Below are 57,671 nucleotides of genomic sequence, written 5' to 3'. Positions count from 1 at the left end.
CAGCAGCTTCTCCCGCTTCGGCCAACGCCCGGGGACGAATCCGTCCCCCAAAATGTTGTCGAAGTAGAGGACTTCCGGAAGCGGCGGCAGCCAAGGGCCCTTCAACGGCGAAATCCCTGACGCCTCCGCCGCCTCCGTAATACGCTCGACCATCGCTTCCAACTGAGTCGGCAGCTCGTGCTTGACGATCTTCTCTTCCGACAGCGGATAGATTTGCTCCATCCGTCCGTTCAGCGAGACCTCGTAAATTCGCTTTGCCTTGTTCTCGCTCTTCTGCATCGCTCCTTCGGGATCGTAATCCGCTCCCGAGTAAGTCGATTGGAACAGCTCGAAAATCTCGTCGTTCCCGACCTGAATGTAGGCGCGCCCCGGTTCCTTGATCATCGCCGCGTCCGGGCGTTTGATGACGTCCTTGCTATCCCGTTCGTCCTGAACCTTGAGACAGATCTTGAACTTGGAGTTACTCCAGATCTGGTCGTCGACCACCCCGGCCGGCTTTTGCGTCGCCAGAATGAGATGCACGCCCAAGCTTCGGCCTACGCGGGCCGCACTGACGAGCTCTTTCATAAATTCCGGCTGATCCTGCTTCAGCTCCGCGAACTCGTCCGCGATCATGATCAGGTGCGGAATGGCCGGCATCCGGCCGTCCTTGTTGTTGCTGTAGTAAAGCTTCTGATATTTATCGATGTTGTTGACCCCAAATTCCGAGAAAATCCGCTGCCGGCTCATCAGCTCGCTTTTGATGGACAACAGCGCCCGCGTCGTCTGGTTGCCGCCCAGGTTCGTAATCGTCCCCACCAGATGCGGCATCCCTTGGAACACATCGGCCATGCCGCCGCCTTTATAGTCGATCAGAACAAACACCAGGTCATGCGGATGATAGTTCATCGCCAGCGAAATGATGATGCTCTGCAGCAGCTCACTTTTCCCCGAACCCGTCGTCCCGGCGACCAAACCGTGCGGACCGTGCCCCGTCTCGTGCATATCGAGGTTAAAAAGATTGCCCCCCGCCTTGATGCCGATCGGCACGCTCATCCCTTTAAACGGTTTATTGAAAGTCCATCGGGATAACAGATCCACTTCTTTCGTCGTCTTGGCCTGCAGCATGTCGAGCAGGGTCAACGAGTTCGGCAGCGTGAAGTTGCCGCCCGAGTTTTTGATGCGCAGCGGGGCCATTTTCCGGGCCGCCTGCTCCAGCTGCTTGAGGCTTACGGTGTCGGGGTTGAACGTGTTCTTCTCCCCGGTTTCCCGGTCCGCCAGCTCCCCGGTCTTGCCCTGGGCCAGAATCACCTGCTTGCAGTTCATCGGCAGGTAAGCCTGGTGCTTGGCCAAGTACACCGTCGACAGCCCCAGCGCGGCGCTCTTGTTGTACAGGTATTTCGTGATCGGTTCCTCATCAAGCAGCGAAGCGTCCTCGACGATAAACACGTAGTGCGGCAGCGGAATACCGCCGATCTTTCGCCGCTCGCGTTCCTTGAACACATTGTTCAGCTCGCCGAGCACGGCGTGGGCAATCGCTTTGCCGCAGAGCAGGAAGCGGAAATCGAAGCCGTCGCTCCACAGATGCGGGAGATGGCGCAGCCAGTTCCACTTCTCCAGCCCGTCTTCCGCAGCCAGCACGACTAAACGCACGTCATCGTAACCGTGGTGGGTCACGAGCTGCAGCAGCATTTGCGTCACCATGTCAAACGTCTTCTCATCCTCGCCGGCGATCCCGACAATTTCCGCCTGAATCAGGTTGACCGAGACCGGCACGCCCTGCACGCGCTCGAATTCCAAAGCCAGCCGCTGCGGTTCCATCAACAGCGGGTCGCTCTCCAGAATGATCGCCTGCTTGGTGTACTTGATTTTCAGCTCGGCCGGAACACTCCCTACGCCCAGGCGAAGCGACAGAAAATCGGGCGAGGATGGCGTTCTTTCCCACAGCCGGTTGTCGATCTCTTGAATCCGCTGCAGACAGGCCGCCGGATCGGGACTCATCTCGTTCATCGCCTTGACTTGCTGTTCCCGCGCCAGTTGAAGCTCGCTCCGGCTGTCCGTGATGAACTGCAAATACTTCTGCTCGCGTTCCTTTTTCTTCTTCTTATACTTCCGAATTTGCGACGCTGCGCCGGTCAAGGACACGATCAGGGTCATCACCGTCATGGCGATGGAGAGCATCATGTACATGGACTGGGACGTCAGCGCCAGCAGCAGCGTAATGACCAGCATCACCGCCGGCGGCGCCAGCAGGGCGAACCAGGAGATTTCCGGCTTCTCATAGGCGTGAGGAGGATTCGGGATCTCCAGCTCGCCCCCCGGCATTTCCGGAAGAAACCGGGGCTGTCGGCTAAATTCATATTTTTCGTTGATCATACGTACCTCACGATAAAGTTATGACTTTGACCGCCTGCCCGCCGGACAGCGACATCCGGTACCACTCCTGCCGGCTGCAAAAATACAGCGTATCCCGCAGAATATGCAGGTGATCGGCCCGCTCGCCGCAAATCCGGATCCGGCTTCCCGTGTCGGGATCGATCCGGTAGATGGAGCTTTCATTGAGCCGGTTGGCGCAGTACAGATAGCGCCCGTCGCTGTTCAGACTGTTTGGCGCGATGTCGTCATATACGGTCGTTTCTCCGGTCGGCGGATGCAAGACGGTAAGCAGGTGTTGATTTTTCTTATCGGCAAAAACCAGGCGCTCGCCCACTTTAATCAACTGTACCGCAGCGTGTTCCGAGACCAGTTCCCGGTCGCCGCCGTCAAGACCGCAGGTGCGGAGCCCTTGCTCTGTCGCATAGTAAAGACGGTTCGCTTCCACCACGAAAGCTTCCACCTCATCGTCCGCCACCCGAGCTTCGCTCCTGCCGTTAAGCAGGCAGCGGTACAGCTTCCGGTCGTTTTCCCCGATATAGTAGAGCCACTCGCCCTGCCGGGTCAGCCCGTAAACCGGGCGGTCCAGCAACTGCTCGGGAGCCTGTGAACCGCGGTCCAAGCGGCACAGCCGGTTTCCCCGCGTCTGGTCGCTGCAATAGATCGCGTCCTCCGCCTCGTTCATAAACCAGAGCACCCCGTCCAGAAGCTCCGTCACACCGGCCGCTTCGTCGCGCCGAAAGGTACCGGAATAGCTCCGGAGATCGGCGAGAAACAGGCCGTTCCCGCTCTCAAAGACGACTCCGCCATTATGGATATTGCTGTTCACGGTCTTCATCCCTTCTATACGAGAGTAAGCAGCGCACCGTCCACAACGCCTTCTTCCTCCAGCGTCAGGGAGGGGTCCAAAATCCGGCCGAGCGGTTCCGCCTGCAAGCGATGATCCGGTCCGACCGGGAGGTTCAGCGCTTCGGACAGCATCGCCAGCAGCTCTTGCGAGGTGACGAACCCCGGAACTTTCAATTCCTTCGTCAAATGCGGGCCGGCCTGGAACGTTACCAGGATATAGTCCATGCTGTCACTTCCTTTTGATATTCCACTTTTTACTGCGCTTATTAACGGGAAAAACTCCCGTTAATTTACCGCTACGAGCCCTTGGATCGGAATTAGCTGGAAAAACTCTATCTATTCCATGACTCCAGCGGCCGATCCCCCCTATTTGAGGTTATTTAACGGGAGGTTTTCCAGCTAATTCATCTCTACTGCTGGATAGCCACCCAATTAACGGGAGGAATTCCCGCTAATTAGGCTAATCGTGCTAACTAAGCTATTTCGGCCAATCCGGCTCCTTCTCGCCGGCCAGGTCAGTTTTTCACATCCAGAATCAGGCTTCGCTTCGATTTCAATTCGGTGGCCGGGTCTTCCCCGGCCTCCTCCACCAGCTTCAAGTACTTCGTTTTGAACTTGTATTCAGTCGTCGCCGTCATTTCCACCTTGGAAACCAGCTGTTCCGTCTCTAAATCGTCCTCTTCCGTAAAATCAAGTTCCACAATAAATTCATTGTATCTTGCGTCATTGGAGACGAACCTTAGCTTATCTTCGCTCTGTCCCTTGTTCGTACAGGTAAAATTCATCGCATCCTCGAACGATTCGGTGAAATACCCCACAAATTTCTCCCGGTCGACCTTCGCGTCCAGATTCCGCATTAACTCGTATTCCAGACTCCGGTCCCTGGCCGAACGGGCCGCATTCGTCAGCGCCGTGCCGAGCATGACTTTCTCCTTGGTCAAGTTCGCGATCTCCGCGATCGGCTGCAAAAGAACGACGGCCAGAAACACCACCAGAATGCCTATCGCCACGTTTTTCATCATTCATCACCGGTCGTGTATTCATCCTTGTACTCGTCATACGGCAGATCCTTATAATGCTTCAACCCGATCGTCTTCATCGTGAACGAAACCGGAAACTCCTGCTCGATTTCCTTCCCCCAGAGCTTCATCTTGAACGGGTAAACGGCGCTCAGCGTGATCGTAACCGGTTTTCCCCGCTGACGGTAGGGCTTTGAATCGTCATCCAGTTTCTCGTAAACCTCGGCATTGGTATCCCCTTCTGCCGAGTGTTCATCGTCGTCACCCTTTTCTTTCCGCACGGAAATTTTAATATCGTCCGGCCGCTGGTTGAAGATCGGCCGCTTCTGCAGCTCCTCCAGCACCTCGTCCCGATAATCTTCCTTCAGATAGTTGTCGCTGGCCACCTTTTGCGAGACATGGAAGGTTTCCACGATCAGCGTCGTATACCAGGGAAAGAAATATATAAAGTTCGTAAACACGATGATCGCCACCGTGACCAGGATAGAGATCAGGATGGATTTTGCAAATGCACGCATATCAATTCACCTGTGTGTTAAGACGTAGGAGGTTAGCTGGCGCCGCCGCCAATGTTGTCCTTAATCAAGTCATTGAAAAGATAATTCCAAACCTCGTTGATCCATTGGGTCAATAAGCCGCCCTTCAAGGTTAAAACTATAAATGCAATAATCACGATCACCGCGACCGTCATCGCAATCTGCTTCACCCCGATATCCCCGGTCTCATCCTTCCAGAAATTGCGCTTCTCGATCTTTTCAAGCTCCTTGTTTTTCATAAACTCCATCCTCCTCGTCCTCGGACAATTTATTGGAACATTTTTATCGAATCCAAAATGGTGAATAAATAGTAGATGGCGATATAAATCCCCAGCACGACGATCAGTATGAGTTGAATCCGCGAGTTCGTCCGCTGCCTGCGCTCCAGGTCTTCCTCCAGGGCGAGGATGCGGTAGCTGTCCACCTCATTCTTCAGGTAAACCATCTGCGAGATATTGTCGTACCCTTTGAGCCGGGTTTCCATCAGATCGCAAAACTTGATGATGTAGTGAATCGGTACGCGCTTCTTCAACTGCTTCAGCGCATATTCCTCGCCGTACTCGATATTGTCGAGCATCACCCCGAGCTCCTCGGCCATATCCTTGTTGGCGTTCGGCAGATAGTCGCGGATGACGTCGGCCAGGTAGATGTTGACCGATTTGGAGTACTGGTAGTACACCATACTGTAGAATCCCGGAAAGTCATACGCGATATTTTTGTTCTTCTTCTCGATCTTCTTCTCCATCTCCGAGACCGGGTACATCCAGCCGAGGAAAATAAAGATCGCCGAGACGTAACCGAGCAGCTGGTTGGCGCTCATCATCACGATCGTCACCAGCCCGCCGCCCACGGCATAGAACAACTGCTCCGCCCGCAGCTCCTCGGGCTTCATGTTCAAATCCAGACGGTCGATCATCTTCTGGAAGCGGGTGCGCTCCGCGGTGCTGAGCAGCCGGCCGATGTATTTCTCGGAGAACCGGCGCTTGAACACCTTAAATCTATCATTCAGCTGCGCATTCTTCCGTTCCTTCAAATATTTACGGTTGCGCTTCTTCTGCCGGGCGTTTACGGGCCGGAAGAACGGGTAAATGAACGCCTTCACCAGATAAATCACCGCCACGAGTGCGCAAAGCTTAGCCAATAAACTCATTTGCCATCACTTCCCGGACCCAGGTTGCCCTGCAGCGCCTGCGTACGGGCGAAGCTGAGACAGATGGTGCTGACCATCGCGGTGTTGATGAGCTTGCCCCAAGTGCTGTAGAGCATAAAATCGCGAAAATCCTCCACCGTTAAAGCGTACAAAAAGAACAAGACAATAATGATCGTTTTGATCAGGAAATCCCGGTTCATCTTGCGGAAAATCCGGTCTTTGCGGGCGTTGATTTCCCGAAGCACCGCATTCTCATCGACAATATCGAGAAAAATGTCCGCCATCCCTTTGCGCTCGTTGTACTCGAACACGATGGCTTTTTTGGTGAAATTATCGAATTTCGGGCCGAGCTGCCGATTTAGCAGCGTGATCGCCTGTTTGAACGAGTAGCCGTTATTTTCGCAGTTATCGATGAATTGCTGAAAATAGGGCCGGATACCGGGCTTGATGTACTCCTCGCTCTCCATCACTTTTTTGATCGCGACCAGTACGCCCTCCCGGGCCAAGGGACAAATGATGTCCTCGGCATCCATGATACTCTCCAGCTTCTCCGCCTTGATCGCCTTCGACTGCATGACGAAGAAGGTAAGCAGTCCGATGAAAATGGCGACCGTAACGACAACCGCCAAGGTGACATTTTGCATAAAAATAACCACGACGAGCACGACGATGGCAAAACAGATACAGAGCAGGGAAGTGAAACTTTCCAGCGTCAGCGGCAGATTGAAATCGAGAATCAAGCCTTCGACGAGCCGGTTGTACTTGGCGTACACGTTTTCTTTCCGCTTCACGATCCGTTCTTTTTTGATCCGCTCCACATAGCGCTTCGTATTGTATCGGCCCAAGTGCTCCGCCAGCGTATCCAGCAATCCTAAAAAGAAACGGCCGGTCCCTTCAAAGAACCGCACTTCGAACACCGCGTTGAACACGATAAAGGCGGTGATGCCGAAGAACAGACTAATGATTGAAGTTGTATCCATGGAATCCGTACTCCTCTGTCTCATCTTCCCCGGGCGGCGAAGTCAGGAACTCGAAGCGGCTGCGCTTGATCCCCGCTTTGATCATCGTTTGCTGGATCTTCTCGGACAGCATGCCGACACGCTTGTGCTTGCCGATGATCTTCAGCACCCGGTGGGTGCCTTCTTCCTCCAGCACGTCCTCCGAGATGAACTTGTAGATCGGATTGACGATCGGCTCAAGCCCTTCGGAGCCGAGCACTTCCGAGATCGACGTGACTTTGCGGGTTCCGTCGGCCAACTTTTCCTGGAAAACGATAAATTTAACGGCGCTGCAAATGTTTCGCAAAGCCAGCTCGGCCGGCTCGTTGGAGGCCATCAGGTACGCGGTCAGGAAGCGGTAGATCGCTTCGCGGTCGCCCTCGGCGTGCAGCGTCGTAAAGAAGAAGTGGCCGGTTTGCGCGGCCCGGAGCGCCGTGGCGAATTCCCCCGGCGTCCGCAGCTCCCCCGGGCCGATCCAGTGCGGCGATTGCCGCATCGCGTTGATCAGCAGATTCTCCATCGTCGCCGGACTGGCGTCGTCATCGTCGGGAACCGATTCATACTGCAGCACGTCGTTGATGATTCGGCCGTGCTCACTGTTCCCCTCCCGCCGCTGCAGCCGCATTTCCGACGGATTCTCGATCGTAATGATCCGCGACAGCGGATTGATCTCCCGGACCATGATTTCGTTCAGCGTCGTCTTCCCGCTCCCGGTAGGCCCGACCGTAATCCAGGACAGATCCGCCTTCGGCAGCAGGGACAACAGCTTGAACATGTTTACGGAGAACGATTCGTTCTTGATCATCATTTCCGGGGTAATACTCTTCTTGCTGAACTTCCGGATCACGACGGCCGGCATATCGTACGGCGAGATGTCCGCGTGCGTGGCGTTGACCCGGTATCCTTCGATCGTCCGGGCGTTGACCATCGGAATCTTCGGCGTCAGCCGCACTTTGGAGACGCCGAGTAGCTTGGAGATGATCCGCTCCAGATGCTCCCGGTCGATAAAATGCTGCTCCCAAGGAACCGTCTTCCCGCCGCTCTCCACAAAGATCTGATCCGTCCCGTTGATCCGAATCTCATCGATCGACGGGTCTTCCATTGCCTTCGTAATCGGGCCGTAGTGCGTGATCTCGTCGATCAGCGCTCTTTTCAGCTCCACCAGCTCGTAGTAGCCTTCGACAACCGGTTTTTGCGAATCGACGAATTCATTGATATAGGCCTTCGTCATTTCCCGCTTTCGCCCGGGATCGTGTTCCCGGCGGAAAGCGTGCGTCGCTACTTTGGTGATATATTTCTGACACAGTTCCAGCGCTTCTTCAAACTGGATGGTCGTATATTTGTTTTTCAGATCTTCCATTTCTTCTTTTTTGACGATCTGATGGCTTACCTTCTGCTGCATGTCGCTGATTTTCGCACGGGTGAGCATAAATTCGTTGTCCCTCCCTTACTGGTTGCCAAGGATATCCGCAAGACGCCGCATATCCTTGAGAAAATACCGGTTGACCAGCGGGTTATCCCTGATGTACAGTTTGCCTTCCAGCGCGCTGGCATAGGCCGCTTTGACCAGCGGCAGCGCCGCCACAATATTGAAGCCGAATTCCTTCAGCCCTTTGTAATCGTAATGGATATCCTGCATGTTCATCAGAATCACGCTGGTGAATTTCGCGGTGCTGATGCCGACCGATGCGGCAAAATCCAGCATCCGCACCATATTGCTCGAAGCCTCGATCCGCTCGGTCGCCGTAAAGAAGCCGATATGCGAATACTTCATCGCCCCGAGGCAAAACTCCAGCGGAGGATTGTTCGGAATGTCCAGCAAAATGATATCGAACATGCTCTTCAGCGTATCGATGACCCGTTCCAGATGCTCGAACTCAAAGTCGAGATACTCCTCGATCAAATCATGCGGACTCGGCGACAGCAGATACAGCCGTTCGTACTTGGTCGCCTGAATCTCCTCACGGAAGTCGACCTTGTCGCTCTTCAGCACCCGGATCAGGCCGCTGCCTTTCTTGCTCGGCTGCGCGTCCAGAAAATGATGCAGATTCGGGTTAAACACTTTTAAATCGACGATACAGGTATTCAGCCCTTTTTGTCCCAACAGATAGCCGAGGTTGCTGATGAGAAGCGCGTTGTCGACCATATCGCAGGCCGGAAGAAAGCCGACCACGCTGTAGATGAGCCTGCTCTCCTGCATTTCCGAGCCGACCCGGTCCTTGGCCGATATTTTATTCAGCACCTCATCCAGGTTCAATCCTTGGTTTCGAGCCATGATTCCACCTCGTTTTGCAAAGTAGGCAACTGGTCCAGAATGACCTGGCTGTTCTTCCGGCTCAGGATCGTGATCAGATACTGCTTCCCTTCAAAGCCGTTATACTTGGCGAATTTGTCGATTTGCTCCCGCGAGCCCTCCAGCAGCAAGGACTTGGGCTGAATGCTCTTCAGGAAATCTTCGCTCTTCATCACTTCCTGCCGCTTGTCTTCGCTAAGCTTGAGCACTTCCTTATAAACCTCATAGATCGAGTGGCTTCGGGAATTGAGCATATCGCGGATTTCAATGCTGTCGAACAAGACCTCCGTGCGGACATCCGTCCCGGACGCCAGAAACCCGGCATTCGGATTGCCCGTGCCCGCGCCGCTCGTTTCGGTTTCATAAGATACGCGGATTCTGACCCGGTCCCCCGGCATCAGGATGTCGCCGCCGGCTTCCAGGAAGTTGTAAGGCAGAGTCAACACCTCGTGCTTATCGTCCAACTGGTACAGCCATTCGTTCTGCTGCGGCTTCTCCGCCATCAGCTGGTCCTTGTACAGAATGCTTTTGTCCCGCATGTAATACTTCGTAAACTTATCCTTCACTTCCTCAAGGTCCTCCGCCAGGATCATATCCTCGGTGTATTCCTTGCGGATAAGCGAATATTTCTCGATCATCTTCTCCGACAGCGGCACGTAAGCCGCGACTCCGCCATCCTGCTTGATTCGCAGCACCTCGACGGTATCCTTGGCCGCTTCGTTCGCTTTGTTCAACACGATAAAGGAAATGACGATGACCGCGATACTGAACAGCAAAGCGAGTATTTTCTTGAACAGCTTTTTGTTCGGGGAGACGCTTTTTACTGTACTTAAATCCATATGAGTTACGCACCCTCCATTAATCTTAGAAGCATTTGGCCAAAAGCCTTCTCATACTCGGCGCCCGCCTGGATCGCGGGGATATCCGTTTCGATCTGGCTGTCGAACCCGTCGCTGTAGGGGACGGAGCCCGCCGTTTTCATTTCGTAACGGAAGTAGTCGCTTAGCCCGGAGGTCAGCAGCTCGCTTACCTTATCCGGAGCGAACAAACTGTCCTGGAACCGGGAACGGTCATTGTATTTGGTCACGATGACCTTGGATTTGGCGTTCAGGTAAGACGCGCGTTCCTGGTCCATGACGACCTCCACGTTCCGGATGGTGCTCAGCACGGCGTGGAGATTGTTCGGTACGCAGAGACCGAACAGATCCATGTGAATCATCGATTCGCGGAACATCCGGAACAGATCGAGCGGCATATCGAGCAAAACGAGATTAAATTTGGTTCGCAGGACGGAGATCAGACCGATCAGCTTCTCCGTTGTATAAAACTGTTCCATTAACTTGCGGTCATGAAAAGAATAGCCCAGTCCGGTCAACCAAAAGTTGTCTTTGATATTAAAAGCGGTGGTCATATAGTCCTGCGGTCTGGCCAGCGTGCGGATTAGCGAAGCGCTCATCTGCTCGTCTTTGTTCGTCCGCTCATGAAAGCGGCTGAAATACATGTTCGTGCTGCGGTACTCCGCATCCATATCGATGATGATCGTACTAAGCCCCCGCTTGCTGGCTTCATGGGCCAAATTGACGACCGTGCTGGTCAATCCGCTTCCCCGATGGCCCGTAATGGCGGCAACGCGGCTGATTCCCCGGCTGACGTTGAGCAAATCCCGGGTCAGGCGGTCCGTCGCCTCCGGTTCGGCTTTCGGCTCCGGTTTGGAGCGGAAACGGTCGAAGAACGATCTTTTTTTCTCAGGGGGCTTATTCTCTCCGGAATCCTCGGTAACACTCTGGGGTTCTGATTTAACAGATCTATGTATATCGGTTGGTTTCTTATTGCCTTGCTGATCCATCGCCTCCGTGAAAACCTCGGGCGGAATCCGCACCTGGTCGGAAACGGTCAGCGTTATGTTCGTATATTCTTTAGTCAGCGGCGCCAGTTCCTGAGGTTTCAAATAATCCCGCGTCACGATCAGGACCGGAATCCCGGGTTTTCTTCCGTTATCGATCCACCGGAGCAAAGTCGTCAGATCTTCCCGATCCTGCCCGGGCCTCCGGGAGAAGGCTTCATCCGTGATCAACACGCCGTCCACCACCGGATTTTCCCGGGACAAAAACTCCCGAAGCTCCTGCAATTCCAATCCGTTCGGATGAACCGACTCCATTTTACGGCTTAAGCAACTTGTCACTATTCTATGAAATCCACCGGATACGATAAGCCATTTCATAAGTTCACCTGCTAGTAGATGGTTTTTCACAGGAATTAGTAATTTTTACCTCCCTGGCTTTTGCTATTATACAAGTAACCTATATCACAGACAATCCAAAAACCAAGAAATAATACCTTAGAAGGACGATTTCCAAGTATAGGAAGGCCCTTTGACATATCTTTACTGGAACTAGGGAAAAAGTAGGATTTACCAAACAGTCGCCAAGAATTAGTGAGAAATGCAGAGGATGTCAAAAATGCCCTAGACCGCCTAAGAGGAAACTCACATTGATGTTCAACGCCGAGTCCAGGGCCGCCATCGCCAAACTCGTCTCCATTTTAATAGGAAGAAACTCGGAATGAAAAAGAGCCTGCAGCGCGATTTCTTGGTTTGTCGGGCTTCACGAATCCGAAAAAAAACGTCTAACTTTAGTCGCAAACACGAGTGAAACAATCTGAATCTTAAGTCATATTGTTTTTTTAGTTCCTCCTTCCCGCCCTCCCTTGATTCCCCCGACTTCTTTCGTACGAGGGCTGTATTTCTGCAAGGTTTAGAAATTCACAAAAATAAAACGGCGATCGCTTCAAAACATCGCGATCGCCGTAAAATCTTACCGTAATTTATTATACTCTTTTGTCCAGAACTCCATTGTTATCGTCGTCGTATACATACCCATCGATATCATAATTTCTGTACTCATCATCCAATTCATCAATCATCCTTCTCAGCAAAGCGCTTTGGTCGGTGCTTGATAGTCTATCCCAATCATCTTTCTCGACATAGACTTTTACAACAGCTTCTTCATCATCCTCATCCACAGTTAGTCTTATGGACAGCGGTATTCCGCGATAAGTGCCATAATTTTTCTTCAACTTGTCAAGCATGTCATCCTCATCAGCCACACCGCTGCTAGACAGGGTGACATTACCTGAACTGCTGACGGAAATCGACGTTAATTTCTTGGAATTGTCGTTTCGCACAGTCCCACTGATATCAGCACGATTAAACTCGTGAAGGATGTCATCTACAATAGCTTGGACAAAGTTTTTCTTCCTGCTGCTGTTCAAGTCATTCCAGATATCTTCGTCAACTTCCACTTTTACAGTGATATCATTTTTGTCGCCGGACAACGATATTTCGGCATCTAGCCTGCTATAGTAATCCTCATAATCTTTGTTTAGCTTATCTTCTAATTTATCCAAATTCCCATTGCTGGTTGAATTTTTCTGCGCATTAAGTTGCGTTTCCAATGTAGCGATGGTCTGATTCTTTGTGGCAAGGGTGGAATTCGCGTCGCTAAGCTCTTTTTTCAAATTGGTTACTTGACTTTCCAAGTCTTTGATCTGTTTGTTTAAACTATCAATCGTAGCCTGGTCTATCGGAGGCGTTAGATCTGAAATCTTGATCTGCTTTGAGGGAGCATCCCAATAAAGGGACTTTCCAAGTGCTTCTCCTGCCATTCTGATTGGTACATAAGTCGATCCATCGACAACAAATGGCTCCTGACCGGATGTAGAACTGATAGTTTGGCCATTGTAAACAAGTTTAATATTGCTATATACCGCTTTCAACGTTTTGGTAGCCTCTGCAGCAAAAGTACTGTTTGCCAGCACGGTACCCGTTACAAGTGTCGCAGCCAGGGCAATTGCCGCCGCCGTTTGTTTCTTCATTTTCATTTGGTACATATTCCCCTTTTACATAATTCCCCAACCAATCTCCCCCATAGTGCCAGTAAAATCAGTTGCAGGTATATAAAAGATTACCATAAATTTCTTGGGAGTGCGAATCCGCTTTACCATTATTTAAAGATATTTTCTTAAATCCGCAATTTCCAGCCAATTGGACCCACACCCCCTCCCTTTTTGACCATTTTTCAACTTTCTGGAAATAAGCGTTTTGCGGGATTCCCTATCCATTCAGCTTCCTTGATAATGGAATGGGGTAATGTTCCTTGATAACCATTTTGAGAGGAGAACTGCTGATGTCGCAATTTTTGAAAAGACTAACCGCAATATCCCTTAGCTGCCTGCTGGCCTGGACCGCTTGGTCGGGAGCCGGTGCGGCCGCCGCGTCTCCGGAGCAGCCGGACACGCCGAAAATCGAGTGGAGCTTCGAGTTAGGACAAGCATTTAGATCTTCAAAAGGAAACTCGGTTATCTCCGCTACCGATGGAGGATACCTTGCCGTCGGTGACGTAAGCAACAACTCAACTTCTTTTGGATACGTCGTAAAAGTGGATGAAAGTGGTCGCCCCCTATGGGAGAAAACCTTGGATGTTAAAGGGGATCCCAACATGGGCGGCGTCTCGGCCCAAGGGATCATCCCCGTACGGGAAGGCGGTTATTTGGTGAGCGGAGCAGCGACGGACCGGACGGCCAGACCTTTAAACATTCCTTATTTGGCCAAGTTGGACAGCCAGGGAAGTGTCGAGTGGTCCCGCTATTACCACCTTTCGGACTATACTCATTTTTATGCGGAATCCGCTACGGAGACTGTGGATGGCGGATTTGTTTTTACGGGCTATGGCGCCAATTCCTGGAGTGAGGCTCCAGCTTACCTGATGAAAGTAGATCGGAATGGGGACGAAGTATGGCATAAAACCTTCAAGCTTGGCGATAACCAGTCCTTTAGTGAAGTATTAAGCACTTCGGACGGAGGCGTGCTGGCGGTGGGTGAAATCGACAGTGTGATGCATTCGGATTCCGACGCCTCCTTGGTCGTTAAAGTCGACGCGAATGGCGAAGTGCAATGGGAGAAACAGCAAGTTTTTCCCGGCAGCGGCCGCTCCGCTTGGTCCATACAGATGACGTCGGACGGAAGCTATATGGTCTCCGGAATGACGCGTCAAGACGGAAAGCAGGTGCCGTTCGTATTCAAAATGGACCCGGACGGTGAGGTCCAATGGGAGAAAACCTACCCGCTTGATGAGGGAGAGCATTTCTTCCAGCAGCTGGTTTCGACCCCGGATGGCTATGCTCTGCTTGGGCGCCACACCATCCGCGAGGATGTGTATACTTCGTCGTCGCAGTATCAAATTTTGCGGATAGACCACGACGGGAATATGACCGGACATCTCCGGTTTGGAGGCCCGGGATTGGGATATATCGAGAAAGGTACGTACAGCCCGGATGGCGCTTTTCTCATGACGAGTCAAGTTAAAGTAAACGAAAGTTACTGGATGCAACTGATCAAGGTAACTGGCAAAGGCGAGGGGCCGACGGCGAATTTGCAGGAACTCCGGTTCACGGATCCGGCGCTGGAGCTTGGCGTCGGCGAACGCAAGCCTAGCGTCGTAGAGGCGGTTTATGCGGATGGAACCGCGTCGGTCATCACGAACCAGGTCGGATTCACCTCGCTGAATCCGGAAATCGCCGCCGTGGATCGCGACGGCTTCGTTACGGGCCTGTCCCACGGGACGACGGAAATCGTCGCCGAATATTCCGGATTCTCTGCAAGACTGCCGGTAACGGTGACGGACATCCCTGGCGAAACGCAGGGGCGGTTCTACCTGGACTCGGAGGATTATTCGCTGATGATCGGCAGTGAACTGGATACCGAAGCCCTCTTTACCGACGAGTCGGGGCATACCTCGATCGTGAACGGGGAAACCCGGTTTACGATCGCCGATCCCGAAATCGCTCAAGTGGATGAGCGCGGCTTTCTCCTTGGCCTCAAGCCGGGGCTCACTTCCGTGACGGCTGAATACCGGGGGCACACCTTCACGGCGAGCGCGCTGGTCGTGAAGCCGTATGTGCCGGTGCCGCCGGTTCCGGCAGATGAGCAGCCAGTGGCCCCGGAAGCGCCGGAAGTGAGCGCTGAGCCGGAAGAGCCGCCGGTTCCGGCGGTGGAAACACCTGCGGGGCCGGCTGCCGCCCCTGAAGCGGACGCGGAGCCGGAGGGGCCGCTAGCCGGCGAGGCGCCCGCTAAGACCGGCGGGCAGCCTGAAGCGCCGGCCGAGCCTGCTGTAGAGGCGGCCCCGGCAGCTCCGGCGGCCCCCGAAACCGGGGACGGCTTGAAGTAAGCCGCCCAGTCTGGATAACAAGCCCGGATTAGATCCGGGCTTGTTCCTTTTGCCCAGCCTTACAAAAGCCTGCAAGAATGCAGGCTTTGATGGACCGGGTCAGGACTTTCCGGCAAATTTCTGCGAATCTGCATCCTTTTTCGAGGGAAACGGCCCGGCAGGCTGATTCCTACGAAAATACCTGCATTTTTGCAGGAATTCTTTATCTATTTGAAATCCCCGATCCAAAGCCTGCATTTTTGCAGGAATTTCGCCCACGGGAGCAGCATCGGCACCCTTTTAAACCCCGGACATCGCCGGCGGCGCAAAAAAAGCCGCCGAACTCGTCGCGGCGGCAGCATAAACCTTCTTCTTCACTTGTCCTGCTCTTCCTTCTCCTTGATCAATTCCAGAAATTCCAGAATGATATCGGATACCGCATCTTCGGCCGGCGAATGAATGTACTTGCTGACTCGCAGGATATCCCCTCTATACAGCTCAAGCAGTTGCAGTACGGCCTCCGGGTCGTTTTGCTTCGCCCGATGAAGCAAGGTCAGGAACTCATCATCCGGGACAACTCTTGGATCATTTTGCGCTTCCATTTGTTCACCCCTTGCTGAGTCATATTCAATTCAAGGGCTACCTCACGCTCGGTCTTGTCTTGCAAATAAAGCTTATAAATGATCAAACGCCCCGTACTCGAAGGCAAGGCATCGATCAGCTGACGGATCAACATTTTGTCATCAGAAGATGAGGTAAAACTGGATACGGCCGGTTCGAATCCGTTGAATGAACATTCCCGTCTTTTCACAACTTTGGCTTTGTACTGTACCCTCCAGGCGATCCGATAAACTTCTTTCCGATATTGCTCATACACGGTTGGTTGTTCCTTCAAATTAACCTCCCCCTTCCATCTTCATCTTCTATGTATAGGGAAATGTGAAGGTTGAACTTACAACCATTAATATGCGAGATAATTTCAATTATAACATTTTTTCTAATTATTGGTTGTCAAAGTGGACAATTTTTTTCTCTATATAAGTGAAAGGGAATTTTCAGAGAAAGGAGGCCCTGAACATGCAGGTCACGGACATTGTCTCGATGGTGGCGAATGTTGGATTTCCCGTCACGCTGTGCTTTATCCTCATCAAGTATGTACTTGAAACCGTCGGTAAAAAGCTGGATACCATGAACTCTACGATTCAAGAATTATCCGAGCAAGTCAGAAATCTCGAAGAAAGCATCGACGGCGCCAGCCCGGCGGGTCAGACCGGTGCAAAAGCCAAATGAGTTTGAGTTTATCCCGTTTCGAACCCGTTGTATTGTGTCGTCACAGTGAACAAGGAAGCAGCCTGGCCCCATTCGAGCACAAGTTCCTAGCCTTTGGCTGCTTCCTGTTTTTCATGGCCCTTAGCAAACCGTCTTTCGCATCATTTTATTCCCTTCAAGCCCGTCCTATGCCTAAGCCGGGGATAGTCAAAAAATATCGAATATTGTCACCGTTTCGGAATGTACTATATAATCTATTTAAAAATTAATGAATAGGCGGTTGATCAGCGGATGAGTATTTTGCATAGCCTAGTCGCTTCGGTCCCTTACATGAAAAAAATGATTAAGGGCGACATTATGATCGGAATCACCGATCTCGAAAAATTTCTGCTCTATGAACCCTCTCAGGCTATCGATTTTCAGATCAAGCCCGGTGATCCTATTCCGGCGGACGACCGAAACCTGAGAACCGCCCTGGCCGGTCAAATCTCTTCCACCCAACTTCCTGCGGATATTTACGGAATTCCAATCTTGGCTTCCGCCATCCCGGTCCGGGATGAGCACGGAACCATCATCGGAGCTTTGGCTACCGCCCAGTCCATGGAGAACCAATTGAAGCTGGAAGAGAACATGCTGATGATGGAGTCCATTGCGGGCCGCCTTATCGATATGGTGCAGACCGTGGCCGCCCATTCCGAAGAACTGACGGCCACCAGCGAGAACATGCTGGCCAATACAAAGCAAACCGTGGAAAACTCCTCGGAGATTAATCATACCATCGGATTTATTAAAGAGATCTCCGAGCAGACCAATCTGCTTGGGCTAAACGCCGCGATCGAAGCGGCCAGAGTCGGTGAACTCGGGGCCGGCTTCGGGGTAGTGGCCAAGGAAGTCCGCAAATTGTCGGTCAGCACGAAAGAGGCCACCGCCAATATTTCCTCGACGCTAACCAATGTTCAAGACTCCATCCGCCGGCTGGAAACCGATTTTTCGCAAATCGTTCACTCTTCGCAAGAGCAGGCCGTTCTGGTCACGGAGTTCATGACGGTCATCGAACAACTGAACGAGGCCAGCCAGCAGATGAAAAGCTTTGTCGAATCGCTGATGCAGCACACCAGAGAATAAAACGAAAACGGCAGCCGCGGCTGCCGTTTATTTTTTCACTCGAACGGATATTTCAAATTCCATTGCCCACGGATTTCGTCAAGAAGCTTCATAATTCCGAGCGATTCCTCCAGCGTGATGGACGGGCTCTCCTTCAGGTCTGCCTGAAGGCAGCGGCCCACCTCCTCCGCTTCAAAAGCATATCCGGTGGACAACCGGTCGTCCGTGAATTTTATTTCCTCTTGGTCGGCAACCCGCAGATAGGCTTCCTTCGCGTTCAGGAAAGACGGAATATAAATGGAGCCTTCCGTTCCGTGAATATAGGCGTCATTCGTCAACGCAAGCCGGACGGCTCCGTGCAGGGAGGCGGTTTTCCCCTGGCCGTAGTCCAGCAGAATGGAGAAGTGCTCGTCGACGCCCGTCTGCCCAAGATGGACATTGCTCCAAATGTGTTCCGGCTTCGTTCCGAAAATCATCGACGCGAAAGAGACCGGGTAAATGCCCGCATCCAGCAACGCTCCGCCTCCGAGCTGCGGATTCAACAGGCGGCCTTCGGGATTCCAGTCGCTGCGGAAACCGAATTCGGCTTTAAGCAGCTTCACTTCGCCGATCCGCCCTTCCTCAAGCCACGTTCTGACCTGGACGATCGGCGGCAAAAACCGGGTCCACATCGCCTCCATCAAAAAGAGCTTTTTCCGCCTCGCCGCGTCCACAAGCGGCTCCAACTCGGCGCTGTTTACGGTGAACGGCTTTTCGCATAAGACGGCTTTACCCGCATTCAGAGCGGCAAGCACGTTCTCCCGGTGATAAGGATGCGGCGTTGCCACATAGATCGCATCGATATCCGGATCCTCCACCAATTCCGCATAGCTGCCGTAAGCGCGGGGCAAGCCGAATCGATCCGCAAACTTCTTAGCGCTTTCAATCGTCCGCGACCCTGCAGCCAAACCCTCTCCATTTCCGACGTAAGCCAAATCTTCGGCGAACCTCTCGGCAATCCATCCTGTGCCCATGATTCCCCATTTGATTGTTCCGCCCGCTTTTTCCACGATAGAGTTTCCCTCCTGACAATAATTTCATTGTGACTATATTAATTCTATCAGCAGGATAAACGGAACACCAACTTTTCTTCTATCGCTATTCAAAAGGGTACCGCAGTCCCCACTGGGTGCGAATCGTGCTCAGTTGTTCCATCACCTGCATCGAAGCGGCAAGCGGCATCAGCGCGCTTTCGGTCCGGCCTTCCACAAGACAGCGGCCCACCTCTTCCGCCTCGTACTCGTACCCTTTGCCTTTCCGCTCGTCCGCAAATGTCTCCACGGCTTCCCCGCCGATGTACAGCGTGACCGAAGGCGCCTTATTGATCGAGGGAAGCGCAATGCATCCCTTCGTCCCGTGAATGACCGCTTCGTTTCGGAGACCCAGCCGGATCGCCCCGTGCAGGGACGCTATACCTCCCGTGGGGTAGGTGAGCAGAGCCGAGAATTGCTCATCCACTCCGGTTTCGCCGATCCGGGCCGTGCTCCAGATTTCCCGGGGCAGAGTACCGAATACCATGGAGGCAAAAGCGACCGGATAAATGCCCACGTCCAGCAGGGCCCCGCCCGCCAGCTCCGGGTTCAGCAGCCGGCCTTCCGGCTCCCAATCGGCCATGATGCCGAATTCCGCCTGGACCAGGCGGACCTCCCCGATGCGGCCGGATTGTATCCACTCCATGGCTTTGCGCATGGGCGGCAGGAACCGCGTCCACATCGCTTCCATAACAAACAGTCCACGTTCCTGGGCGGCCGAAACCAGCACGTCCAGTTCCCGGCTGTTCACGGTAATCGGCTTTTCGCACAGGACGGCTTTGCCCGCCCGCAGGCTGTTCAGTGTATTTTCCAAATGATAGCGATGGGGTGTCGCGACGTAGATGACATCAACCTCAGGGTCATTGACCAGTTCCATGTAGCTTCCGTAGGCCCGCGGAATTCCGAATTGCGCGGCAAAAACCGCGGCATGTCCGGGCTGCCGCGATCCGACGGCATAAGCGACCCCATTTGAAGTATGGACCAAGTCCGCCACAAACTGCTCGGCGATCGTGCCCGTCCCCATGATTCCCCACTTCACTTTTTTGGCCTCAGACCCTCTCATGTTTCCTCCTCCTTCACAACTATACTAAATAACATGTACCCTTTTCCCGGGTTTGTGAAATACGGCTGCCCGTCAAGAACAAATTCCTTTGATTCTCCCCGGGTCCATCCGTTATACTGAAGCTGTTTGCGAAAAAGACGATATGACGGCGGAGGCGAATCATGCTTACATTTGAACAGAAGCTGCAAATTCTGGACTCCTACCCGGAGCTGGAGCGAAAAAATGTGTCGCTGGGACGCGTGAATTACCAGTATGAGCAAAGTGTCTACGATAAAAAAACGGTAGCTTACCATCTTCATCCCAATGGAAACGGATACGTGTATGCCGGCTTGCTGGAGGGATATGAAACGGACGATAAAGGCTATGTAAATATTCGCGAGTTTACCGAACAAGAACTGCGTGATCTGTTGGAGCGGTCGATCCGCTCCCTATCCGTGCGCGATGACCGGGAAACCGACGAACTTGAGGATCCCCTCCCTTCCGATTCATTCAAAGATACGCCGGGAGGCCTTTGGCGGAACGCCGACGGAGCGGTGCTGACCCTGAAATACGAAGACGATCTTTGGTACATTTTTGCCGGACAGAGCTTGGAAATGGTGTTTGAGACGCGGGAGGAGGCCGGGGAATATCTGGCCGAAGAAGGATTTGTTCCGCAAAAAAAATAGAGATAAGCGGGATCGCAGCCTACGGAGAAATCCTTGGGCTGTTTTTTTATCAAAAATTTTAAATAAAGTTCAAAAAAATGTTTGATTTTAGACACAAAATGTTCAATAATATAAATAAGACACAAAATGTTCACAAATTATATCTGCACTGCGAAAAAGGAGCTGACTCTCTATGTGGGAACCTGGAAGCAGTAAAACCAAAAGCGGCATATTCGGTTGGATTATCGGTTTGGGTATTTTCTACGCCGTCTTCTATATCGCGTTCACGCTAATGTCCATACACGGATAGTTGAAACCGTTGTCATTCGTTGGATAAGCCCCGCGGCTCTGCCGCAGGGCTTTTTTGCTTGTACACCGGAAAAAGCCGGACCCTGTTGGGTTCCGGCTTTGCACCATTGGATTTTTATTTTGCGCTATCCAATACTTCTTTAGGAACTTCGATCTTCGTGATCTCATCGTACTTGGAAATCGTGCTGTCCATCACCATGTCAAGCGTCACGTTTTGTCCTTCCACGCTCATGTCCATGGCCATTGTAACATTGGACTTCGTTGGCAGGAATGTGTCTTTGTTTACGGCATAAGAAATTTTGATGTTCTTGATGTTCATTTGCTCCAGCATAGCCGCTGTTTGTGCATTTTGACCGCCCGATTGATTCATCAGGTTTTTCGCCAAATCTTTCACGCCGTCGCCGGACAGATCCGCGGTCAATACATATTCGCCGCCTTCTTCAACCACTTTCGCTTCCTTGGCGATCGACTTAAATTGTTGCAGTTGAGCTTCCGGGCTTGCCGATTGCTTCAGGCTGTCTATCAATTGTTGGGTTTGTTCAGCCGGAGCTTTCATCCAGCCTGTGCCTTGATTCATGTAAACGGAATCCTTCGTGATGTATTGCTCCACGTTTTGGCTTCCTTGATCTCCCATGGACACGTTGATCACTTGATGCATTTCCATCGGTTCTTTCACAATATCCGATTTCATCGTCATGTCGATCTTTTGTTCCTGCGATTGATCACCTTGTTTCATTACGATCGTTTGATTGATTTTGGCCTCCATGGACATGCTTTTCAGCTTTTCGCTGGCTTCCGTGGATTTCGCCATCAACTCATCTACAGTAGGAACCTTTGTTTCCGCCGGCGTATTCGTAGTTGTTTCTGCGGCTTTATTTGCGCCGCCGTTGGCCGCTTTATTAGCGCCGCCTTCAGCCGCCTTCTCTTTGCCGCATGCTGTCATGCCAAGTACCAGTACTGCCCCCAGTAATACTGCTGTTAATTTTTTCAAATCTTTATCCTCCTAGAATATGTATTCCTAACGATATTACCCAATGCGCTAAAGGGATGACAGGGCAAAAAGACTCATTTCGGCTTATTATCATCATAATAATATGGTAATTTCGACCTATAATCGTTGCTTTTTTAAGTTATCCTGCCATGTATGGTTTATAATGTTAACGAAGAGAACCCGGAACGGAAGGAAGAAACGTGTTGAAAAACTTGCTGGTCACCGGTTACCGTGCGCACGAGCTCGGTATATATAACAATAAACATAAAGGCATCCCTTTCATCAGACAAGCCATCATCAACCGGCTCCTACCTCTCCTGGATGACGGATTGGAATGGGTAATCACCCCCGGGCAGTACGGCGTCGATCTGTGGGCTTGCGAAGCCGCCCTCCAGTTGAAGGAGGAATATCCACATTTGAAATGCTCCATCATCACGGCCTTCAGCCACCCCGAAGAACAGTGGAACGAGGACAAACAAACGTATTATCGCGATTTGGTGCACCGGCTCGATTATTACGGCTCGGTAAGTAAAGAAGGTTACCAGGGAAGATGGCAGTTTACGGCCCGCGATGAACTGCTGCTGCGAAAAACCGACGGAATTCTGCTGGTCTACGATGAAGAGGCCGGGGAAGCAAGCCCCAAATATATCAAAGAACGGGCGCTGAAAAAACAGGCGCAGGACGGTTATTTGTATCTTCAAATCGGCCCCGAAGAAATCCAGGCGGTCGCGGAGGAAGAACAACAGCGGGAGGAGTTTTTCGACGGCTAACGCGTAAAATCGGAAGCCCTGGGCAGAGATATAATGCCGAAAAACTCCCTGCAGTTCCCGGGTCGTTCATTCCCCTGTCCGCTGTCCTCCGAAGGGCATTACATCCCCACGAAAGCGGAGACCGCCGAGAAAATGGCCGCGATGACCCATAGCACGATGAAGAGTTTCATAATCACTTTTAGCCACTGCCCGAAGTTGACACGAGCGATAGCCAGCCCCGCGAGCAATACCCCGCCGGTCGGAGAAATCAGGTTGGTCAGTCCGTTTCCGAATTGATAGGTCGTAACGATCGCTTCGCGGTTGATCCCGACCAAATCGCCCAGCGGCGCGAGGACCGGCATCGTCAGGGCCGCTTCCCCGGAAGAGGACGGCACGAAGAAGGTAATGATATTGTGAACAAGCAGCATGATGGTGGTAAACGCGTAATTCGGCAGTCCTTTCAGCAAATCGGAGAGATAGTTCAGGATCGTATCGATGATCATGCCGTTTTCCGCAAGCACCAGTATCCCCCGAGCCAATCCGATAATAACGGCCGCATAAACAAACTCGCCGCAGCCCTTCACAAAATTCTCCGCCATTTCGCGCTGATTCATTCTGGATATCACACCCGCAAAAAGTCCAAGCGCAAAGAATAGCGCTCCGATCTCGGTCATATACCAGCCTTTCGTGAGAATTCCCCAAACAATCAGTCCCAACGTGACCACAAAACCGGAAATAATCAACTTGTCCCGCAGGGAGAAGCCGATTTCTTCCCCGGTATCTTCTTTAAGAAAAAGCGGCCGGTTAATCAGGTCATTTTTGAAAACAACGGATTTCTCCGGATGTTTCTTGACCCGATGCGCATACCACATCGTAAAGGCGATGGATATGCCGGTAAACACGATCCATTCGACAAACCGGAGCCACAACTGCGGATTGCCTTGAACCCCCGCGATTCCCTGTGCGATAAGCACGGAAAACGGGTTGGTCGTCGAGCCGACATAACCGATTTGCGTTCCCAGGAAAAGAATCAATATGGCGGTCATCGAATCGAAGCCCAGCGCAAACATCAGCGAAATAAAGATCGCGTACAGCGGGATGATTTCTTCACTCATCCCGAAGGTCGACCCGCCGAGGCTACAGATCACCATAGCGATCGGAATCACCAAAATCCCTTTGCTTTTAAGCCGCCGGGCCAGCGCAAGCAAACCGCGATCGATCGCTCCAGTCTGGAGAATAATGCCAAAGGCGCCGCCTACGACAAGCACAAAAGCAACGACATCGACCGCATTGATGACACCCTCCATAGGAGCGCTTAAAATTTGTGGAATCCCTTGGCGCAAATCGGTTTCCTCGCTTTGCTTGGATACCGAATGATAGGTTCCGGGGATGATGACCGATTTGGTCACTCCATCCACAGTGACCTCCTGACGTTCAAACTGCCCGCTCGGCACAATCCAAGTCAACGCCGCCATTAAAATCATAATGAAGAAGATCAGGGTATAGCTATGAGGCAGCGACCATTTGAATCTCTTTTTTCCCGTTTCCATCTTAACCCCTCATTCCGGAATTGGATTATTCACAAAATATAACATTATAAGATGTCTTATCCAGGGCAAACTAACTGCGTTGATCATGGACGATTTCTCCGCCTGCAATGGTCAACACCGCTCGGACTTCCCTAAGCTCGTCCGCCGGGGTTTGCAGCAAGTTCCGGTCAAAAACGGCGATATCCGCCAGTTTTCCCGCCTCCAGTGAGCCTGTCCGGTCTTCCATGAAACAATGTTTCGCCCCATTGACCGTCCATGCTTTAAGCACTTCTTCCACTGGCATCGCTTTTTCAGGGTACCATCCTCCGGGCGGACTTGCATCCGGAAATAACCGGGCGCTTGCGGCGTAAATCGAATCCGGAACGCTCGTTATAAACAGGGGGAGATCCGTCCCGATGGTGATCGTGACCCCGGCGTCCAGCATGCTCTTATAATTGTAAAAACGGCTTTCCTTATCTTTCCCGACCACCTCCGCCATATAAGCATCTTCATAGGACGGATTCAGCAGTAGGACCTGGGCGTACACTTCCGCGAAAATTCCGGCCGCGGCCATCCGCTTCAGATCTTCCGGGTGAGGATATTCCAGATCGCTGATCGAATGTCTTGCATCCCGCTTCCCGTTTTGTTCCCGGCATTTTTCCAGGATGGAAACCGCACGTCGGATCGCCGCGTCGCCTTCGGCAGTCAACGTGCATTTCAACCCGTTGCGATCGGCCTCCAGCACCGCAGCTTCTATAGCCTCGTAATCCACCGGACGCAGGTTGGTTATCCCCGGCAGATCGGCATAGGGCTCCAGCATGTCGCCCGTATGATCGGCCACCACGCCGTCCAGCATGAGCTTGAATCCCTGGAAACGAAGCTGGTCTCCCTTGTATTTCTCCCAGCACTCAAGACCAAACGAAATGTTAAGCGGTTCCAAAACAGGCTCCAGGGCAAAATGAACGCGCAGGGGTAAACGCCCGCTCTCCTCCAATTTTGTCAAGACCGGCAGCAAACCGCTGTAATCATCAAAACCGATATCCTTGATCGAGGTCACCCCGCGCTCCGCCAGCATACGGGCGAAGTGAAGAAACTCGGCTTCCACCAGTTCCTTGTCCCGGAGCATCTCTTTCAGTAATCGGGCTCTCGCTTCCGCACTGCATTCGTCCGGCTTAAATCCATACTTGTCTATGGCGGCTCCGTTCATCCAGCAATAACTTTTTGAACGGTTGATGGCAACCACCGCCCGGTCGGGAAAGGCACCGTCCAACAATGCTTGTTCCGGCAATTCCCCCCAACTATCCCGATCCCAACCGAAAGCGTATACATTTTTGCCTTCCGGAAGCGCGTCCGCATATTTCACCAGCATGCGCAGCGCTTCCTGAACAGAGGTTGTCTTGGACAAGTCCAGGCCTCGATGCATCGACATATAGCCGGTAAAAAACACATGGTTGTCATGGATTCCGGGCATAATCAATTCATCCTTGAAATCATATATTCTCGTGTCCGGCCCGATCCATTCCCGAAATCCCGATTTTGGCCCAACCGCGGCAATCCTATCCCCTTTCACCGCAACAAATCCGGGTCTCGCCACAGGTTCCTTCCCGGTGAAGACCGCATCCGACACGAGGACGAGATCGGCAAATGCCGTCCTTGTGGCATTGGAAGCTTGCATGTTCACCCCTCCTATTTCATGAAAGCTCGTTAAAGCTCGTTTTTTGGGCTGCATATTGTTTGAAAAACTCCGTCCTTCTACCATACGTATTATAACGTTATGTTCTAGGGATCAACCTTCCCCTTCATCAGGGAAAAGAAGGTTATGGTGTTTTCGGCAAAAGGACGGAACGTCTACAAGGTAAACTGATATCTGTCTCCAATCATGAACTGTTTTCCGACGTGCACCGGTAATCCGCGCTGGTCGTAGATCATCGTTCTCAAGTAAAAAAGCGGCTTTCCGATCGAGGTTTCCAATAAACGCGCCTTATCTTCGTCCGCCAGCACGATTTCCAGCGTCGACTCCCCGGGCCGGTTCGGATCAATTCCGTACTTATCCCGCAGCAGATCGTAGAGCGAGCCTTCCAGCGTCTCGTCCATAAGAAACGAGAACCGCGATTCCGGATAGTAGTTGTTCTCCAGCATCAGCGGGTTGTCGCCGGCATATCTTTTGCGCTGAATATAGATCGCCTTCTCTCCTTTCGCCAGTTGCAGGGCACGCGCCAGTTCAGGGTCGGGAACGATCATTTCCTTTCGGGTCACCTTGCTGTGCGAAGATAGTCCGTTCGCCTCGCACGCCGCAGTAAATCCGATCACGTGCTCAATCTTCCGCCCGATTTTGGGATGACTTACAAAGGTTCCTTTCCCCTGCCGCTTGGTCAAATATCCTTCCTGCGCCAGTTCTTCAACGGCCTTGCGAACGGTGATGCGGCTGACATTATAACGATCGCTCAATTCCGTCTCTGTGGGAATCTTCTCCCCTTGCTGAAAAATTCCGTTATGAATCGCTGCTTGAATCGCTTTTTTGAGTTGAATATATAATGGTTCAGGATGATCAGAATTTAACATAGGACCCTCTCTTGTACTATAACGTTATAGACTCTTGCTTAAAGCGTATCAAACGTTACCGGATTATACAAGAAGATGGTTTAACGCCATTTCCGTCATTCGTAGGATACTCCGAAACCGAAGGACCCTTCCACGAGACAACTGGCCGCGGCGAACCTGGAGCCCTCTTCCATCGCCGCCTGGATGTTGCGGTCCTTAAGATAGCGGAGCAGAAACGCTGCGATAAATGAATCTCCCGCTCCCATTGTATCCACGGCCTCCACCAACTCCGGAGTCTGATAATATAAGCGCGATCCGTCAAAAGCGACAGCCCGGTCGCCGCCGCGGGTAGCCACAATCACTTGCCCATCCCGGCCCCGTTTGGATTGAATATAACGAATCGTTTCCTCCTCGCTCAGATGACTGCACGAGAAGAAGGCGAAGTCAACATGAGGAATATGCTGTTCAACCTGAGCCTCATCAAAATCATCGGAGAAATCGAAGGAAATTGGAACGCCGAGGCTTTGCAGTTCGGGCAGTAAATGCCCCGTATGGCTGTAAAGACCGGTATGCATCACGGCAAACCCCTGGATATAGGCCTTGTCTTCCTCGCTTAGCCGCAGCGGATTCAAGCGGGTAACGCCGCCTTCATTGCTCCCCAGAAAAATTCGGTCCCCGTTCTCCAACGTAACGCGTGCACAACCGTTTTCGCCGTGGTGATGGCGGCACAGGCTGATATCGATTTCCAGTTCCTTCAAGGTCCGCTCGACATGCCGCGCTTCACGGTCATCTCCGAACACGCCGACAAAAGCCGCGTCCACCCCCAGTTTCTTGGCAAACACGCTGAAATTCAGCGCATTGCCTCCCGGATACATCACACCCAAGTGAACATATTTATCTACAACGTTATCGCCAATCCCCAAAACTTTCATGCTATATCACCCCTGTTTTCAGTTCAATATGCCACTTTCCCCATGTAGCGGCGAGTCTCTAACGGATGATTGCGAATGTCCGCCAGCTCTTCGCGGTATACGCACAAGATGCTGTAGAACAGGACGGGGTTGAAGAATTCCACCACTTCATCGGCGATCGTGTTCAATCCCAGTTCCTTGGCGTCCACGACTTCCACTTTTGCCGCATACTTATTCAGGAAGGTCAGAGCGCGTTCATCCAATGCGCGGGTGCGCCCCTCATTCATCATCAAGATAAATGGCGTCTCTTTATCGGTCACTTCAAACGGACCGTGGAAGTATTCACCGGAATGGATCGGAGCCGCATTAAGCCACTGCATTTCCATCAAAGAGCAGATGGCAAACCCGTAAGCATGTCCGTAAGAAGCTCCGCTGGACAAAATATAGAACAAATCCTCGCTCCGGTATTTTTCCGCGAATGCCTTGGCGCGGGGAGCCACCAATTTCTTGCCTTCCACAATAATGCCGTTGATCTTGTGAATGCCGTTCCGGAACGCTTCGTAATGGGCGTACCCTTCCGTCACGTTCAGGATTTCTACGACCAATTCCAGAATGATCGCCATCGGATTGTTTTTCACATCGCTGTCCTCGCCCCACTCGTACAAGAAAGGATGGTCGGTGTATTTCAGCAGCCCCGCTTCCTTATTATGTGTCAAACCGATGGTGTGCGCCCCGTTCTCTTTGGCCACTTTGGCCGCCTCAACCGACTCGGGCGTATTGCCGCCATGAGAGCAAACGATGACCACGGAGTCCTTGTTCAAGCGTTTCGGCAAAGCATGGACAAATTCATTGGCGGTATAAAGCCCGGTAACCACTTTTTGGGCCTCGCTCTCCAGAAAATACTTGGACGGATACATATCTACCAGGGATCCGCCGCAGGCGACCAGATAAACCTCCGAGATACCGTTTTTGGTCTGCTCATGAATCGTGCTAATGACTTTTGATACGTTCATCTGTAATCTCTCCTTTTATATAACGTTATATAACGTATTGTTTACATTCCCAATATAACCGCTTTCATGGATGAGGTCAAGCCCATTTTTTTTCGCGTTAACTCCCCCTCTCCATTCCCCCGCATATGATGTGCTATATATCCGAAGGAGGCTGCTCATGAACGAATTGAAATTGCCTACCGTCGCTTACTTCTGCATGGAGTACGGGCTTCATTCCGATTTTAAAATATACGCCGGGGGACTGGGCATCCTGGCCGGGGACTACCTCAAAGGGGCCAAAGATATCGGCGCGCCCATCGTCGGGATCGGCATCAAATGGAAGCAAGGCTATACGGACCAGCGAATTGATGAACACGGGAAGCCTTATGACAGCTACCATAACTATGATTATGATTTTCTCGAGGACACGGGCGTTAGAGTCAGTGTAAAAATTCGGGGCGTCGACGTCCTATGCAAGGTATGGAAAACGGAAAGTTTCGGAAACAACCCGCTATACTTGCTGGATACGGACATTCCCGAAAACGCGGATTCCTGGATCACCGGACAGCTGTACGGCTGGTTCGGCGAGGAGCGGATCGCCCAGGAGATCGTGCTGGGAATCGGCGGGGTGAGGGCGCTTCGGGCCCTTCAGATCCCCGTGGAGGTGTACCACTTCAATGAAGGGCATGCGGCCCTGGCCGCCACGGAGCTGATCCGCGAGAAAATGAGCGCCGGCAACACATTTGAGCAAGCCTGGCTCGCGACACGGGAGGAGGTCGTCTTTACGACCCATACCCCGATCCGGGAAGGCAACGAAGCGCACCCGCTGGAGCGGCTTGAATATATGTCGGCCTTTAACGGACTGACCCGGGAGCAGATGGAGCAAGTCGGAGGAAACCCCTTCAATATGACGGTGGCCGGCCTCCGGCTGTCCCGCATTTCCAACGGGGTTGCCCGGCTGCACGCGGAAACCGCGAACAAGATGTGGCAGGATGTCTCGGGGCGCTCCGAAATCATCGGGATTACCAATGCCATTCATCCCCAGACCTGGGTCGACGAGCGCATCACTCGCGCTTATGAGGAAGGCGGCGATTTGTGGGGCGCCCATATGGAACTCAAGGGGGAACTGCTTGATTTCATCCAGAAGCGAACCGGCATCCCGCTGGATCCCGACCGCCTGCTGATCGGATTTTCGCGCCGGGCGGCTCCCTACAAGCGCAGCGACCTGATCTTTTCCAAGCCGGAAGTGATCGGTCCTTACCTGGAGTCCGGAACCATTCAGATCGTGTTCTCCGGCAAAGCTCACCCGCAGGATGACACCGGCAAGCGGATCATCGGCAGCCTGGTCGCTATGATGAAGAAATATCCGAAAAGCGTCGTCTTCCTGGAGAACTACGACATGACGATCGGTGCCCAGCTCACCCGGGGTTCGGACGTCTGGCTCAACAATCCGCGCAGGCCGTTGGAAGCCAGCGGCACCTCGGGGATGAAAGCGGCGATGAACGGCGTGCTCAACTGCTCCATTCTGGACGGCTGGTGGCCGGAGGCTTGTCAAGACGGGGAGAACGGCTGGCAGATCGGCGGCGGCTTCGAGACGTCCGATTTCGAAGCGCAGGACCGCCACGACTGCGAAGCCCTGTACGACACCCTGTTGGGCAGCGTACTGCCGACCTATTACGAGAACCGGGCTCAATGGGTGCGGATGATGGAAAGAAGTATCGGAACGACCCGTGAAGCCTTCGCCACCAAGCGAATGCTGAAAGAATATTACGACAAGATGTATATCAAAAAAGGCGAATAGAATCACCGTTTTGCCCATGACTTTTCAACCCGCCGGTCTCCTCCCGAGGAAACCGGCGGGTTGAATTTTTTTTAACGAAAATGTGGAGTCGATCCGATATTACATAAGGGGACTTTATGACCTGCATAATCGAATCAAAGGAGTTTATGACCCGCATGAAAAGACCAAGACTCATCCCGCTTCTCCTCCTCTTTTTGGCCCTGACCTTCCTGGTTCCGGCCCAGCTTACCGCCGCTTCGGCCGCCGCGCCCAAGTCCGTAGTGTTGATCGACGGCCAGACCTACCATGCCTTCCTGCCGGTTTCCGCGCTTAAAGGGGACCCTGAGACCTCCCTGCTGTGGAACGAAAGCGAAAAAAGCTTTGAGATCACGGATACCCGAAACCGCGTAAAAGTGTTTGTCGGACAAACCTTCGCGGAGGTCAATGACGCCACGGTCACCTTAACGGACGCTCCGTTCCGGGGAAACGGGACTACTTATGTGCCCCTGCAATTTTTGAGCGAACACCTGGGCTACACACTGGTCTGGAAAAGGAATCCTACCGCGCTCACCCTGAGCCGCGACGGCGACAGTTTCAAAATAACGCTCCCCGCCGTGAAACGGAGCAGCTTGTCCAGCACCGCGTCCCCGATCGTCAGCGCCCGTAAGGCATTCAAGGTCGGGAACAAGTACTTTTCCGTGAAAATGATTACGATTTCTCTGGCGCATCCGAACGTGCACCTGGACGTGGTCATGGCCGGCAATCAGAAGGGGAAGGTCGAAAGCCTGAGCAGTATCGCCAAACGCAGCAAAGCCATCGTTGCCATTAACGGCTCCTATTTCGATGCCTACACGAAAAACAGCTACAAAACACCGTACGGATATATCGTCAGCGGCGGCAAGCTGCAAATGATAGCGTCGGGCGACCGGCGTACCGTCTTCACCTACAATCACAACCTACTTGCCGGAATGATTCCGGGCACAAAGTTCAACGACCTCTTTGCGGAGGGCGATCTGGAAGGCGCCCTGCAGGCGGGACCACGCCTCGTCACCGACGGAAAAGTGGCTCTGAACCTCAGGGGCGAGGGCTTCCGCGACCCGAAAATTTTAAAGGGCGGCAGCACACGCAGCGCCATAGGGCTCACGCGCGACAACAAGCTCATCCTGCTTACGACCAAAAAGGCAACGATGCCGCAGTTGGCGCAAATCATGAGACAGGCCGGAGCGTATCAGGCGATGAACCTCGATGGCGGCGCTTCGAGCGGGCTTTATTATAACGGGAAGTATTTAACGACGCCCGGCCGGAAAATCAGCAATGCGCTCGTCGTGAAATACCAATAATAATTGATTCCACAAAAAACCACCGCATCCATTGTGATGTCGGTGGTTTTTTATGGACTAGCCTACACGTTAATGCCTATTAACGGGAAAACCTCCCGGTAATTGACGGCTGAGGGCCCTTTAAGCTGATTTAACGGGAAAAACTCCGGTTATTTACGCGGTTCCGGCCGCCAATATTCCTCTTTCAGGCGAATTAGCGTGAGTTTTTCCAGTTAATTCACCTCTGCCGCCGGGTAGGGACCATATTTAAGGGAGGAATTCCTGTTAATTGCGTTGAACGGGCTCTGCCCCGGGCAAGAGTTTACCATGAAGGTACACTTACACCCTTAAAACCGGTCCGCCGGGTACTTCAACCCGATCTGCCGCCGGGCTTCCTCCATGATTTCGGCAACGATCAAGGAATTGGCCAGCGTGTTCACACCGCTTTCCCGTCGGCCGCTTTGCGCGAGTTCGATAAACTCCCGCGCCTCGTAGAACATCGACTCCTGCATCTGCGGCTGCCGAAGGTCCTCAACGGTGCCGTCCCGGTACATGATCTTTACATCGTAAGGCTGATTGATCTTATCGATGATCAGCGTGCCGTTCTCCCCTTGAATTTCCGCCGGGGCATAGGAATCGGCGATTTTGGAATACATCACTACGGCATCCATGTCTTCATAGCGCATCAGAATGCTCCCCTCCCCGTCCACGCCGGACGACAGCATCACGCTGGTGGCTTGAAGGGATTCGGGTTTGCCGAACAAAGTCACCATCGGGTACAGGCAGTAAATCCCCAGATCCATCAACGCGCCGTTCGAGTAGGCGGGATTGAACGCGTTCAGAATCGTCCCTTGCTTGAACGCGTCATACCGGGAAGAATACTGGCAGTAGCTGGCAAAGTAACGGCGTACACGCCCGATTTTATACAAATTGTTCGCGATCACCCGGAAATTCGGCATCAATGTGGACTTCATCGCTTCCATCAGCAGCACGTCGTTCTCCTGCGCCGCCCGGATCATCCGCTGCGTCTCTTCCACATTCGAAGCAAAAGGCTTCTCGCACAGCACATGCTTCCCATGGTTCATGCACAGAATGGCCTGCTCGGCGTGATACGAATTGGGGCTGGCGATATACACCGCGTCCACCCGGTCGCTCGACACCATTTTTTCCAAATCCGTAAATACTTCAGGGTTGCTGTTGTACTTGGCCGCAAAAGCCTCCCCTTTCTCTTCCGTGCGCGAGTAAACGGCCGCCAGCACGAATTGCTCCGTCTCCTCCGCCGCTTGGATAAAGCGTTCCGTGATCCAGTTCGTTCCGATGATTCCGAATCGAAGCACTGAATGCATCCCCCTTTTTCTAATAGCATTATCTGTATTCTCTCATTAGCTGCCCCTTTATGTCCACTTGCCGTCAATAATTGAGACCTAGCTCACAGAAGAATTCTCTCTTTCGTACCTGTTCCAGGACTTTCCCTTCCATCACACTGAAATTGATATGATTTCCAAATTGAGGAGGAGTGATGCAATATGAAAGCACCGATGCGCAGACAAGCCGAGTTGTGGATACTTACCATCCTGATGGCCGTCGGCCTTTGGTACGTCCCCCCGGTGCAAGGGTTTGCTGCCGAAGGTCCGGCAGGCTACGCAGAAGAATGGTCCTGGGAGTTCGGATCGCCGGACAACTACAATGAGCCATCCCAAGTATTGTCCCTGCCCGATCAAGGCTATATCGCTGTAGGCACCGCAACCCCGCGGAATGAAATCTCTCCCTTAGCCAAAATCGTTGCCATCAAAACCGATTCGAGCGGAAATACGGAATGGGAACGTGAATATTTGGATGAAAACTACCCGACTGAGATGTACACCATTCAATCGATGATCCAAACCCGGGATGGCGGATTTTTGATCGGCGGTGGAATGCTCGACAGAAGCGATGGAAGGCCTTTTTCCCGGGCCTATCTGCTCAAGCTGTCGGCAGACGGAGACCCTGTATGGAGCGGGTCCTATGGCGAGTACCGCGGGTATGCACCGATCCAGCGGATCAAAGAAACCCGGAATGGCGGTTTTATCGCCGTTTCCTGGACTTCCAACGCATCGGGTACCCAGCCCGCTTATATTTTGAGGGTCGATGCGGAAGGAACCCCGTTGTGGGATCATTATTACCGCGAATATCAAGAACAGGTGCTCCTTGACGTTGTGGAGACGGAGGATGAAGGATTCTTAGCCGCGGGGTACGCCGTGAAGGAAAACAGTACCTCCTGGCTTCCCTTACTGGTGAAATACGGTCCGACAGGTGAAATTACGTGGAGCAAAACGCTGCCTTACGAGGCGGGCTGGGGCTACGTCCGGCAGTTGGTGCCCGCCCCCGACGGGGACGGGTATTTCATGCTCGACGGCTCCGGACTGTGGAAGTTAACGGAGGATGGTGACGCGGTTTGGCGAAAAGGCTTGGTAGACCCGGAGTTCCCCGAGCTTCTCTCTTACATGAAGCCTACCCCGGACGGCTCGGGCGGTTATCTGATCAGCGGCAGATCGGACCAACGGCATCTCACATTAAAAATCGATGAAGAAGGAACGATCCTCTGGTCCCTGCTTCAAAACCTCGCTCCAAGATTCTACGACGCCGCCCGCACCGACATTCCCCAGGACGGAGGGCTTGTATGGATCACTTCAACTTTCGGTTCGGAACGGCTAAAGCTGGTCAAATACAAAACGGTCGACGAGATTCCTGGGGAAAGCCAATTCTACCTGGATTCCGACGATTACTCCCTTTCTGTCGATACACAGCTGGATATTGTCGCTCTGTTTCAAGCTCCGGACGGCGGGGTTAAATCGGTAACGGAGGCTACTTATTTCACGATCGAGGATCCAAGCATCGCTTCGATCGACGCGAGCGGTAACCTTTCGGGGCTCTCGCCGGGACTCACCCGTGTCATCGCAAAATATGCGGGCTTTACGGATGCGGCCACCGTACTCGTTGTACGACCTTATGTCCCGCCTGCAAACCGAATCGAGGACGTTCCGGCCGATCCGGGCGATCCTTTCGGCACCCCGTCATCGTACCCGAATCCTGCCGGATTCTGATCCGCTTCTTTCCGATCTCCGCTAAGGAAAGCCGCTTGCTTTCCGGTGTGAAACTCAACTACAATTGAAGAAGGAAAACAGCAATGGAACGAGGTGATCCGAAGAGTATGGAAAATCAGGGAAGCCCGGATATGCCGGCCAAATACCTGGTCACTGGAGATTCCATCTCCAAAGGGGTTATTTATGACGAGGTCAAGAACAAATATGTTTTGCTGGAGGACAATTACGTTTCCCTGCTGCAGAACAGATTGAAGGGCGCAGTCCGGAACACCGCCCGGTTCGGCAATACGCTCATGAAGGGTGTGGCCAACCTGCGCAAAGATGTCATGAAAGACAAACCGAACATCGTGCTCATTGAGTACGGCGGGAATGATTGCGACTTTAACTGGAACGAGATTGCAGACAACCCTGAAGGCGAGCACCGCCCGAAAACGGATTTTAATCTGTTCGAAAAAATGCTGACCGAAGCCGTTCAATTTCTGAAAAACCAGCAGATTACCCCCGTACTGATGAGCCTGCCCCCCCTGAATGCGGACAGCTATTTCAAATGGGTCAGCAGGAACAATCCCGATGCCGAGAAGAACATTCTCAAATGGCTGGGCAGTGTGACCAAAATTTATTGGTGGCAGGAGAGGTATAATTCCACGATCCTCAAAGTGTCGGAATTGACCAAAACCAAGTTCATCGATGTGCGCGGAGCCTTCCTGGAGCATCCCGATTTCACCCAATTTCTCTGCTCGGACGGGATTCATCCGAACCAGGCCGGCCATCAAATCATCTCCGACAAAGTGCTGGAGTTCATCCGCATGCACTACGGTCACCTGCTCCGTGATCATGGCGGACTGACGGCGAAATAAACTGTACTCGCGCGTGACAAAAAAAGCCTGCAAATCTGCAGGCTTTTTTTGTCGGATGAAGCCGCTGAGCCGAATTCGACAAAATAGCGCCGTTTAAGGTCGTTTAAGGCCCTTATTGACTCGCCCTTGCCTTGCCTCAAAGAGGAGCTGGAGCTGGCCGCAGACCAATTTGTTCATGATTTAAATTGCTTGATATAAGCCGTCGGGGCCATGCCGACTTCCCGCTTGAATACTCGGCTGAAATAAAACTCGTTTCCAAAACCGGATTCCGCCGCCGCCTCTTTCACAGTAATGCCGGGACGGGAGAGCAGCATCTTCGCATGATGCAGCCGAAGCCGGCTCAAGTATTCTACGGGAGTCGCCCCTTTCTCCCGTTTGAAGCGCCTGGAGTAGGAGCTCGGCGTCAGCCCGGCGATCTCCGCCAGCGTCTCCAGCTGGATTTTGGAACGGAAATGCCGCTGCATGTATCCGATACTGAGCTCCAGTCCGCTGGGCTTTACGGCCGCGCTCCGCTCCTTGAGCTGATCCAGCACCATGCAGAGCAGGCTCTGGCATCGCAGCTGCAACTGCTCGCTGTCAGCCCCGGGCAAGCGGCTGTCCGCATATAGTGCAGCCGCATCCCCCAAAAGCGCGGGTGATCGTACCGGCTCAAGCTTGCCGGCGAATCCCGACCATCCGCCGTCGCCGGGAAGCAGCGGTCCCGCTTGCCAATTCCCCCTCCGCCGCTGCAGCGTCACCGGCCTGAACAACACCAGAAAGCACTCGAGCGATTCGGACTCGAGCATCAACTGCACGGTGGACCCCGGGGTCAGCACAAAGCAATCCCCCTGGCCGACGGTCGCCGTCTTTTCCGGGTCGCTTAAGCTAACCCAGCCTTTCCCCTCTTTCACCATGCAAAGCAGATAGGTCGGAATCTTGATGTCATGGCCATGGCCGGAACTATGAAAAGCGCGGCGATGGATTGAGGAGAACAGCACTACAGGCCTTAGCCCCGCCGCATTCAACGCCATCGGTAGATTCCCCCCTTTCGCCTAAGGTTAATTGGTAAGCGGCAGTCGATCCAGCACGGTCAGCTTCGTTTCCGCCCTGTCTCTTGGCTGAGCGGTAGGGATCGTTTCGGCGTAGCCGATGTACAGTACGCCCACGATTTTTTCCCCCGGCTGGATGCCGAAGGCCGAACGAAAGCGCGGCTCGTGGATGTAATGATTCGTCTTCCAAACGACGCCAATCCCCTGTTCCCAGGCGGCCAGCTGAAAATTCTGGATCAGGCAGCAGACGGCGCCAAAATCCTCTTCCCGCTGTTTATGGCGGGAATCCTCCGTCTGCAGCACGATAAGCTGCGCCGGCAGCGTCGTCAAATACTCGTGACGCTGCGCACCGATCCTGGCTCGCTCCTCGGCGGAATGCGTGCGCAGCACCGCCTCGGCGAAGGCCTCCCTCGCTTCGTCCATCACGAGGATAAAGCGCCAAGGCTGCCGGTTCCCGTGATTCGGCGCCCAAACCGCCGTATTCAGCAAAGCGACAATCTGCTCCTTGCTGACCGGGTCCGGTTTAAACGCACGGACCGTTCTGCGGCTCTTGATCAGGTCGGCCAAAGGATACCGTGGATCAGCCGCCTTCGCCGCCTCTAATTGTTCATCACCTTGCAGGGGTTTTGTTTCAGCCAATCGTTTCGCCTCCTATTGATTTCGGTTCGTATACAGCAGATAAATGAAGAACGGAGCGCCGATCGCCGCCGTAAACACTCCGGCCGGGACATCCAGCGGAAGGAACAACGTGCGTCCGGCCAGATCGGCCAGCAGGACGATCCAGGCGCCAAGCAGCGCCGATACCGGCAGCAGCCGGCCGAAGTCCGCCCCCACCAGCTTGCGGGCCATATGCGGGGCGAGCAGGCCGACGAACCCGATCGCGCCGGCCACCGCGACCGCCGAGCCGGCCAGGGCCACGCTGAGCATGATCTGCAGGAAGCGGACCCGCTGGACGCGGCTGCCGCTGCTGGTGGCGACCTCATCGCCCAGCTGCGAAATGTTCACGTGCCGCTTCATCAGCAGCGCCGCCGGCAGCAGCACGGCGGTCCAGGGCAGCAGTAGCAGCACCTGCTCCCAATTCGCGCCGTAGACGGAACCGGTCAGCCAGGTATAAGCCTGACCGGCGTCGTTGCGCGGATTAAACACAATCATCATCGTCGTGGCCGCCGACATGAGCGAAGACATCCCGACGCCCACGAGGACGAGGCGAAGCGGGGTCACGCCTTTCTTCCAGGCGAACGCGTACAGCAGCAGCGCGGCACCGGCAGCTCCCGCCATGGCGGCTACCGGCAGCCAGCGGATACTGAATACGCCGAGGCCATACGTCATGAAGGCCACCGCCGCCGCGGAAGCCCCCCCGGTCACCCCCAAAATGTCCGGGGATGCCATCGGGTTGCGGGCCACGCCCTGCAGGATGGCCCCGGCGGCGGCCAGGGAAGCGCCTGCCAGCATCGACGTGACGATCCGGGGAAAGCGCAGCTTCTCCACGATCATGGCCTCGGCCTCCGGGCCGGCGCCCGTCAGGCTACCGAGTACCCTGACGGGCGAAATAAACGTTTCGCCCAGACTGGCGCTGAGCAGCGCCGTCAACAGGCAGCCGAACAGCAGCCCATATGGAATCCATCTGTTTCCTCGGTTCATGATTTGCCAAGTCCTCTCCGGGCGATATACATAAAGAACGGGGCGCCGAGCACGGCGGTCATCACGCCGACCGGAAGCTCCTCCGGAATCATAATGAACCGCGCTCCGATATCCGCCAACAGCAGTAGCGCCGCTCCGAATATTCCGCAAAAAGGGATCAGCCAGCGGTGGTCCGTGCCGACCAGATAACGGGCCATGTGCGGTACGACGATGCCGATGAAGCCGATTGGTCCCGCGATCGCCACCGAGCCCCCGGCCAAGATAACGACGATGATGCCGATTCCGATTTTCAGGGCGCCTGTACGCTGACCCAGGCCTTTGGAGGTGTCTTCGCCCATCAGGAGAATGTTCATTCCCCGGGCCAGCAGCCAGGCGGCTCCCCAACAGCCAGCCATATAGGGAAACACGGTGGCGAGTATCTCGGAGGAGCGCCCGGCGATCGTGCCGGTCAGCCAAAACAATACCGAGCCGAGGCTCTGCTGGTCCAACGCCAGGACGCCCTGCGTAAAAGAGGCAAACAGGGCGGTCATGGCCGAACCGGCGAGCACGATTTTGATCGGCGTTAATCCCTCCCTGCCCGCCGACCCCAGCACGTAGACCACTCCCGCTGCCGCTGCGGCGCCAAGGAAAGAAAACCACGTCAACACCTGCAGGTTGGAAACGGACAGCAGCACCGTGGCGCCGACGACGAAGAAGCCCGCGCCCGCATTGATCCCCAGCACGCTTGGAGAAGCGAGCGGATTTCGCGTCAGCGTCTGCATCATCGCCCCCGCGATGGCCAGGCTTGCTCCGACCACCGCCGCGATCAAAGCGCGCGGCAGCCGCGTCGTCCGGATCACGATTTGGTCGGTCACGTTGGGATCGTAGTGAAACAGGGCGTCCCAGGCCGTCTCCGTGCTATAGTTCGTGGCCCCCAGAAGTATGCTTCCGGCCAGCCCCAGCAACAGCACCAGGACCCCTAATATGATGACTGCGGCTCTCCGCCCGCGTATCGCCCCTGTCATTTTTGCCTTCTCCCTATGCCGTATTTTTTACTTGATTCCAAAAATTTCGTAGACATCGTCCAGCATGGCATTCGCCGCCATCACCCCGCCGCTTAGATTCCAGGTAATCATATCCACTTCGATATACTTGCCGTTCTTGACGCCCTTCAGGGTTTTCCAAAGCGGGTGGGACGTCCATTCGTTCTTGGTTTTTAGCGTATCGTTGTCTTCGGGGCTGATGCGGGTGATGTCGAAAATATAATCCCCATCCAATTGCCCCATCTGCTCCTTGGAGGTCAGATTCACAACCGCTTTGCCTTCAACCATCTGGGCTTCCGGACGCCCGATCCCAAGCTCCTTAAAGATCGTTCCGGCAAACCCCGTGGCGTAAAAGCGGGCGCTGCCGTCATCCTCAAACCGGATTATCGAAACTTTCGTATCTTTCAGCTTATCTCCGGCTTTTTGTTTAAAGTCCGCTACGCGGGCGTCCCAATCTTTAATGAGCTGCGCCGCTTCCTTGTCCTTATAAAGCGCCTGGGCGCTGAGCTGGAGGTTATCTTTCCAATCGAAAATTTCCTTGGTAATCAGCGTAGGCGCGATTTCGGACAGTTGAGGATAGATTTTTTCATGGCGCGCCTCCGTACCGATAATCAGATCCGGCTTAAGCGCTACGATGGCCTCCAGATTCGGCTGATTCTCCTCTCCCAGATCCTTGACCCCCTCCATTTTGTCCCGGAGGTAGAGGTACCAAGGCTTCTCTTCCCAGGATTCGACGGCGCCGACTGGCTTCACTCCCAACGCCGCCGTAATATCCACCATGCCGTTAAACAGCACCACGACCCGCTCCGGCTTCTTCTCGAGCGTGATCTCCCCCATGGCATGCTTTATCGTTCTCGGCCCGTCTTCGCTTCCGGAAGTTGTCCCGGTTCCGGTACCATTCCCGGTTCCGGCTTCTTCCGCCGCTTGGGCCGTTTGGGCCGTATTGCCCTTCGTTTCGCCGCCGCTGGCGCTCCCCGCGCTGTTTGAGTTTCCTCCGCAGCCGGCAACCGCCAAGGTTAATATCAGGGCAAATATCATCTTGAAGCTTTTCATTTCATGGCCTCCCGTAATGTCAATTCTATTGATAATGATTATCGATATCAATATACTATCCGACCGTCCTAATGTACATGACTTATTTTGTCCTTTTGACGCACCAATTTTATCCGGTAAGGATCAAAAGACCCATCCTTAGCGGATGGGCCTGTTACTGTTAACCGGGCTAAAAAACCGATGGCTTATAATTTAACGGGATTACCTCCCGTTAAATTACTGCCTTTATGGCTGAAGTGGCTGATTAGCTGGAAAACCTCCCGCTAATGTGTCTGAAACTGCGGGTATTGGCGAAAGGGCCGCGAAATAGATGGAGCTTTTCCGGTTAAATCGGAGCCAAGGGCCAGAAGCGAGAAATTAACGGGAGGTTTTCCCGGTAATAAAAATGAATAAATGATTTTTAAACGATCAGGGCAGGATCGCGAAGGATCGCACCGGGAAGCCGGACGCTCGTTCCGCTTTGGGCACGATATTGAAAATAACCGCCCCCTTGGCGGGAACAAGATCGAGATTTTTCAGCAGCTCAACCTGATACGTATCCCGCTCGAGCACGTAATATTCGGCGAGCAACGCGCCGTTCTTCGTATAATCCGCAGCCGAATCGGTATCAAATGTCTCGTGACCGATCGCTTTAACGCCGCGCTGCCGGAACAGAAACTCCAGTGCCTCCATCGACCAGCCGGGGGCGTGGTTGTTCCCTTCCGAATCTTTGTTCTCGAAGCGTTCCTGGCTCGGCCAGCGCTTGCTCCAATCCGTGCGAAGGGCGACGAAGCTTCCCGCTTCGATCTCGCCGTGTTCGGCTTCAAACACCTCGATGTCCGCAACGGACAGGGAATAGTCGGCGTCGGACGCGGCCTCCTTCGACTTGTCGATGACGACGAGCGGCAGCACCAGTTCCTTGAGCCCTAGTTCGTCGAGATAGCGGGCCTCTCGCACAAAGTGGATCGGGGCGTCAAGATGCGTGCCGTATTGACCGGGAAAGGTGAAGTTCTGGGCAAAAAAGCCGTCGTCGTGCGTGAACAGTGTCTTGAATTCCGCCGCCGCGAAGGCCGCAAAATGCGGGGAATCCGGGCCAAATGTATGAGTCAGGTCGATCCATTCCTTTTGCTTGATCAGTTTAAGTGCCTGCAGCAGTTCGTTCGACATACCTTCACCTCTCGGATTATGTATTTGATCAGTCCGCCCTGAAAGTTTCTTTCCTCCCTCGGGCCAGTGAAGCATTAAATCTGCTTCCTTCCCTGCAATTCGCGCCAAATTCGTTTGTTGCTGTACTGTTTGTCCGTACTGATGTCCGGCCCGAACCATGCGGGAGGGACAAAACGCGTCGCTTCTTCCTCGGAGCCGAACTCGACTTCCAAGACCGCCATCTGGATCTGGTGATAGCTGTCGATTTCAACCTGGATGCCGTTCCACAGGGCTGTAAGCCGTTTTTTGACCAAAGGAACCGCGCGGCGAATATGAATCATCTGCTCGTATAGCCCGGCGGAAATATCGTATTCGATCTCCTCGCGCGCCAAGCCGAAGCCCCGTTTGAAGGTATGCGTATAGGTCACCTCGCCGGTGCCGAGATCCTTGATTTTTCTCACTCTAAGCTCTTCGTCTCCATCCAGGGCCAGATAGGTTTGGTCAATCACCTGTTCTTTCAGGACCTGGATCGCACCTTCTTCCAGCAGCGTTTTCGGATACTCCGGAAGCAGAAATTTCCGTTCGATTTCGAGGGCCATGCTTCATTCTCCTTACTCTGGGATTCTGTATCCAGTTTATCACACATTACCGGTGGGCGACGACCTCAGAAACATAAGGGGGTGGACGGGCGAATGGGTGAATGGATGAATGGCACTCCATGGTCCGGAAAACATCTAACGGAAATAGGAGCGGCTATTTTTGCAAAAAAGGCAGATTTCAAACTTTAACGGAAATAATAGCCGCTATTCGGACAAAAATGGCCCGTTTTAGTGGTGATTGCAGAAAATAGGCGCTACCAGTTCCGTTAGAATCGGGGAAAACGCTTTTTGGACAAAATAGCGTCTACTGCTTCCGTTAAAATTCCGGCAGATGGAGGGGGAGATGGAGGGGGAGATGGAGGGGGAGGCTGAGGCGAAAGCAAAAAGAGGTCATCCGAAAGAAATAGGAGGCCGCCTCATGAAAACCCAGAAAGCTCGCCGTCAAGAATGGATCACTCTCATATGGGAATTACAAAGCCAGTGGACTTACTAAGACTGCGTGGTGCTCCACTAATCAATTTACGTTGCATACGCTAAAGTACTGGCTTCGCAAATTAAAAGGGACGTCATCCAACGTTTCCACCAAATCCCGCCCCCCGGCCTTCATCCCCCTCTCCGTGGGTGACACCGCAAGTGTTGCAGCCCAGCCCATGCTACACCGCTCATCATCCCTGTCGGGGAAGTGAGCATCGAGCTTCGGACCGACTTTGACCCTCGCCCGCTTCGTGAAGTCGTTCAGGTCCTTCGTTCACATGCTAACGCTGCCTGGCACGCATACTGTCTATCTAGCTTGCGGATCGACGGATCTACGTAAATCCATTGACGGACTTGCCGCCCTTGTTCAGCAAGGCTTCGGTCTCGCCTCGTTCTCTCCAGCTCTGTTCGTATTCTGTAACCGTGAGAAGAACAAGCTCAAGATTTTGCAATGGGAACATAGCCTCGCCTCCGCTTATATCGTGCTATTCGATTACCGGCCAACCCGATACGGCGAGAACCCACGCGCTTTTCTCAGGGATTCGCGGGCTACTTGCATGTGGACGGTGGCACGCTTCTCAGGTGCTGGGCGCATGCGAAGACTAGTAGCACTATCTATAGTGTGATCGAGACGGCAAAAGAAAACGGGCTAAATCCGAACAAATATCTAAACTACTTGTTTGAGCAACTACCGCAGCTCGAGCATCCGAAAAATTCGGAAGCGTTGAATCGTCTGCTTCCGTGGTCGGTGTCGTTACCGCTAACCTGCCGAGTGTTTATATCTTAATACCAGCATAGTCCGACCCCCGTCCTTGAACAAAGGTAGGGGTTATTTGGCACTTAAATATAAAAAAGTTGGGACTGTTCTAAAGTCTTAAAATCGTATAAATTTCTTAAATCTTGGGATATTTTCGAGTCATCAATCGTGTTGTAATCAGGAGGCGAGTAAATGGGAAACAATTCTTTATTGCGTACGGATAAAGAATTGGCTGAACTCTATCAACGGCATGTCGATCAAGTTTACAGGCTGAGCTATATCTATTTGAAAAATCCCGTTGATGCAGAAGACGCTGTTCAATCTGTATTTCTAAAACTGATCAAATCTCAAATGGTTTTTAATGACCCCGAGCATGAAAAAGCATGGCTGATTGTAACCACTAGAAATTACTGCAAAGACATTCTTAAAAACTGGTGGAAAACCCGTCGCGTGGAATTAGACGCTATACCGGAATTTTCTTCTTGGAATAGCGATGAGCCATCGGGGAAGGTGCTTACAAAACTGCTTTCTCTTCCCGAAAAATACAAAACCGTTTTATATCTCTACTATATTGAGGAGTACTCGGTAAAAGAAATCTCGGAGATGTTAGGACACAAAGAAAGTACGATCCAAACGCAAAAAGAAAAAATGTTTCAGAACATTTTGACGCAAAGCCAGAACGAAAACACAAGGCGCAGAGGACTTCCTCCTATGAAACACGTAAGATCTGCAGTATTGGCTGCTGTGCTGATGGTTTGTTTAACTACAACAGCTTTTGCAGCGGCATACTTGGGAATAGATGAAACATTTTTAAAATTTCTTAATCCAGTCAATCATGAGCAGGCAGAATATTTGTCAAATGGCGCTTATGTGGTTGACAAACAAGTGGCAAACGAGAAAGGAACACTTACCATTAAGCAAGTTATCGGTGACAGCAATCTGACCTATATCTTAATGGACTTCACTGCTCCGAAAGGCACCGTTTTAAATGCAGCGCGATACCGTTTTATGGTTGACACGATGACGACAGATCAGGACACTCAAAGTTACGGGTTTGAGGTGGTCGACGATGGAAATCCGATTGACAATAAAGTTAGCTTGGTTATGAGAATTATGACCAAAAATTCAATAGCTGGCCAAACCGTTCATTTCAAATTAAAAGATTTACAAGCAGCAGATCCGCTTCCCGGGGTTTTTGAAACGGTCATACCGGGTTCTTGGGAAACTTCCTTTGAGCTGGATTTCAAGGAGTACTCTACGCTTTATCAGATCGATCAAAACATTACCATGTTTGGTTATAGGGCAGTATTAAAAACGATCTCCGTCTCACCCATTTCGATTTCTTTAAAAATTGAAGGTAAATCATTGAAAGAGATTGATGAGGCAGCCGGAAGATTAAGGAAGTCCGATGTAAATGAATTCAAATATTTGGATAACTACCCGATCACGATAAACTATAAAGATGGCACCGCAGAAACGACAAGTATTTTTACCGGATGGACTTTAACGGAATTTGGAGTTCAAATGCTTACGATCAAAACTTTTGAAAATGTTATAAATGATAAGGAAATCGCATCAATCGTATTTTTTAATAAAGAAATTCCGATTAATAACTGAATCTCTACTACACTACTAATGATCTCATTAAATTAAGCGTCAAATTCTCTCCGGCGTGCATAGCATGGCTAGGCGCGCTTGGGTATTTGACTTACCAATAAAACAACAAATCCCCCGCCAGGACAGACCCGGGCGAGGGATTATGCCGTTATTTTAAACCATCACTTTGCAAATGTTGTTCGTGAACTCCACCGGATCCTCCACCGGCAGCCCTTCGATTAGGCGGGCCTGATTGTAGAGCAGGTTGGTGTACAGTCCCAGCTTCTCTTTATCCTGTTCAAAGGCATCCTTCAAAGATTGGAACACCTCGTGGCCGACGTTGATCTCCAGCACTTTGTCCGCCTTGACGTCTTGGCCGCTAGGCATGGCGTTCAGCACCTTTTCCATCTCGATGGAAACTTCGCCCTCGGCGGACAGGCAGACCGGATGAGTCTTAAGGCGTTTGGATGCCTTAACCTCCTTGACTTTGCCCGCGAGCAGCCGGCTCATCTCCTCGAAGAGATCCTTGTTCGCGGATTCGGTCTCCTTGCTGTCCTTATCGCCTTCCTCGGGCTCGATGCCAAGATCGCCGCTCGAGACGGATTTGAAATCTTTGCCTTTGTAGTTGAGGATCATCTTGATCGCAAACTCGTCGATATCGTCCGTGAAGTAAAGGATTTCGTACCCTTTATCCAACACAAGCTCGGTTTGCGGCAGTTTTTCCAGACGGTCTACAGACTCGCCGGCGGCATAGTAAATGTACTTCTGATCCTCCGGCATCCGGGAGACGTACTCGTCCAGCGTGACCAGCTTCTTCTCTTTGGAGGAAGTGAACAGCAACAGGTCCTGGAGCACTTCCTTGTTCATGCCGTAATCGTTGTATACGCCGAACTTCAGCTGACGGCCGAACGAAGCGTAAAATGTTTCGTACTTTTCCCGGTCGTCTTTTAGCACGCTTTGCAGCTGGCTTTTGATTTTGCTCTGAATATTCTTGGCGATCAGCTTCAACTGCCGGTCATGCTGCAGAAGCTCGCGGGAAATGTTCAGGGAAAGGTCTTCGGAATCGACCATCCCTTTCACGAAGCTGAAGTAATCCGGCAGCAGGTCCCCGCATTTTTCCATGATCAGAACGCCGTTGGAGTACAGCTCCAACCCTTTTTCATATTCCTTGGTGTAATAGTCGAACGGCGTCTTCTCCGGAATAAAAAGAATCGCATTGTAAACGACCGCGCCGTCCGCCTTGATATGGATATGCGAAATCGGCTTGTCGAAACCGTACCGCTTCTCCATGTAGAAATTTTCGTAATCCTCGTCCGTCAGCTCGCTTTTGTTTTTCCGCCAGATCGGCACCATGCTGTTGAGGGTTTGCTCTTCCTTCACTTCCTCAAACTCGCCCTCGCTGCCTTCTTTCGGCCGGTGGGTCGTCACATCCATTTTAATCGGGTAGCGGATAAAGTCCGAATATTTCTTAATGATCGACTTCAGGCGGTACTCTTCCAAAAACTCATCGTATTGGTCGTCCTCGGTATTCGGTTTGATCTGCAAAATAATATCGGTCCCGACGTTCGCTTTCTCCGCCTCGTCAATCGCGTAACCGTCCGCTCCGGTCGATTCCCACTTATAGGCTTCCTCGCTCCCCAAAGCGCGGCTGATGACGGTGACCTTGTCCGCCACCATAAAGGCGGAATAGAAACCGACACCGAATTGGCCGATAATATTGTGGCCGTCCTTCGCTTCATTCTCGTTCTTAAAAGCCAGCGAACCGCTCTTGGCGATGATCCCCAGGTTATTCTCCAGCTCTTCCTTCGTCATCCCGATTCCCGTATCGGAAAGGGTCAGCGTGCGGTTGTCCTTATCCACCGTCAGCTTGATGTAGTAATCGTCTTTGTTGAACGTTAAATTCTCGTCCGTAAGCGCCTTGTAGTAAATCTTATCGATGGCGTCGCTGCTGTTGGAAATCAATTCTCTTAAGAAGATTTCCCGCTGCGTATAAATGGAGTTGATCATCATTTCCAGCAATCGTTTCGACTCGGCCTGAAATTGCTTTTTTGCCATGATTGGGCTCCTTCCTTCCAGTGAACAATATATTAGCACTCTAAGAATCCGAGTGCTAACGATCTACTTCTATATTAAATTTCCCTTTTTTTGATGTCAATATCAGGTCATTCAATTCTAGAGATTTCGGCTGGAAATGCCCTTTTTAAGCATACTTTCTATTTTGCCGTATTGTTCTTCGGCATGGGCGAGCGATTTGGACTTCCGCTGCAGCTCCGCGGAGACCCGCCGGCTCCGGTTTTTGACCTCATCGCAAGCCTTCTGTACCTGCCGCACCTGGCTTTGCACGTTGGATTCGCTATAAGAGCGGCCGACGCTGGAACTGACCCGCTCCGCCTCGCCGACCATCCGCGTCGTTTTGGCTTCGATGTCGGAATCCAGCAATTTCAGCTTGGACTGAAGATCGCTTAACCGGGCAAGATTCACCAGCAGCAGTCCGTGGGAAATTTTAGCCATACCTTTGACGACTTTGCCGGCGAACTTCTTGAAGGAATCGGCCGACCCCTTGCCGATCTGCCGGATGCCCTCCTTCGTCAGTTTCCCCAGCCGCTTGACCCCGTCTTTGAACTCGGAGACCTTGACTTTCACCGCATCCTTCACGGAATTGAAGGCGGTGTTCACTTTGTCGCACAGGCTGTCCCAAGCCTTCTTCACCTGCTGAAGCGCCTGTTTGAAGGCCGCGACCAGCTTCTCGGCGAAACGCTTGACGACAAGGGTAATATGCTGCGCAAACCGGGATATGGCCTCGCCGGCTCGGACCGCCGTATTTTTGATCGTCTCGGCCATACTGCGGATTCCGGCCTTCAGCCGTTCCCAGCCTTCCTTCACCCTTTCGGCGAAAGCGGTAAAGGAAGCGGCGATTCGGGCGGCGATTTCCTTGCCTTTCTCGATGCCGTCCTTGATTTTGTTGACCAGGAACTCCCCGGTCTCCCGAACCTTGCGCACCGAGGCGTCGATGAACCGGTTCACGCCTTCCTTCGTTGCCGTGAGGGCCGACTTCACGCCGGCTTTGAACTCGCCCCACTTCGCGGCCAGCTTATCCCGGGTATCGCCGATAAAGTTTGAAACTTTGTCCACCGCGCTGTTCCAGGCATCCCGGACCGCGTTGATGACGTGCTTCGTGCCTTCGACCAGGCTGTTGCAGAAGCTGGTTACTCCCTGCACCACTTTATCCTTAAACCGCATAATGGCCTCGCCGGCCCCTATGACCGTATTTTTGACCTTTTCGCCCATCTCCCGGATTCCGGTGACCAACCGGTCCCAGCCGTCCTTGATCCTCTGGACGAATCCGGTGACGGCCGCGCTGATATGTTGGGCGGTCGTCGATATTTTTGCGGCGATATTGGACATGAATTCCGTCAGTTTGTCCACGATGATATTTTTTAGAATTCCGCCGATCTCGGTCGCCAAATCATACAAGTAGCTGAAGTTTTGTGCATTGATCGCCGCGTACTTCATGAAATCGTCCAGAAAGTATTGGGGGAACACTTTGGCTCCGAAGGAAGTGACCACGAGTCCCAAGAAATCCTTTGCCCCGTCCGCGGCGTTCTCCAGCAAATAATTCCCCACATAGGGAAGCACCTTTTTGATGCTCTCCTTGGTATGCTCCGCGCTCTCCTTGGGGAAACCCTCCTCCCCGCTCTCCAGTAAAGCAAGCAAACCGTCGACCGCGTAGCTGCGGTCGGGCTCCTTCATATTGGCATTCAGGTAAATGGTCAGATCATTGATCAGCGTGGAAATTGCGCTTCGTTCCGCGGGATTACGCAATTCACCGTTTTCTTTCAGCATAATATTCGGCTTGTGATTATTCAAAAAATCGCGCTGTTCATCCGTATCGATATAGAAGATCTTGTCGGACTCGGCAATCGGATTGAGCAGGACGTTGACATAATCCCCCTCCGCGGAGATCGACGTGATTTTATGCCGGTTCGCCGCGATTTCATCCTTGTACTTCTCCAGGAACTCCTTCGAGAACCCCTGTCCGTCTAACGATACGGCCCGGTCCACCTTATCGGACAGAATCGCCACATACTGCGTCTTGTTCCCGCCCTTGGAATGGCCGGTTACGGTAATGTTCTCATAAGGCAGGCTGTTGATATAATCCAGAGCGGCTTTTTGCATTTCCGTATCGGACAAATAGCCGCCCGTCCCGTTGTCGTGCCATTCGTAGTCCCCGGACGTCCCCCGGAACACGACGGTCGCATGGCCTTGGGGATCGACAAACGCGGCGGACCGGTTGCCCGTCTCCAAAATTCTTCCGTCACTGCCGCGCACGGGGTTGCCTTTAGTATCATACGTCGTGCCGACGACGCCATGCTTGAGCTTCAACGACGTTAAGTCCTTATCTTTTTGAATCGCCTTCAGAACCGTTTCCCATTCGCCCCGGTCCATTTGCCCGGGATAGGTTTCTTTGCCGTCCTTGATCGTCTTGCTCTTGTCCAGGCCGCCGCCATGTAAAAGCGAGTCCACGATATCGCCGACGGTTCGATTGTTTTTGTTGGCCACATCATTCAGGTAAATCAAATTATCCAGCAGGATCAGCTGGCTTTCGGACAGCTCAGCCATCGACGTCGACCTCCCTCCCGTTCTGCCGGATCTTCAGCTCGGGCGTGACCATCACGGACTTGTAGTCGCCTACGAAATACTCGCTGTCATCCGCGGCGTTCAGGGCTTGCAAATCGATGTTCTCATACTTGTCATTACGGACAACGAAAAGCTGGACGAAGCCGACCAGTTTTTTCTCGCGCATTTTTTTGGCGAGTTCCACCAGGCTTGCCTCCACATCCGCCGGATTCCTCACTGCCTCCTGTTTCACAAAAACAACGGTATCGGAGGAAACAGTCTCCCCCGGGGCATAAATTTCTTCAATTTTCGTCTCCTTGTTCAGCCGATCCGGCAGTACGCCCTCGCCGAAATTGGTATACAGCTTGAACGTACTGTACATTTCTTCAATGAGACCGGACATGGCCGCTTCGTACTCCGGTCTGATATATTTTCCGAAATACCCGTCGCTAATCCGGTAGGAACCATCCTTCATTTGCGTTCCCCAAACTTCAAAAGCATCGCTTTGAGTTCCCTGTTTGGGATAGGCCGACAAATTGTCATAATTGTAGGCGAAGCCGCTCAAAGTAAGGGACACCGGAACGAATTCCTCCCCGTATTTTTGCTGCAAATGAGACAGCATCCGCTCCTTGATCGCTTCCGGATCTCTGTTCCGGTTGGTCTGCGCTTCACTCTTCATACACCCGCTCACTCCCAAAGAAAATATGATCGTCAACAACAGCATTACGGTTCGCATCGCCAGGCGATTCAATGGACATACCTCCTATGTAGGCATTCCGGTGAACCTCGTTCGGGTTCGTTCCGGAACCGTTCTTCATGTTTACCAATCCAACGTGAAATCGGGCATTTGGAGCAGCCGCTCCATATGGCTCGCGATCGCCTGGTCCAGACACGCTTCCAGCTTGGTCTGCTCCCTGTCCAGCAGCTCGTGGATCCGGTCGTAAAATCCCGCCATCCAGGGGGTCACATCAAACTGGCCCTGATCCAGCGAAAAGAGCGCGATTCCCATAAAAATCGTCTGCACGCTGTCAAACGTCCGCTCCACGAACGAGCTGGCCCGAGCCGCATGCTCCCCGGCGATTTCCGGCACCCGGGTATGATAGTCTTCGTCCCCGACCTTCGCAAGTTCCCGGACCATTACTTCACGGTTGGCCGTAAGCACTTTTCCGGCATGCCGTATCGTTTCGTCAACAGAGCGAAGAATCCCTTCCCGGTTCAAGGACCCGATTTGCAAGTAGACGGAATACACGCCCAGATCGGCCAGCAAAGCCCCTTCTTCTTCGGGCCCGGGGAAAAAGATTCCCCAAATGTCCGGCTCCACCGTGCCGGCCCGCTGATAGAACCAGCTGACGAATCGGGAAAATTCGCTCTGTCCGGCAACGACCGGGCTCCCCTCATCATCGAACTCCAGCTTCCGGTAATAAAACGCCTCGTCCTCTTCTTTCAACCCGCTTTGCTGCTTCACAAACACGACTTTTTCCTTACTAGCGCCGACCGGGTCGTCTTCACCGACATAATTGACCGCCGTTCCCGGCAGCTCTTCCTCGCCGGGCGCCCCGAACACAACCGCTTCCGCGCCGAGGATAGCCGCCAGTTCCGCGGCGCGCCAGCCGCCTTGTCCCAGTCCCGTAAAGCTCAGGGCACCTCCGGTGTCGGTGACGCGCTGCAGCGCTGCCGCAAATTCTTCCATGCTATATGTATGGGAAAAAGGGATATCCGAAGGTTCCTGCATAACAACAACCCAACGCTTATGTTCCTTGTGCACAAAAAAATAACGGTCCGGGCGTTCCCCATCACCCTCCCGCCGCTCCCATTCCCAGTCAACCAGGTTCGCCGAGCCTCCGATCTGCTGCGCCAAATCCCCTTGGCCCATCCCCGCAAGCTTCGTCTCCAGCTTGGCGGTCAATTCGAGCACGCCTCCGGATTGCTGCGCAGGAAGCAGCCCGGTGCGGGCCAACTCACACAACAATGCATAATCCTTTACGCTCCACATTCCTATTGTCTCTCCCCAATATAAAGATGAAGTTCTCTATTTTTTGTTTTTTTGTTGTTTCAATAGCTCCTCTTTGGCCTTTCTTTCCGCTTCCGCGCGGCGGCGGTCATCCGCGGCCTGCACTTCGCGGGCGAGCCGGTCCAGACCGGTTTCCAGATCGCGAATCTCCGCGTACAGCCGTTCGATTTCGCTGTGCGTTTTGCCGAGATAGTCCTCTTTGAACGCCTGGCCCGCTTTCCCTTTCCACCAGGAAGAGGTCTCGTGCACCGTGGAAACGAACTGTTTCTCCATGCGTTTGAGGTCCGCGTTTCCCTGTGACATTTTTCTGGCGACCGCGCGTATTTCACTTGATGAATACACCCTGATTCCTCCATTGCAAAAAGGTTCGCTCGGAATAAATTCCTTGCACGATTTACCAAACATACTACCTTATACCCCTTGAAATCTCCACTGCCAACGGGGCTGTTTCATGCAAAATATTCCTTTTGTCCTATCTGTCCTATGGAAAAAGTCCTTCTTCCCGGACGCAAGACTCACCGGCTTGCAGACGCGAAAAAGCGGCCTTGGAAGGGCCGCCTGAAGCGCATGGGGCGCGATATAGAGAGATATGTTAAAACGCCGACCTCATCTTCGACAAGAACGCCTGCACCGCGGTCCGGATTTCGCCGGCCGGAGCGCCGGTGACGGCCGAAATGACGGCTACGCCGTCCGCTCCGGCCCGGACCACGTCCCCGGCGCGGACGGCGGTAATGCCGCCGATGCCGACCAAGGGGACGCCGATGCCGAGGGCGCGCAGCTCCGAGAGCAGCCGGGTCCCCTGCACCGGGCGGGCGTCGGCCTTGGACGCGGTCGGATAGATCGGGCCGATGCCCAGATAATCCGCGCCCTGCTCGACCGCGCGCCGCGCTTCCTCCGGCGTATGGGCGGACACGCCCAGCAGCCGGCGGCCGCCGATCCGCGCGCGGACCTCCCCGGCGCTTTCATCGTCCTGCCCGATGTGCACCCCATCGGCCCCGATCCGCAGGGCCAGGTCCACATCATCATTGACGATGAAAGGCACGCCTTTCCGGCGGCAGGCGGCCTGCAGCCGGAGGGCCAGGGCGAACCGCGCCTCGCCGGTGCGTGCGCCGGGGCCCTTCTCCCGGAACTGGACCAGCGTCACGCCCCCGGCCAGCGCTTCCTCCACGATGTGCAGGGGATCGGCGTCAGCGCAGTTGGGAGTGCCGACGACCAGGTACATGCGCAGCAGCTCGCGCATGCGGTCCGGCCGTATCCGCGGTCCGGCCGCTGCGCCGGTCATAGCAGCACCTCTTGGCGCCGGCGGTACGCCCAGTGATTTGTCGGGCCATGCCCGTGCCCGAGCTCCAGGCTGTCCTCGATCGCCGCCTGAATAAACGCCCGGGCCGTACGCACGGCTTCCTGCAGTGCGGTTCCCTTCGCCAGGGCGGCCGCCAGCGCCGCGGAGAACGTGCACCCTGTTCCATGGGTATGCACCGTGTGAACCCGGAGGCCGACCAGTTCGGTAAAATGGCTTCCATCATACACTAGGTCGACCACCTCCACCCCTGACGGGGAGGAGGACCGGGATGTCCCACCGCCTTCAGCGTCCCGCTCGTCGTGCCCCCCTTTGATGACGACGATTTCCGGACCCATCGCGCGGATTCGCTTGGCCGCTTCCCGCCGCTCCTGCATTGTGCGGATCGGCAGCCCGGACAACGCCTCCGCTTCCGGAATATTCGGCGTCACCACCTGGGCGAGTGGAAGCAATTCTTCGCGCAGGGCCGCGACCGCTTCCTGCTGCAGCAGCGTTTCCCCGCCTTTGGCGATCATCACGGGGTCGACGACGACGCGCTTCCAGCGAAACCGGCGGATTTCCGCGGCCACCGCCCGGATGATCTCCGCGTCGAACAGCATCCCCGTTTTCAGTGCGTCCACGCCAAGGTCCGAGCCGACCGCCCGGATCTGCTCGGCTGCCGCCGCCGGGGGCAGCGGGTAAACCCCGCTGACGCCGAGCGTGTTCTGCACGGTGATCGCCGTAATGGCCGACATGCCGTAAACGTCCAGTTCCTGGAACGTTTTCAGGTCGGCCTGGATGCCGGCGCCCCCGCCGCTGTCCGAACCGGCGATCGTCAGCGCCTTGGGAATGCGGGAGAGGCCCTCCTTCATGGCCGGCCTCCGGCGGACGCCGTCTCGATCTCGCGGACAGCGGCATAGCCTTTGAGCGAATGCGGATGCAGCTTCGCCAGCTCATCCAGGAAGGCGGTCTGGAAGCTGCCCGGACCGAGGGAGGCCGTCCTTTCGGCGGCACGGGCGGCCGCCGTGCCGTAGAAGGCCAGCCCCGCCGTACCGGCCAGCATCAGGTCCTTCTCGACCGCCGCGAACGCGCCCAGCACCGACGTCAGCAGACAGCCCGTGCCGGTCACCTGCGTCATCAGCGCGTCTCCGCCGCTGATGATCCGGCACGAGCTTCCGTCGGTGATCACGTCCACCCGGCCCGTGATGACCACCACGGTCCCCAGGGCTTTGGCCGCCCGTACCGCCAGGGGAACATTGTCCTGGCTCTCGCTTTCCACGGCGTCCACCCCTTTGATCTCGCGGGCCTCCCCGATCAGGTTGGCGATTTCCGACGCATTCCCCCGCACCAGCGAGACGTTGACCTCACGCAAAATGCGCTGTGCCGTTTCCGTCCGGAACTTCGTCGCCCCTACGGCGACGGGGTCGAACATCACCGGCACCCCATGCTCGTTTGCGGACCGTCCCGCCAGGATCATGGCGTCGATCAGCCCCGCGTTCAGCGTGCCGATATTCAGCACCAGCGCGTCGGCGATTTTGGCCATCTCCGCCACCTCTTCGGACGCGGAGGACATCACGGGCGATGCGCCGACCGCATAAAGTCCGTTTGCCGTAAAGTTGGTGACGACTTCATTGGTCATGTTATGCACGAGCGGCTTTCTTTTTTGCAAACGGGTCAAGACATCCGACAATTCCTTTTCCAACAAACGCATAGAAGACATCCACCTTTCTATTCCTCGCGAATTTGATCGTTAACCGACTCCCGGGTTTGGCGTCTACATCACCGCGGCCTTCATCGGCACCGGCCACTCCTCCACCTTGAAGGCCATATCCCAGAACAAATATTCCAACTGGCAGCTGTACCAAAAATGCTCCTTCATCCGCGCACGTTCCTCCGGACTGGCTGTCTCCGCCCAGGCATCGACCCGCAAGCGCATCAACTCCGTCGCCTCGCCGGCCAGGCTGCCGTAGAACCGGATCCACTCCCCGAACGGATGGGATAGATCGGGCTTCACTTCCTCCATCAACCGCTGACCGATTTCCAGATAGGTCCACGGGCAGGGCAGCAGCGCGGCCATGATTTCCCCCAGGCTGCCTTGATGGGCTACCGTCAGCATATGTTTGACGTAATGGTCCGCCGACGGGGCCAGAGAGAACCCCTGAACCTCCTCGAACCTTACGCCGGCCACCGCGCAAAAATTTCGATGCGGATGGACCTCGCTGTGCAGTATGAAAGAAATCTGCTCATGAAACATCGCGATATCTTCCCGGCTGGAACACTTGGAAATCGCGATGCCGTAAACCCGCATGTACGCATTCAAATATTCAAAGTCCTGCTTCACATAATGAATCAGCTGTTCCCTGCCCAGCGTTCCTTCCGCGATTCCTCTCACGAAGGGATGGGCAAAAATCGCTTCGAACAATCCATCCGCCTCCCGGCGAAGCTCCTCGGTAAACCGCATTCCTTTCCACCTCCTATTGATGTTGAAATGAAGACGGAAGTCCCGGGAGCTCCGCCTGGTTGTTTCCGAGGACACCAAAAAAGCCGCCCCGGAAACGGAGCGGCTTCACCCAAAAAAAGCGTCACCCGGCACCCGCCTGAGCGGTGCGCCATCGCTTTTGATATGACCGACTCCACTTTCCTACGCTAGTACGAACTAGATCAGGTTCAAAGGGTCCAAGATATCCTCTTGTCTCAGCCGCTGACGGCTCCCCTAGTGGACTTCCTATTCATTTGCTTCTACTGTACCTAGGTTTGCCAAATCTGTCAAACCCTTTGAGCCAGTCTATCCGCCTTTGATCCCTATGGTGAGCCTGTTTCCCTGCAATAGCGGACTTTTTGGGCGTTACTTTTTTCAGCAAACAAGCCTAGCATGGCATTAAACAATTTAATCTTAATCACGAACAAATTTGTCAGCGGTCAGCTTCTCTTTGAAGTAGGGCTGATGAATAAGTGCCTTAAACGGCTCTATTTTGTCGAATTCAGCTGGGTGATGTGAAATAGTGGCTTTTCAGGGGCTTATTTTTGGGAAAAGGCAAGGCAAACCCTGATTTTCGGGACCCTTACCAGTCCAATAAGGCCCTTTTTGGCCGCTATGAATCCCGCGAAGCCGAATCGGGCCGAAACAGCGTCCCAAAAGGCCGTTAATATCGGCGGACGGCTAGGGAAATTGCGGGGCGCCAGCTCCTGCTCGCCACGTAACTTCTTAAGGCGGCGAATTAGTCTCAAGATGGGCAGCACCATGTCAGGGTCTGATGCAACGTTTGCTTCAATACCGTCGACCAGGATTCCGATTTACGTCAGAGTACGAGTTCCCGGCATATATTTGTCCTTCGGTCCTACGTTCGTGGTCTACACCCATCCTGAGAAAGTTCCAGCGAAAGTAAATTCCTGCAAATCTGCAGGAATTTCTCTCGTAATAAGCTACTTAAATAAAATTCCTGCAAATCCTCTAAGGCCCCCTAATTAAACTGGAGTCTCCCTGCCCAATAATTTAAACTTAGGACAAAGGGAGATGATCGGTATGGGAAAAAGGTTGAATGAAGAAAAACGTTTAAAAGTTGTGAAAGAAGCCATGGCAGGTGTTAAGGTGGGGGTATTGGCTCGAATGTACGACGTCCACCCTGAGACTGTCCGTAGTTGGATTAGAGATCATCGGGACTCTATTTCGCCTGAAGAAATTCCTGCGGCAGACGAACATGTTCAAGAGTTGCAACGCCTGCAGGAGGTAGAGCAACGCTACCAAAAGGCCGTTAAGGTCCTTGGTGAAAAAGAACTCGAAATCGAAATTTTGCGAGAGTTGCTAAAAAAGCAAAACCCCGCTTATCTGAAAAATTTGAAATAGCCGACCCATTCATTAAGCGGGGGGAACCGGCAGCTGTTGTGCTGCGCATTCTTGGGTTGTCAGAATCAACGTATTACGACCGTAAAAAGCGACTGGCCCAGTCAGCAGAAAAAGGCGAAGAACGTCCAACCGAAAGCCGTGCAGGTCGTCCCGTGCCTGGATACTCTTACACGGCTACAGGTGAGAAAGTTAGCGACGCACAAATCAAAGAATGGCTGCTCGAACTCCTTGAAGGAGAAGAGTTTGTCTATGGTTATAAGTTTTTGGCCCAATCCCTTCGAGATAAGTATGATCTCATCTTCAACAAAAAGAAGTCTTATCGACTTTGCCAAGAGTTAGACATATTGCAGAAACCTAGAAAGCGCGTACGTTCCCACCCTCGCCGATTACCGAGAAATCGAGTTATAACGGGGTCAAACCAACTTTGGCAAATGGACATTAAATATGGATACGCGATCGGGCAGGAACGGTTCTTTTTTGTACTCAGCATTATAGATGTGTTTGACCGAATGGTAGTAGGGCAGTATAGAGGCCCAGTATGCGAAGCTAAACAAGTCGTCCAAACCTTATGGTATGCCTTGCAAGACCGTATAGAGCCCGGCGAGCCCATGCCGGTGGTTCGTACAGACAATGGTCCGCAGTTCGTCAGCAAGCTATTTGGAGATACCTGTGAAAGCTTGGATCTTATTCATGAGCGTATACCACCTCGGTCCCCCAATATGAACGCCTACATTGAGTCATTTCACAGCGTCCTGGAGCGCCATCTGTTTAGCCAAAGGGACTTTATGACCCTCGATGAAGCTTATGAGGCGCTGGACCAATACATGGACTTTTACAACAACCGAAAAATTCACGGTAACTTAAGAAAAATGTCTCCAGCGAAGTTCTCGATATGGGTGAGGACACTGGAAGACACCTCTGCCTTTCATAGAGCGGTGTAATACGGCAGAATAAGGAGCAATCCTGTGAATTCATAAACATTGTAGGGTAGGACTCCGGATTAAGGGGGCCTAGCCG

General features: G+C 53.3%; 54 protein-coding genes, 1 pseudogene and 1 riboswitch (1 of these 56 running past the window's edge). Of the genes and pseudogenes, 15 read left to right on the top strand and 40 right to left on the bottom strand.

Annotation, left to right across the window (positions count from 1 at the left end; genetic code table 11):
- The 13 genes from essC to V4U84_RS24040 form a co-directional block, all read right to left on the bottom strand.
- Positions 1 to 2,355: the 5' portion of a type VII secretion protein EssC gene (gene essC / locus V4U84_RS24100; RefSeq protein WP_334078119.1), read on the bottom strand. The gene continues 1,521 nt to the left of window position 1, outside the view; the window shows 2,355 of its 3,876 coding nt (coding positions 1–2,355); it begins with the start codon at positions 2,353 to 2,355; its stop codon lies beyond the left edge, outside the window.
- Between the two features lie 7 nt (positions 2,356 to 2,362).
- On the bottom strand, positions 2,363 to 3,181 hold the full coding sequence (locus V4U84_RS24095) for a DUF5050 domain-containing protein (RefSeq protein ID WP_334078118.1): 819 nt from the start codon (positions 3,179 to 3,181) through the stop codon (positions 2,363 to 2,365).
- Between the two features lie 14 nt (positions 3,182 to 3,195).
- Complete coding sequence (locus V4U84_RS24090) at positions 3,196 to 3,426, bottom strand: EsaB/YukD family protein (protein ID WP_334078117.1); 231 nt, start codon at positions 3,424 to 3,426, stop codon at positions 3,196 to 3,198.
- A gap of 290 nt (positions 3,427 to 3,716) precedes the next feature.
- A complete protein-coding gene (locus V4U84_RS24085; RefSeq protein ID WP_334078116.1) occupies positions 3,717 to 4,223 on the bottom strand; it encodes a hypothetical protein in 507 nt (168 codons plus the stop codon).
- The gene (locus tag V4U84_RS24080; RefSeq protein WP_334078115.1) at positions 4,220 to 4,738 is read right to left on the bottom strand and encodes a hypothetical protein; all 519 of its coding nucleotides are present in this window, start codon (positions 4,736 to 4,738) and stop codon (positions 4,220 to 4,222) included. Before V4U84_RS24080 ends, V4U84_RS24085 begins: the two co-directional genes overlap by 4 nt.
- A gap of 32 nt (positions 4,739 to 4,770) precedes the next feature.
- Entirely contained in the window at positions 4,771 to 4,995 is a 225-nt protein-coding gene (locus tag V4U84_RS24075) for a hypothetical protein (RefSeq protein ID WP_334078114.1), read from the bottom strand.
- Positions 4,996 to 5,024: 29 nt separating this feature from the next.
- Positions 5,025 to 5,906 (bottom strand): hypothetical protein, encoded by an 882-nt coding sequence (locus V4U84_RS24070; RefSeq protein ID WP_334078113.1) that lies wholly within the window; start codon positions 5,904 to 5,906, stop codon positions 5,025 to 5,027.
- The gene (locus V4U84_RS24065) at positions 5,903 to 6,886 is read right to left on the bottom strand and encodes a hypothetical protein (protein ID WP_334078112.1); all 984 of its coding nucleotides are present in this window, start codon (positions 6,884 to 6,886) and stop codon (positions 5,903 to 5,905) included. Before V4U84_RS24065 ends, V4U84_RS24070 begins: the two co-directional genes overlap by 4 nt.
- A complete protein-coding gene (locus V4U84_RS24060) occupies positions 6,864 to 8,333 on the bottom strand; it encodes a CpaF family protein (protein ID WP_334078111.1) in 1,470 nt (489 codons plus the stop codon). The genes V4U84_RS24065 and V4U84_RS24060 overlap by 23 nt, the downstream gene beginning before the upstream one ends.
- 18 nt (positions 8,334 to 8,351) lie before the next feature.
- Positions 8,352 to 9,179 (bottom strand): hypothetical protein, encoded by an 828-nt coding sequence (locus V4U84_RS24055; RefSeq protein ID WP_334078110.1) that lies wholly within the window; start codon positions 9,177 to 9,179, stop codon positions 8,352 to 8,354.
- Entirely contained in the window at positions 9,158 to 10,036 is an 879-nt protein-coding gene (locus tag V4U84_RS24050; protein ID WP_334078109.1) for a CpaB family protein, read from the bottom strand. The genes V4U84_RS24055 and V4U84_RS24050 overlap by 22 nt, the downstream gene beginning before the upstream one ends.
- A gap of 5 nt (positions 10,037 to 10,041) precedes the next feature.
- A complete protein-coding gene (locus V4U84_RS24045; protein WP_334078108.1) occupies positions 10,042 to 11,418 on the bottom strand; it encodes a helicase HerA domain-containing protein in 1,377 nt (458 codons plus the stop codon).
- 605 nt (positions 11,419 to 12,023) lie between these two features.
- Positions 12,024 to 13,076 carry a stalk domain-containing protein gene (locus V4U84_RS24040; protein WP_334078107.1) on the bottom strand — a complete coding sequence of 351 codons (1,053 nt, stop codon included), beginning with the start codon at positions 13,074 to 13,076 and terminating at the stop codon, positions 12,024 to 12,026.
- 305 nt (positions 13,077 to 13,381) lie between these two features.
- Between V4U84_RS24040 and V4U84_RS24035 the strand changes: the two genes are divergently transcribed.
- Positions 13,382 to 15,421, top strand: coding sequence for an Ig-like domain-containing protein (locus V4U84_RS24035; RefSeq protein WP_334078106.1), 2,040 nt, complete (start codon positions 13,382 to 13,384; stop codon positions 15,419 to 15,421).
- Positions 15,422 to 15,774: 353 nt separating this feature from the next.
- Here the strand turns inward: V4U84_RS24035 and V4U84_RS24030 are convergent, their stop codons facing one another.
- Both V4U84_RS24030 and V4U84_RS24025 read right to left on the bottom strand, forming a co-directional pair.
- Entirely contained in the window at positions 15,775 to 16,002 is a 228-nt protein-coding gene (locus V4U84_RS24030) for a helix-turn-helix domain-containing protein (protein ID WP_334078105.1), read from the bottom strand.
- A complete protein-coding gene (locus V4U84_RS24025; RefSeq protein ID WP_334073423.1) occupies positions 15,954 to 16,295 on the bottom strand; it encodes a sigma-70 RNA polymerase sigma factor region 4 domain-containing protein in 342 nt (113 codons plus the stop codon). Before V4U84_RS24025 ends, V4U84_RS24030 begins: the two co-directional genes overlap by 49 nt.
- 182 nt (positions 16,296 to 16,477) lie before the next feature.
- Here V4U84_RS24025 and V4U84_RS24020 point away from each other — a divergent pair, with 182 nt between their 5' ends.
- Positions 16,478 to 16,690: a hypothetical protein gene (locus V4U84_RS24020; protein WP_334073422.1), complete on the top strand. Its 213-nt coding sequence runs from the start codon at positions 16,478 to 16,480 to the stop codon at positions 16,688 to 16,690.
- 270 nt (positions 16,691 to 16,960) lie between these two features.
- The gene (locus V4U84_RS24015; protein WP_334078104.1) at positions 16,961 to 17,794 is read left to right on the top strand and encodes a methyl-accepting chemotaxis protein; all 834 of its coding nucleotides are present in this window, start codon (positions 16,961 to 16,963) and stop codon (positions 17,792 to 17,794) included.
- Between the two features lie 35 nt (positions 17,795 to 17,829).
- Here V4U84_RS24015 and V4U84_RS24010 read toward each other — a convergent pair whose 3' ends face one another.
- Together V4U84_RS24010 and V4U84_RS24005 are read right to left on the bottom strand one after the other, a co-directional pair.
- Positions 17,830 to 18,825 carry a Gfo/Idh/MocA family protein gene (locus V4U84_RS24010; RefSeq protein WP_416367295.1) on the bottom strand — a complete coding sequence of 332 codons (996 nt, stop codon included), beginning with the start codon at positions 18,823 to 18,825 and terminating at the stop codon, positions 17,830 to 17,832.
- 85 nt (positions 18,826 to 18,910) lie between these two features.
- Positions 18,911 to 19,906: a Gfo/Idh/MocA family protein gene (locus V4U84_RS24005; RefSeq protein WP_334078102.1), complete on the bottom strand. Its 996-nt coding sequence runs from the start codon at positions 19,904 to 19,906 to the stop codon at positions 18,911 to 18,913.
- A gap of 161 nt (positions 19,907 to 20,067) precedes the next feature.
- Here V4U84_RS24005 and V4U84_RS24000 point away from each other — a divergent pair, with 161 nt between their 5' ends.
- Positions 20,068 to 20,571, top strand: coding sequence for a hypothetical protein (locus V4U84_RS24000; protein ID WP_334078101.1), 504 nt, complete (start codon positions 20,068 to 20,070; stop codon positions 20,569 to 20,571).
- Between the two features lie 403 nt (positions 20,572 to 20,974).
- Here the strand turns inward: V4U84_RS24000 and V4U84_RS23995 are convergent, their stop codons facing one another.
- Positions 20,975 to 21,850 carry a DUF6612 family protein gene (locus tag V4U84_RS23995; RefSeq protein ID WP_334078100.1) on the bottom strand — a complete coding sequence of 292 codons (876 nt, stop codon included), beginning with the start codon at positions 21,848 to 21,850 and terminating at the stop codon, positions 20,975 to 20,977.
- Between the two features lie 203 nt (positions 21,851 to 22,053).
- Here V4U84_RS23995 and V4U84_RS23990 point away from each other — a divergent pair, with 203 nt between their 5' ends.
- The gene (locus V4U84_RS23990; protein ID WP_334078099.1) at positions 22,054 to 22,620 is read left to right on the top strand and encodes an SLOG family protein; all 567 of its coding nucleotides are present in this window, start codon (positions 22,054 to 22,056) and stop codon (positions 22,618 to 22,620) included.
- 98 nt (positions 22,621 to 22,718) lie between these two features.
- On the opposite strand, the gene V4U84_RS23985 is transcribed toward V4U84_RS23990, so the two are convergent.
- The 5 genes from V4U84_RS23985 to V4U84_RS23965 form a co-directional block, all read right to left on the bottom strand.
- Complete coding sequence (locus V4U84_RS23985) at positions 22,719 to 24,149, bottom strand: YfcC family protein (protein ID WP_334078098.1); 1,431 nt, start codon at positions 24,147 to 24,149, stop codon at positions 22,719 to 22,721.
- Positions 24,150 to 24,219: 70 nt separating this feature from the next.
- Positions 24,220 to 25,803: an amidohydrolase gene (locus tag V4U84_RS23980; RefSeq protein WP_334078097.1), complete on the bottom strand. Its 1,584-nt coding sequence runs from the start codon at positions 25,801 to 25,803 to the stop codon at positions 24,220 to 24,222.
- Between the two features lie 173 nt (positions 25,804 to 25,976).
- Complete coding sequence (locus V4U84_RS23975; protein ID WP_334078096.1) at positions 25,977 to 26,690, bottom strand: GntR family transcriptional regulator; 714 nt, start codon at positions 26,688 to 26,690, stop codon at positions 25,977 to 25,979.
- Positions 26,691 to 26,785: 95 nt separating this feature from the next.
- On the bottom strand, positions 26,786 to 27,601 hold the full coding sequence (locus V4U84_RS23970) for a fructoselysine 6-kinase (RefSeq protein WP_334078095.1): 816 nt from the start codon (positions 27,599 to 27,601) through the stop codon (positions 26,786 to 26,788).
- 23 nt (positions 27,602 to 27,624) lie between these two features.
- Entirely contained in the window at positions 27,625 to 28,593 is a 969-nt protein-coding gene (locus V4U84_RS23965) for an SIS domain-containing protein (protein ID WP_334078094.1), read from the bottom strand.
- A 157-nt stretch (positions 28,594 to 28,750) separates the two neighbouring features.
- On the opposite strand from V4U84_RS23965, the gene glgP reads away from it, so the two are divergent.
- Positions 28,751 to 30,373: an alpha-glucan family phosphorylase gene (glgP, locus tag V4U84_RS23960; protein ID WP_334078093.1), complete on the top strand. Its 1,623-nt coding sequence runs from the start codon at positions 28,751 to 28,753 to the stop codon at positions 30,371 to 30,373.
- 155 nt (positions 30,374 to 30,528) lie between these two features.
- The gene (locus V4U84_RS23955) at positions 30,529 to 31,692 is read left to right on the top strand and encodes a phosphodiester glycosidase family protein (RefSeq protein ID WP_334078092.1); all 1,164 of its coding nucleotides are present in this window, start codon (positions 30,529 to 30,531) and stop codon (positions 31,690 to 31,692) included.
- 326 nt (positions 31,693 to 32,018) lie between these two features.
- Here the strand turns inward: V4U84_RS23955 and V4U84_RS23950 are convergent, their stop codons facing one another.
- Positions 32,019 to 33,008 carry a Gfo/Idh/MocA family protein gene (locus V4U84_RS23950; RefSeq protein ID WP_334078091.1) on the bottom strand — a complete coding sequence of 330 codons (990 nt, stop codon included), beginning with the start codon at positions 33,006 to 33,008 and terminating at the stop codon, positions 32,019 to 32,021.
- A 189-nt stretch (positions 33,009 to 33,197) separates the two neighbouring features.
- Here V4U84_RS23950 and V4U84_RS23945 point away from each other — a divergent pair, with 189 nt between their 5' ends.
- Together V4U84_RS23945 and V4U84_RS23940 are read left to right on the top strand one after the other, a co-directional pair.
- Positions 33,198 to 34,754 carry an Ig-like domain-containing protein gene (locus V4U84_RS23945; protein WP_334078090.1) on the top strand — a complete coding sequence of 519 codons (1,557 nt, stop codon included), beginning with the start codon at positions 33,198 to 33,200 and terminating at the stop codon, positions 34,752 to 34,754.
- Between the two features lie 83 nt (positions 34,755 to 34,837).
- Positions 34,838 to 35,611 carry an SGNH/GDSL hydrolase family protein gene (locus tag V4U84_RS23940; protein ID WP_334078089.1) on the top strand — a complete coding sequence of 258 codons (774 nt, stop codon included), beginning with the start codon at positions 34,838 to 34,840 and terminating at the stop codon, positions 35,609 to 35,611.
- A gap of 173 nt (positions 35,612 to 35,784) precedes the next feature.
- Here V4U84_RS23940 and V4U84_RS23935 read toward each other — a convergent pair whose 3' ends face one another.
- The 7 genes from V4U84_RS23935 to V4U84_RS23905 all read right to left on the bottom strand — a co-directional run bounded on the left by V4U84_RS23935 (position 35,785) and on the right by V4U84_RS23905 (position 42,079).
- Entirely contained in the window at positions 35,785 to 36,621 is an 837-nt protein-coding gene (locus tag V4U84_RS23935) for an AraC family transcriptional regulator (protein WP_334078088.1), read from the bottom strand.
- A gap of 27 nt (positions 36,622 to 36,648) precedes the next feature.
- Entirely contained in the window at positions 36,649 to 37,278 is a 630-nt protein-coding gene (locus V4U84_RS23930) for a nitroreductase family protein (RefSeq protein ID WP_334078087.1), read from the bottom strand.
- A 12-nt stretch (positions 37,279 to 37,290) separates the two neighbouring features.
- The gene (locus V4U84_RS23925) at positions 37,291 to 38,280 is read right to left on the bottom strand and encodes a FecCD family ABC transporter permease (RefSeq protein ID WP_334078086.1); all 990 of its coding nucleotides are present in this window, start codon (positions 38,278 to 38,280) and stop codon (positions 37,291 to 37,293) included.
- The gene (locus V4U84_RS23920) at positions 38,277 to 39,284 is read right to left on the bottom strand and encodes a FecCD family ABC transporter permease (protein WP_334078085.1); all 1,008 of its coding nucleotides are present in this window, start codon (positions 39,282 to 39,284) and stop codon (positions 38,277 to 38,279) included. Before V4U84_RS23920 ends, V4U84_RS23925 begins: the two co-directional genes overlap by 4 nt.
- Before the next feature lie 27 nt (positions 39,285 to 39,311).
- Complete coding sequence (locus V4U84_RS23915) at positions 39,312 to 40,355, bottom strand: ABC transporter substrate-binding protein (RefSeq protein ID WP_334078084.1); 1,044 nt, start codon at positions 40,353 to 40,355, stop codon at positions 39,312 to 39,314.
- 408 nt (positions 40,356 to 40,763) lie between these two features.
- On the bottom strand, positions 40,764 to 41,501 hold the full coding sequence (locus tag V4U84_RS23910) for a cyclase family protein (protein ID WP_334078083.1): 738 nt from the start codon (positions 41,499 to 41,501) through the stop codon (positions 40,764 to 40,766).
- A 74-nt stretch (positions 41,502 to 41,575) separates the two neighbouring features.
- Positions 41,576 to 42,079 (bottom strand): CYTH domain-containing protein, encoded by a 504-nt coding sequence (locus tag V4U84_RS23905; protein WP_334078082.1) that lies wholly within the window; start codon positions 42,077 to 42,079, stop codon positions 41,576 to 41,578.
- A 524-nt stretch (positions 42,080 to 42,603) separates the two neighbouring features.
- Here V4U84_RS23905 and V4U84_RS27020 point away from each other — a divergent pair.
- From V4U84_RS27020 to V4U84_RS23890, 4 genes and pseudogenes are all read left to right on the top strand, one after another.
- Positions 42,604 to 42,765, top strand: a complete 162-nt coding sequence (locus V4U84_RS27020; protein ID WP_416367294.1) for a hypothetical protein — start codon at positions 42,604 to 42,606, stop codon at positions 42,763 to 42,765.
- A gap of 66 nt (positions 42,766 to 42,831) precedes the next feature.
- Positions 42,832 to 43,179, top strand: a complete 348-nt coding sequence (gene tnpB, locus V4U84_RS27015) for an IS66 family insertion sequence element accessory protein TnpB (protein ID WP_416367293.1) — start codon at positions 42,832 to 42,834, stop codon at positions 43,177 to 43,179.
- Positions 43,149 to 43,340 (top strand): annotated as a pseudogene (locus tag V4U84_RS23895) (transposase domain-containing protein); the annotation flags it as partial. The gene tnpB and the pseudogene V4U84_RS23895, both read left to right, overlap by 31 nt.
- 162 nt (positions 43,341 to 43,502) lie before the next feature.
- The gene (locus V4U84_RS23890; protein ID WP_334078080.1) at positions 43,503 to 44,927 is read left to right on the top strand and encodes a sigma-70 family RNA polymerase sigma factor; all 1,425 of its coding nucleotides are present in this window, start codon (positions 43,503 to 43,505) and stop codon (positions 44,925 to 44,927) included.
- Between the two features lie 153 nt (positions 44,928 to 45,080).
- On the opposite strand, the gene htpG is transcribed toward V4U84_RS23890, so the two are convergent.
- The 9 genes from htpG to tenA all read right to left on the bottom strand — a co-directional run bounded on the left by htpG (position 45,081) and on the right by tenA (position 55,271).
- Positions 45,081 to 46,961, bottom strand: a complete 1,881-nt coding sequence (htpG, locus tag V4U84_RS23885; protein WP_334073395.1) for a molecular chaperone HtpG — start codon at positions 46,959 to 46,961, stop codon at positions 45,081 to 45,083.
- Between the two features lie 117 nt (positions 46,962 to 47,078).
- Positions 47,079 to 49,526 (bottom strand): Mbeg1-like protein, encoded by a 2,448-nt coding sequence (locus V4U84_RS23880; RefSeq protein WP_334078079.1) that lies wholly within the window; start codon positions 49,524 to 49,526, stop codon positions 47,079 to 47,081.
- Complete coding sequence (locus V4U84_RS23875) at positions 49,519 to 50,274, bottom strand: hypothetical protein (RefSeq protein WP_334073393.1); 756 nt, start codon at positions 50,272 to 50,274, stop codon at positions 49,519 to 49,521. Before V4U84_RS23875 ends, V4U84_RS23880 begins: the two co-directional genes overlap by 8 nt.
- Before the next feature lie 69 nt (positions 50,275 to 50,343).
- On the bottom strand, positions 50,344 to 51,516 hold the full coding sequence (locus V4U84_RS23870; RefSeq protein WP_334078078.1) for a hypothetical protein: 1,173 nt from the start codon (positions 51,514 to 51,516) through the stop codon (positions 50,344 to 50,346).
- A gap of 36 nt (positions 51,517 to 51,552) precedes the next feature.
- Positions 51,553 to 51,876 (bottom strand): WXG100 family type VII secretion target, encoded by a 324-nt coding sequence (locus V4U84_RS23865; RefSeq protein ID WP_334073391.1) that lies wholly within the window; start codon positions 51,874 to 51,876, stop codon positions 51,553 to 51,555.
- Positions 51,877 to 52,126: 250 nt separating this feature from the next.
- Complete coding sequence (gene thiE, locus V4U84_RS23860) at positions 52,127 to 52,816, bottom strand: thiamine phosphate synthase (protein ID WP_334073390.1); 690 nt, start codon at positions 52,814 to 52,816, stop codon at positions 52,127 to 52,129.
- Positions 52,813 to 53,682, bottom strand: a complete 870-nt coding sequence (thiD, locus tag V4U84_RS23855) for a bifunctional hydroxymethylpyrimidine kinase/phosphomethylpyrimidine kinase (protein ID WP_334078077.1) — start codon at positions 53,680 to 53,682, stop codon at positions 52,813 to 52,815. Before thiD ends, thiE begins: the two co-directional genes overlap by 4 nt.
- The gene (gene thiM / locus V4U84_RS23850) at positions 53,679 to 54,521 is read right to left on the bottom strand and encodes a hydroxyethylthiazole kinase (protein WP_334073388.1); all 843 of its coding nucleotides are present in this window, start codon (positions 54,519 to 54,521) and stop codon (positions 53,679 to 53,681) included. The genes thiD and thiM overlap by 4 nt, the downstream gene beginning before the upstream one ends.
- 63 nt (positions 54,522 to 54,584) lie before the next feature.
- The gene (tenA, locus tag V4U84_RS23845; RefSeq protein ID WP_334073387.1) at positions 54,585 to 55,271 is read right to left on the bottom strand and encodes a thiaminase II; all 687 of its coding nucleotides are present in this window, start codon (positions 55,269 to 55,271) and stop codon (positions 54,585 to 54,587) included.
- 160 nt (positions 55,272 to 55,431) lie between these two features.
- Positions 55,432 to 55,535, bottom strand: a riboswitch (TPP riboswitch).
- Between the two features lie 798 nt (positions 55,536 to 56,333).
- On the opposite strand from tenA, the gene V4U84_RS23840 reads away from it, so the two are divergent.
- Positions 56,334 to 56,654, top strand: a complete 321-nt coding sequence (locus tag V4U84_RS23840) for a helix-turn-helix domain-containing protein (protein WP_170287029.1) — start codon at positions 56,334 to 56,336, stop codon at positions 56,652 to 56,654.
- Between the two features lie 38 nt (positions 56,655 to 56,692).
- Positions 56,693 to 57,595: an IS3 family transposase gene (locus V4U84_RS23835; protein WP_334074351.1), complete on the top strand. Its 903-nt coding sequence runs from the start codon at positions 56,693 to 56,695 to the stop codon at positions 57,593 to 57,595.
- Positions 57,596 to 57,671 lie beyond the last annotated feature (76 nt).

Origin of the sequence: Paenibacillus sanfengchensis, from assembly GCF_036864765.1 — a bacterium.
Taxonomy (GTDB): Bacteria; Bacillota; Bacilli; order Paenibacillales; family Paenibacillaceae; genus Fontibacillus; species Fontibacillus sanfengchensis.
Note: the sequence above shows the minus strand (reverse complement) of the source record. Positions and strands in the feature narration are given on the sequence as shown.

Excerpts from the sequence above, each read along its gene's own strand:
- V4U84_RS24070 (WP_334078113.1), bottom strand. The coding sequence starts at position 5,906 with ATGAGTTTATTGGCTAAGCTTTGCGCACTCGTGGCGGTGATTTATCTG.
- V4U84_RS23970 (WP_334078095.1), bottom strand. The coding sequence starts at position 27,601 with ATGAAAGTTTTGGGGATTGGCGATAACGTTGTAGATAAATATGTTCAC.
- V4U84_RS24090 (WP_334078117.1), bottom strand. The coding sequence starts at position 3,426 with ATGGACTATATCCTGGTAACGTTCCAGGCCGGCCCGCATTTGACGAAG.
- V4U84_RS23980 (WP_334078097.1), bottom strand. The coding sequence starts at position 25,803 with ATGCAAGCTTCCAATGCCACAAGGACGGCATTTGCCGATCTCGTCCTC.
- V4U84_RS24030 (WP_334078105.1), bottom strand. The coding sequence starts at position 16,002 with ATGGAAGCGCAAAATGATCCAAGAGTTGTCCCGGATGATGAGTTCCTG.
- thiE (WP_334073390.1), bottom strand. The coding sequence starts at position 52,816 with ATGACCGGCGCAGCGGCCGGACCGCGGATACGGCCGGACCGCATGCGC.
- V4U84_RS24035 (WP_334078106.1), top strand. The coding sequence starts at position 13,382 with ATGTCGCAATTTTTGAAAAGACTAACCGCAATATCCCTTAGCTGCCTG.
- V4U84_RS24055 (WP_334078110.1), bottom strand. The coding sequence starts at position 9,179 with ATGGCTCGAAACCAAGGATTGAACCTGGATGAGGTGCTGAATAAAATA.
- V4U84_RS23925 (WP_334078086.1), bottom strand. The coding sequence starts at position 38,280 with ATGAACCGAGGAAACAGATGGATTCCATATGGGCTGCTGTTCGGCTGC.
- tenA (WP_334073387.1), bottom strand. The coding sequence starts at position 55,271 with ATGCGGTTTACCGAGGAGCTTCGCCGGGAGGCGGATGGATTGTTCGAA.
- V4U84_RS23920 (WP_334078085.1), bottom strand. The coding sequence starts at position 39,284 with ATGACAGGGGCGATACGCGGGCGGAGAGCCGCAGTCATCATATTAGGG.
- V4U84_RS24015 (WP_334078104.1), top strand. The coding sequence starts at position 16,961 with ATGAGTATTTTGCATAGCCTAGTCGCTTCGGTCCCTTACATGAAAAAA.
- V4U84_RS23905 (WP_334078082.1), bottom strand. The coding sequence starts at position 42,079 with ATGGCCCTCGAAATCGAACGGAAATTTCTGCTTCCGGAGTATCCGAAA.
- V4U84_RS23965 (WP_334078094.1), bottom strand. The coding sequence starts at position 28,593 with ATGAACGTATCAAAAGTCATTAGCACGATTCATGAGCAGACCAAAAAC.
- V4U84_RS23955 (WP_334078092.1), top strand. The coding sequence starts at position 30,529 with ATGAAAAGACCAAGACTCATCCCGCTTCTCCTCCTCTTTTTGGCCCTG.
- thiM (WP_334073388.1), bottom strand. The coding sequence starts at position 54,521 with ATGCGTTTGTTGGAAAAGGAATTGTCGGATGTCTTGACCCGTTTGCAA.
- thiD (WP_334078077.1), bottom strand. The coding sequence starts at position 53,682 with ATGAAGGAGGGCCTCTCCCGCATTCCCAAGGCGCTGACGATCGCCGGT.
- htpG (WP_334073395.1), bottom strand. The coding sequence starts at position 46,961 with ATGGCAAAAAAGCAATTTCAGGCCGAGTCGAAACGATTGCTGGAAATG.
- V4U84_RS24050 (WP_334078109.1), bottom strand. The coding sequence starts at position 10,036 with ATGGATTTAAGTACAGTAAAAAGCGTCTCCCCGAACAAAAAGCTGTTC.
- V4U84_RS23890 (WP_334078080.1), top strand. The coding sequence starts at position 43,503 with ATGGGAAACAATTCTTTATTGCGTACGGATAAAGAATTGGCTGAACTC.
- V4U84_RS23880 (WP_334078079.1), bottom strand. The coding sequence starts at position 49,526 with ATGGCTGAGCTGTCCGAAAGCCAGCTGATCCTGCTGGATAATTTGATT.
- V4U84_RS24005 (WP_334078102.1), bottom strand. The coding sequence starts at position 19,906 with ATGAGAGGGTCTGAGGCCAAAAAAGTGAAGTGGGGAATCATGGGGACG.
- V4U84_RS24065 (WP_334078112.1), bottom strand. The coding sequence starts at position 6,886 with ATGGATACAACTTCAATCATTAGTCTGTTCTTCGGCATCACCGCCTTT.
- V4U84_RS23985 (WP_334078098.1), bottom strand. The coding sequence starts at position 24,149 with ATGGAAACGGGAAAAAAGAGATTCAAATGGTCGCTGCCTCATAGCTAT.
- V4U84_RS23915 (WP_334078084.1), bottom strand. The coding sequence starts at position 40,355 with ATGAAAAGCTTCAAGATGATATTTGCCCTGATATTAACCTTGGCGGTT.
- V4U84_RS24080 (WP_334078115.1), bottom strand. The coding sequence starts at position 4,738 with ATGCGTGCATTTGCAAAATCCATCCTGATCTCTATCCTGGTCACGGTG.
- V4U84_RS23945 (WP_334078090.1), top strand. The coding sequence starts at position 33,198 with ATGAAAGCACCGATGCGCAGACAAGCCGAGTTGTGGATACTTACCATC.
- V4U84_RS24075 (WP_334078114.1), bottom strand. The coding sequence starts at position 4,995 with ATGAAAAACAAGGAGCTTGAAAAGATCGAGAAGCGCAATTTCTGGAAG.
- V4U84_RS24060 (WP_334078111.1), bottom strand. The coding sequence starts at position 8,333 with ATGCTCACCCGTGCGAAAATCAGCGACATGCAGCAGAAGGTAAGCCAT.
- V4U84_RS23840 (WP_170287029.1), top strand. The coding sequence starts at position 56,334 with ATGGGAAAAAGGTTGAATGAAGAAAAACGTTTAAAAGTTGTGAAAGAA.
- V4U84_RS23870 (WP_334078078.1), bottom strand. The coding sequence starts at position 51,516 with ATGTGGAGCGTAAAGGATTATGCATTGTTGTGTGAGTTGGCCCGCACC.
- V4U84_RS24000 (WP_334078101.1), top strand. The coding sequence starts at position 20,068 with ATGCTTACATTTGAACAGAAGCTGCAAATTCTGGACTCCTACCCGGAG.
- V4U84_RS24045 (WP_334078108.1), bottom strand. The coding sequence starts at position 11,418 with ATGAAATGGCTTATCGTATCCGGTGGATTTCATAGAATAGTGACAAGT.
- V4U84_RS23910 (WP_334078083.1), bottom strand. The coding sequence starts at position 41,501 with ATGTCGAACGAACTGCTGCAGGCACTTAAACTGATCAAGCAAAAGGAA.
- V4U84_RS23935 (WP_334078088.1), bottom strand. The coding sequence starts at position 36,621 with ATGGCGTTGAATGCGGCGGGGCTAAGGCCTGTAGTGCTGTTCTCCTCA.
- V4U84_RS23940 (WP_334078089.1), top strand. The coding sequence starts at position 34,838 with ATGGAACGAGGTGATCCGAAGAGTATGGAAAATCAGGGAAGCCCGGAT.
- glgP (WP_334078093.1), top strand. The coding sequence starts at position 28,751 with ATGAACGAATTGAAATTGCCTACCGTCGCTTACTTCTGCATGGAGTAC.
- V4U84_RS23975 (WP_334078096.1), bottom strand. The coding sequence starts at position 26,690 with ATGTTAAATTCTGATCATCCTGAACCATTATATATTCAACTCAAAAAA.
- V4U84_RS24020 (WP_334073422.1), top strand. The coding sequence starts at position 16,478 with ATGCAGGTCACGGACATTGTCTCGATGGTGGCGAATGTTGGATTTCCC.
- V4U84_RS24085 (WP_334078116.1), bottom strand. The coding sequence starts at position 4,223 with ATGATGAAAAACGTGGCGATAGGCATTCTGGTGGTGTTTCTGGCCGTC.
- tnpB (WP_416367293.1), top strand. The coding sequence starts at position 42,832 with ATGCTAACGCTGCCTGGCACGCATACTGTCTATCTAGCTTGCGGATCG.
- V4U84_RS24040 (WP_334078107.1), bottom strand. The coding sequence starts at position 13,076 with ATGAAAATGAAGAAACAAACGGCGGCGGCAATTGCCCTGGCTGCGACA.